The following is a 41,465-nucleotide window of genomic DNA, read 5'->3' as shown; positions in this document are numbered from 1 at the left end:
GCCCGACAAATCGAACTCTCTTGCGCATACCCATCCGCATCTGGTTGCCGAGTACGCTGATGATAACGAGCTACCAGCCGATCAGGTGGTCGCGGGGACCAATAAAAAACTAAAGTGGGTCTGCAAGAAATGCGGGTACAGATGGGAATCAATGGGAAGTAATCGAGTGGCAGGTAAGAGCTGCCGAGCTTGTGCCAACCACATTGTCAAGCCCGACAAGTCCAATTCTCTCGCTCGCATGTATCCAGAATTACTTGAGGATTATGCCGACGATAATGAACAGCTACCAGATGAGGTTGTCGCTCACACCTCGGCAAAACTCAAATGGAAGTGTCACACATGTGGGTATAGGTGGGTAGTTCCAGGAAATAAACGCGCACGGGGTGACGGTTGCCGTGCTTGCGACAACAAAGCTGTCAAACCCGACAAATCAAACTCTCTTGCATATCTGTATCCCGACCTGTTTGCCGAATACGCTCCTGAGAACGACCTGCCAGCGGATGAGGTTGTCGCAGAGACAGAAAAGAAGCTCAAGTGGGTATGCAAGAAGTGCGCGTATCCGTGGGAGGCGGTGGGAAGCTCACGTATTCGAGGCCATGGTTGTCCACTGTGCGGGATAAAAAAAGCCCGGGAAACCCGAAGGAGGAACCGAGTGAAATAAATTACTTTTAGTCAGCACAAGGCGATGCTCCGGCATCGCCTTTCCCCTTGATAAATCGAGGGCACACATTGTGACCCGCGCCTCTTTCCGCTACAATCAGAAACATGCACGAAAAGAAACGCGAAAAACTCTCCACCGACCCCTACAAGGGCGTGCGGGATTTTTATCCGGAGGACGAGCGGGTGCAGAACTATATATTTGGCGTGATGCGGCGGGTAGCCGAGTCATTCGGCTACAGTGCCTACAGCGCCTCGGTGCTGGAGCCCGCCGAGCTCTACCGCGCGAAGTCGGGGGAGGAACTCATAGGGGAGCAGATGTATGTATTTACCGACCGCGGCGGCAGGGAGGTCGCGCTCCGGCCCGAGATGACGCCCTCGCTCGCGCGCCTCGTTGCAGGGCGGCGGCGCGAGCTCGCGCTTCCCCTACGCTGGTACACGATCGCCAACATGTTCCGCTACGAGCGGCCGCAGAAAGGGCGGCTGCGCGAACACTGGCAGCTCAATGTGGACTACCTCGGCGAAGGCGGCGTTGCGGCCGAGGCCGAGATCATCGAAATCGCGCAACGCATTCTCCTCGAATTCGGCCTCACGCAAAAACAGTTCTCAATCAAGCTCAACAACCGCCGCATTGTGCCGCGCGTGTTGGAGAAGCTCGCGGCCGATAGCGGGATCGCGCTTGAGCCGGAAAAAACAGCACAGCTCATCGCGCTCTTCGACAAACGTGGCAAACTCGAAGTGGAAAAATACGAAACCGCGCTCGACGAGATCGTTGGCTCGACGCTCGCGCGAGTGATACTTGATCGCTATACGGACGAGCGCGTGCAAGAGACGATCCTTGCAACCGAGGAAGGCAAGGGTTTCCGTGAACTTTTTGAGGTACTGCGCGCGCGCGGCATCGAAAATATCGAGCACGACCCCTACCTCGTGCGCGGTTTCGACTACTACACCGGCATGATTTTCGAGGTCTTCGACACCGGCGGCGAGAACCGTCGCTCACTCTTTGGCGGCGGCAGGTATGACGACCTTACCGCGCTCTTTGGTGTCGAGGGAGTCCGCGCGGTCGGCTTTGGCATGGGGGACGTTACGATCCGCGACGTGCTTGAGACGTATCAACTGTTTCCGAAAGACTTGCGCAGCAGCTCCGTGGCGCAACTTTGTGTTTGCCCCCTCGACGATCGCTTTTTTGCGGAGGCGACGACGCTCGCCGGCAGCCTGCGGGCGGCTGGCGTACGCACCGTCGTAGACTACACCAGCCGTAAAATTGGAGACCAGATTAAAAAGGCTGTGAAGGACGGCGTGCCGTACATCCTATGCTTCGGAGAGGAGGAGGTGAAAACGAAGCAATACAAAATAAAAGAGTTGGCGACTGGGAAAGAAACGCTGCTACGGGAACATGAACTAGCTCGAGCAATAGTACAACTCCACATGTAATATAAAAGCTCATACATTGTATCTTGTATAACGACTGCGAAACTTAAATTCGTTCCAAATACAAGATACGATATACAAAATACGCGTTGAACTTATGAGAAAGATTGTTCTTGATCTCGAAACCAAAAACTCGTTTCAAGACATTGGACGACGCGACCCTGCAGCACTCGATCTCTCCCTTGTGGGGATCTACGAGAGCGCGACCGACTCCTACCAGAGCTTCCTTGAGGATGAGTTGCCACGACTCTGGCCGATCCTCGAGCGCGCAGACCTGCTCATCGGCTTCAACATAATCCATTTCGACATCCCGATTCTCGACAAGTACTACCACGGAAATCTTCGCTCGCTCCGCACCCTCGACCTCCTTCGCGAGGTCGAGGGTGTCCTCGGACGACGCATCGGCCTCGACGCGCTCGCGCACGCAACCCTTGGCACAAATAAAAGTGCGCACGGCATGGACGCGATCCGCTGGTGGCGAACGGGCGAGATCGAAAAAATCCGCCGCTACTGCCTCGACGACGTGCGCATCACGAAAGAACTTTATGATCACGCGCTGTCGCACGGCGCCCTTGCCTTCGAGACTGGCGGCGAAAAGCGCTCAATCTCGCTCGACGTTTCAAGCTGGGAAGCGCCAGCTGCAGCCGCGGCGCCGATGACCATGACGATGCCGTGGTAGCTGCAAGAAAAAATTTCCAATTTTCAATTTTGCAATTTTCAATCAATTTTCAATGTTTCAATGACTGAGTGACGAACGTCGTCGTGTTTGAAAATTGAGGAATTGAAAATTCAATGAAAATTGAAAATTGAAAATTTGACTCCTGTGCCTTTCTCTCTCGCCAATACGACCCGCTCGCAGCGGCCGCCGCTCCCCTACCGCGCTCTTGCCGAGAAGGTACTTGGCGCGCGCTATGATCTCAGCGTCGCTCTTGTCGGCGACGCGCGCTCTCGCGCGCTGAACCGCCGCTACCGCGGCAAGGACAAGTCAGCGAACGTGCTCTCGTTTCCGCTCGGAGAGAGCGCAGGCGAGATCGTGCTGAATCTACGCGCGGCGCGGATGGATGCGCCGCGCTTCGCTCGAACATACCGCGCCATGGTCGCTACCCTGTTTATCCACGGATTGCTCCATTTGAAGGGACTCGCACATGGGCGTAGAATGGACAAACTGGAGCAGACGCTCATCGCGCACTATGTCTCGCCGTCCGTCACTCGTCACCGGAATTGATATCGGCTCGCGCCACGTACGCGTGGTGATTGCCGAGCGCGTACCGGGAAAGAGCGCGCCGCACATCATCGGCCGCGGAAGCGCGGAGTCGAAAGGCCTGCGTCACGGCTACATCATCAACATCCCCGACGTCGTGCGGAGCGTCCGCGCAGCACTCGCCACCGCCAACCACACCGCCAAAACCTCCGTGCGCGGCGCCTACCTTGCGGTCGGCGGCGTCGGGCTCGAAGGCGCTGTCGCGAGCGGTAGCACCATTGTCACCCGCGCGGATTCCGAGATCACTGAAGTGGACGTCAAGCTCGCACACGAGGCCGCCGAGAATAATATCCCCGCGCCACTTGCGGCAAACCGCAAAGTAATCCACGCGGTGCCGCTCCAGTATAAAATTGACAACAGAGAGGTGCTCGGGAGGCCACTCGGCATGCACGGCATGAAACTCGAGGTAAAGCTTCTCTTTATTACCGCGCTCGAGCAGCATGTGAACGACCTCATCGAGGCGGTGGAACAGGCAGGCGTCGAAGTGCTCGACGTGATGGCTTCGCCGCTCTCGGCAAGCTTCGTGACGCTCACCTCAGCGCAGAAAATCGCGGGTTGCGTCCTCGCGAACATCGGTGCTGAGACGCTCTCGATCGCGATCTTTGAGAGCGGCATCCCAATCTCGCTTCACGTCTTCCCTATCGGCTCGACCGACGTCACGAACGACATCGCGCTCGGCTTCAAAATATCACTTGAAGACGCCGAGGAAGTGAAGCGCAGCGGCACGGGCTCGCTCGCCTACCCCGAGCGGGAGCTTCATACAATCATCCGCTCTCGGCTCAGCGACATGTTCGCGCTCATCGAAGCACACCTCAAAAAAATTGGCCGCGCCGGCTTACTCCCCGCAGGAATCCTCATCACCGGCGGCGGCTCGGCATTTGCGTCTATTGAAGAGCTCGCGAAAAACGCGCTCCGCCTCCCCTCGCGCGTCGCGGTGCCGAACCTGCCTGGAAACACACAGGGTGAACTCCGAGATACCACGTGGTCCGTGGCCTATGGCCTATGCCTCTGGGGGCTTGCCGCAGAGAGCGACGAGGAGCCCATGGGTATCCGCGTCGCCCGCCGCGCCAAAAACAAACTCCTCGACTGGCTCAAACAATTTTTGCCGTAAGGCCTTCTCTACGGTAATTCCTCACACCTATCCCAAGACTTCGTAACAAAGCCGTCATTGCGAGGAGTGGAACGGAGTGGAGCGATCCCACGCTGTGCTCTGGACAGGCTCCGCAATCCAGAATTACGGCTCAACAACTGGATTGCTTCGCTGCGCTCGCAATGACGAGCGTGAGCGGTTACTCTCTACGCCCGTGACACTTTTCGATTTTTCTGCGCCTGTCCGAGCAAATAAAAGGTCTTACCGCCAGCGACGAAAAGTACGTCTGCGTCTTTGAGCGCCTGTGCAACATCCTCCGAAGTTTTTCCAGTGAGCGTGTAATCAAACACGTCAAACCCCGCGCTCGTGAGCGCGTCGCGATCTTCTCGCAGCCACCATTTGTCACCCTGCTCCGCTTCCGAGGCGGTTAGGATAAACGCGCACTTCTGGCCAGCGACCGGCTTGTCGAAATGCCGCACAACGCTATCCATGACCATGCCAGCAGAAGATGTGAGAAACAATTTTTTTTCATAAATCAAAAACGGCTCTGCAGAATTGTGTGGCGATCTATTTTTTCTGAATTATCTGGATACCGAGGTCTCTACAAATCTTTTTTGCAAGAAAGCTGTTAATCTCGTTATGCCGTGGAACTGTCGAACTTCGCTCTTCTTTCGGGTTAACAAAACAGAATGCCTCCTTCCTTCACGGACCAAGAGGCACCCTTGCTCGTGCAGATAGCGCAAAAATATAACGCGCCTCATAAAACTTAGGCGGGAACTGCGATGCGAATGGATTCGCGAAGCGCATCCACAGCCTTGCCAATGGCAAGGGCGTGATTGGTCTCAAAAATCAATTGGAGCGCTTCTTTAAGATTCTCTTTGGCCTCCTGTAGGGTTCGTCCCTGTGTATTGACGCCTGGAACTTCTTCCACCCACGCTACTATCCCCCTGCCTCGTTTTTGATAAATTGCAGTAAATTCTCGTTGCTTCATGGTCTCATTGTATACGCTTGGATTGATTATGCAACCAATGCGATACACCCTCATCAGGATAGTCGTCTAAAAACTACTCCTTCCTTATTTTATTGCCCATGGCACTTTTTATATTTCTTACCGCTGCCGTCCGCCGACGCCCATACTCGGGCTTTGGCGGACTCCGCTCACTGCCCCTTTTCTCAAGCATCTTTGCCGTGGCAGTGTTTGTATTTTATCGGACGGCCATCAGGGTGTTTCGCTCCGCACGGGCAGGGGTCGTTGCGGCCCACGTTTGTTTTGCCCCCGCCTCCTCGTTGCGCTCCGAGACGAGACACGAGAGCCGCCTGCGGCGAGAGGCGCACCTCGCGAGTAAACGTAGGCGTGGGTGCACTTTGCACTACTTCCCCGGCGAGCTCACGCGCCGTATCGGCGAGGCCGATCACGCCGCCGCCGGAAAGCTGGATTCGTGAGCGCGCCGCGCGGGCGGCGCGCTCACTCAGGGCGAAGGCTTGCGGCGCAAGGTGCGGCAGAAGTTCTGCGATGTGGTCGTTCGTCGCCGCGAGCATCTCGCGGAAGAGCCGCGTTCCCTCTTTCTTGTACTCGACCAGCGGGTCACGCTGGCCGTAGGCTCGAAGCCCCACACTCGAGCGCATGTAGTCCATCACCTCAAGATGCTGCATCCAAAAATAATCTACCGTTTGGAGCATGAGCCGCCGGAGCGCGGCGAAAAACTGCTCCTCGCCGAACTCCTCGCGCTTGGTTTGGAGTGAGCCCGCAAGCTCTTCACCCTCGCCGACCACCTCGTCGAGAAGTCCCCGAAGCTCCTCCGCGCTCCCTTCGAGCACGGTGTGCCGCCGCGCATAAATCGCCTGGCGCTGTTTGTTGAGCACGTCGTCGTACTCGAGGATCCGCTTACGCGCATCGAAGTGAAAGCCCTCGATCTTGGTCTGTGCCGACTCGAGCGCCCGTGAGATGAGCTTGTTCTCGATCGGTTCGTCTTCGGGGATGCCGAAACGCCCCATCATATTTTTAATCATGTCCGAGGCAAAAACGCGCATCAGCGTGTCCTCGAGTGAAATGTAAAACTCAGTTTCCCCCGGGTCTCCTTGCCTCCCCGCGCGGCCGCGGAGCTGATTGTCAATTCTACGTGCCTCGTGCCGCTCGGTACCGAGCACGAAAAGCCCACCGAAACTTTTGATCTCCGCCGCAGCCTCGGGACTTGCCGCAGCGCCGCCGAGTTTAATGTCGACGCCGCGTCCAGCCATGTTCGTCGCAACAGTGACACTCCCCCGCCCGCCGGCCTCAGCGATAATCTCACCCTCACGCTCATGATTCTTCGCATTGAGGATCTCGTGTGGTACGCCCGCCTGCTTGAGATGCGCGGAAAGAAGTTCGTTTTTCTCGATTGAAACCGTGCCGATTAAGACGGGCTGTCCGCGCTCGTGGAGCTCTTTCACCCTTTGTGCGATCGCTCTGAATTTGCCGCGCTCGGTCTGGAAGATAAGATCATTCCGATCCGCTCGGGCAATAGGCTGGTTCGTCGGCACTGCCACGACTTCAAGGCCGTAGACTTTATAAAACTCCTCGGCAGACGTGAAAGCCGTGCCAGTCATGCCCGCAAGCTTCTCATACATGCGGAAGTAATTCTGATACGTGACTGAAGCTGCGGTGCGTGTCTCCTCCTTCACGCGCACGCCCTCCTTCGCCTCGACCGCCTGGTGCAGTCCCTCGCTCCAGCGGCGGCTGGGGAGCATCCGGCCGGTGAACTCATCCACGATGATCACCTCTCCGTCGCGCACGACATATTCGCGGTCTTTCTGGTAGAGTGCTCGCGCCCGCACCGCGGTCTCGAGATGGTGTACATAGGCGATACCGGCGTCCGTGTAAATGCTCCCGACACCAAGCGCGCGCTCCGCCTTCTCGATGCCGCTCTCGGTGAGCGCGATTGATCGGAACTTTTCATCGAGCGTGTAATCCTCACCCTCGATAAGATCGCGCGCAATCGCGGCAAAGCGATCGTACAGCCGCTCGGATTCCGCGACCTGCATTGAGATGATCAGCGGCGTGCGCGCCTCGTCTATCAACACCGAATCAATTTCGTCAACGATCGCAAAGACGTGGCCGCGCTGCCGAAGCTCCGCGGCAGCGAGCGCGGTATTGTCGCGCAGATAATCAAAACCGAATTCGCTGTTCGTCCCGTACGTGATGTCCGCGGCGTACGCCTCGCGTCTACTCACCGGCCGCAAAAATTCATGCACCACCCGAAAATATCCTTCGATGTCGCGTTCTTCATCCAACGCGTCACCACTGTCTGAAATTTGTTTTTTGGAATTTGGAATTTGATTGGAAATTGGAAATTGGAAATTGGAAATTCCACCTGCTCGATTCGCGCTATCACTGCGATGCAGAGGATCATAAAGGTAGCTCGCATCACTCGTGATGCATCCGACAGAGAGCCCAAGCAGGTGGTGTATTTGTCCCATCCACACCGCATCTCTTCGCGCGAGATAGTCATTCACCGTCACAATATGCACGCCGCGCCCTGGAAGCGCATTGAGATAGCTTGGCAGGGTCGCAACGAGCGTCTTCCCCTCGCCGGTCTTCATCTCGGCAATCTTACCCTCGTGCATCGCAATACCGCCGATGAGCTGCACATCAAAGTGCCGCTGGCCGAGAGTGCGCCGCGCGGCCTCGCGCGCTACCGCAAACGCCTCGGGAAGAAGCGACCCGAGCGCCTCGCCCCTCTCGAGCCGTTCTCGAAACAGAGCGGTTTGAGCCGCGAAATCAGCCTCGCCGAGCGCCCGGTACGTCTCCTCGAGTGTGTTAATCCGCTCGACGCGTGAGGCATATTCCGCTCGCACGCGGCGCTCGGTATCGCCGCCAAATAATGTTTTAAGGAGAGACATCGCGGACTCTATCGTAACACAAAAACGGCACACCCTCCATGAGAATGGAGGGTGTTATGATGCGTCGCAGGCCGCAGATGTGGCGGCTCTGAGACTTCTTACTTCCTGCGCTTCGATGAGGTCTTTCGTTTCGGTGCAACCTTCTTCGCCGCGGGCGCCTTGCGTCGTTTTGCCATGATCATGGAAAGATTGACTGGTAAGGGGCGCGACAATTACCGACCATATGCATACGCGCAATAAAAAAATTTATCCGAGCGCTCTGCACGATGTTACTTTGATGTCGCGCGTGATACATACAGTATCCTGCACGAACATCGAAAACACAAATTACTTTTTCAAAAAATGTGGATAACTTTTGGCGCGCCTACTCTCCACTCTCTACTTTCCACTCTCCACTCTCTTCATTTAAATTTTCATTTTCTATTTGCTCGCCGTTTTCCGCTTTCGCTTCTGGCGTCGAAGAACTCATCGACGCATCAAGAGTCGACTCTACACTTTCTACGCTCGACGTTTCGTTCTCTACTCTCGTATCTTTTTTCTCATCACTCTGCCCCTCGATTCCGAGCAGCACGCCGCCGAGCTCACCGCGCACGCTCCGCGTGAGCGCGCTGAAACTTTGGCTAAGCGCGCGGAGCGGTGAAAGTGTGTCCTTCACCGTCTGCGCGCTCGTGCTGACGCTGCCCACATCCGCTCTGCGGGCGCCCGATAGCGGCTGCATAAAACCAACAAACCAAGCGCCCACGATAAGCATCGCTAGGACTCCGGCGCAGACCAGCGCCACGCCGCGGCGTTTTTCTTCAGGGAGATCGTAGAGGCGGTCGAGCATAAAAGACCGAATTTCCAATTTCAAAATAATCAATTTCCAAACAAATTCCAATTTCCAAATTTTTAAATCTCAAACACGGCAAACGTTCGGGTTTGGAAATTGAAGCTTTGAGATTTGGAAATTACTTGGAAATTGTACGCTTGGAACTTGGAAATTCGACAAAATTATTCTCCTCCGACCGGCGCAAGCACGACGATCTGGCCAGCGCTGTCCGCGATGTCCTTCCGGCGCACCGTGAGCTTTGATTCCATCTGCGTTTTTTCGACGCCACCCTCCTTCAGAAAAGTTTTCACCGCGTCTTTGTGCTCGCCGTGACGCATGGGGATGATGATCCGCGGCTCGAGCGAGACGGCGAGCTTGTAAGCATCCGCAGGAGAGAGCACCTCGCCGCCCGCTATCGGTATGAATAGGACGTCAACGTCAGCAAGAGTCTCGAGCACGGGCGCAGGGAGACTCGCCGTATGGAGTCCGGTCAGTATGCAGAGATTCGCACCCTCAAGGGTAAGAAAATAAATCGTGCGGCTACAGCCGTCCGGCGCGCGCGGCGCTTCAAATCCTTTAATCGCAATATCACGGATCTCGTACTCCCCGGGGCCGCGCACAACGAACGGCTCCTTGCCGCCAAAGGCAACCTCCGAGGCGCCGTTGTGGTCCGCGTCATTCATCCCGATAAGGACGATGTCCGCGCCGAAACGCGCGCTCTTGTACCGCGAACTCTTTGCTATCGGATTTATCGCAATGACGACATCCCCGAACTGCACCTTGAAACACTCGTGTCCGTAATACGTAATCACCATACGCCATCATTCTCGCAAAAAAAACATCACGGCGCAACACGCACGCACCGCCCAAAAGGTTTTGAGTCAGGAAACAACCAATGCCCCGTCCATAAATAAATTCACCGACATCGTGCTCAATGCGTGCCCTGATGCAGCTTGGCGCGGAATGAGCGAATCCGAAACCCGATCGAGATACGATGAGGATTCGCGATTGAGCACGAGTTGCATAAGGGTGCCGAGTGGGTGCGAGATGGGGAAGTTATTTATGGATGGGGCCTAAGCTACGGGCTATCTCGCGAGCACGCCCTGCGCTACCAAGAAATCTCGGATGTGTTCAAACATTTTCTGGTGACCAACGGCGTTCGGGTGCAGGCCGTCGATCAAATCTTCCGGCGCAAGCACATTGAGCATGTCGAGGTACGGAACATGCTCCGCGAGACAGACGCGAGCGAGCGCTTCGTGATGCTCTATGACGCTTTGGTGGCGAAAATCAGCGCTGGATTCCTGCTCTGCGGCGACCGCAGATTCATCAATTATACCGAGGCCGATCCAAAAAACAGCTTCCGAAACCTCTCGCACGCGGCGTATCAGCGCCGATGCGTTTTTCCGCAAACGCTCCACCGAAACCCGCGGGAGACCCGTCTCCGCGAGGCGCGAGCTGTCATTGATACCCGCGGCAAAAATGCTGATGTGCGGTTCGCGCGCTCTACATTCCGCATCAATCCGCTGAAGTATATCATCGGTCGTGTCTCCCGGAATGCCCAAATTATACACCCAGAAGTATTCATCAAACCCGGAAGCAATCGTTCGCTCGTGAAGATGACGGCGAAGCCGGTCCACCCAGCCGCCTTCAGTGTCCCACGCGCCGTAGGTGATACTGTCTCCCCAAATACAGATGTTTTTTGTCGCCATGGGTTTTTTAGAAAACAGCATCCGTCAGACGAGAGAAGAAACGCGGTCGTTCTAAGCTACGAAGACAGTACCGTGTCGCCGATGAAGAAGGTGGACTACCGAGGATTTAGCTTGAACCAAATTATACAGGAATTGCAGTGGTGGCACCAGTTGAAAATGGAGATCGGTGTTGATTTGGTGGCTTAAAATAAGGACCGCCGCGCATACTACCCACGCCAGCGCTTCCCCGCTTCCGCAGCCATCGCTTCCGTGCGCTTGCCGTACTGGGGAGATTTTCTATTTTCTTTCTACTTTTTCGAACCGACCCCCAGACCCAAAAATCGGGTACCTGCTTCCTTCACCATACAAAAGCATGTGGGACCCAAGAACGCGGACGTAGCCATCCCCAGCCCGACGATACAGAGTCAGCAAATTTGCGAAGTAATCGCTCACACCTATCACAATGCTGTGTCATAGAGCCGTCTTTGCGAGGAGCGGAGCGACGAAGCAATCCAGAGTCAGTACGCAAAACCCCTGGATTGCTTCGCTCCTTTCAGTCGCTCGCAAAGACGGGTGTGAGTGGTTACTTTGCGAAGATTAGACAAACCATAATTTGTATGCTATATACAATACGGATTAAGGAGGATTGAAATACCTTGCATAAGGAGGACGCCTAATGGCAGAACCCCAGCCGATGTACCTGTTTACCCGAGGCGAAGGCGGTATATTCGCAGAAGTGTACTTTCCAAAAAAAGTTGAGTATCAGGCGAGAATTTTTGACAGTCTGAGAGTTGGGTATCAAGAACAAGAGGTAAAGACGTATCTGGACGAAAACGCAGAAGGGCTTCTCATAGAGCTGGCCGCTTATATAAACCTTTTTGATCCGTATCAATATGGTACGATGGAACGGCCGGAAGCTCCGGAGTCATCACTTGAGCGAGTCAAAAAACGCATCGCGATGTACCGATCGCCATTTCGTGGGTGGTCTATGTACGAGGTTGACGGGATGTTCTTTAACCGCCGAGGACGGATTTACGAAGAAAGGACGCAAGTGATCCGCCTCATGTTCCGGTTCAGGAGTAGGTATGTGCGCCAAGCACGGCAGGCGAACGCGACTGATGCACTTCGCTCTATTTTGCTCCTCGCCATCGGCGAGCGCGGGTTGCTCGCCACCGAAGAAGTGTGGGGCGAAGCAAGCAGAGAGCGTTACCTTGCGGCGCACGAGCCGTGGGAGGATCAGGGGAAGAGGAGATTCGTGGAGCGGTACTTTACCCGTGTTTGTCAGGACGTGGGAAAATGGATAGACGATTGTGCGCTGTTTGTCTTCGGGTATCTGGTGAGAAAATTCTCGCAACCACAACACGTCCTTGATATCGCGGGCATCGAAGAGGAGATATGGGTGATGAGTTTCTTTGATATGACGCTGAACGTGGTACGGAAGTCACCACAGAGAACCGTGATCGAGAGGAGGCAGGTATGATTTCACCGGAGATCGCACAGCTTGTGGTTGAACTCGCAAGGCTCATCGGGGAGAGAGAGAGGAAAAAGGCAGAAGCGGAACCGGAAGTATGTCTCGTGGCGTTACTGAACAGGATGAGGTCGGATTTACGGGAGATTTCTGCCACGCTTGGGTTGACCGTCGAGTTTTCTTTTTTTGATGGATCTCTCAATAAAGCCCGCGAGTTTCTAGAGTCGCAGCAGAACACAACTACAGAACACAGGTCGGAGTGATTGTGTGATGAAAAGGAGGCAAGTAAGTCCTATAGTGTGCAAACTTAGAAAGGGAGTCGTACATGCCGGAACATCCAGACGAACTGCCGCCCCGACTTTCGCCAAAGGCATGGGATATGCTCCGTGCAATCTACCGTTCCTATGAGACCGAGGATGAACTTCTCGCTGATCCGGACAATCGGATTGAAGAACTTCTCCTATGTATTATCGATAACGCGCGAGATCAATTCAGTGGATTAGAACCTTCACTGGATTCTGCGTGCAAGAAAGGAGCAATAAGTTATTGGAAGCGGGAAAGAGCGAAACGGTTTGAGGAGCTTTTGAACAGAAAGCCGCTCGGATATCGGGACTTTCGTGATCCGGTTCGCATTGAGTATGGGTTACAACTCCATCGCGGCGGGTATAAAGTATTCAAGCGTTAGTGAAGCCCGCGAGTTCCTAGAGTCTCAACAGAGCATAACCTCGGAGCACGAGCAACGATGATGCTCCCTGATAGCGCGCTCGTGTTTGCCATGCGTGCGCGCTAAAAAGAAAGGGACGAGCCGCTACGGTTTCAAAGACCGTAGCGGCATTTCAGCTAACAAAAAAATCCTTGTTGTTCCCATTTTTGTTGACTGTTCCAAATTTTTCATTTTTCATTCGCCACTTTTTTCTTCCAACGTATGAGCTCATCAAAGAACGTAATCGCTAGTAATAGTACGAATACAAATCCTGTAAAAAATAGCAGTGTCGAGAAGTTAAAAGTGATTCCCTTATTATTGATAAATAATGACATGAATCCCGCTAGTGAACTAAACACAACATAAGAGACAAGCAGTAACATGGTCCGGTGAAAGGTGCGATTGATTTTTGCAACAAGTTTGTGAGAGAAGTGAAAAAAGATGACACCAACTGTTATAAAGATACCGACATAGATTCCTTGGAGAAAATCCCAAAACGACGACGAGTATAGCCCAATGATGTAGGCCCACAGATTTTTTAGGAAGTATAACAACGAAAGAAAAATTACCAATGAGAGAGTTTCTTTCAAATTTACAGCCCACTTTGATCCGTAATGCTTCTCAACGTCAACCGAGAAATTAAGGAAGCTGATAAAGAGAACGCTGCAGCTAAAAGTAATGACGACCAACCATACGAATTGGATGTTGGATAGAGCCTGTCGTGCGTCAACATTTTCTGGAGGGGTAATTGATAAAAACAATGCTCCAACGCCAGTCAATATCCCTACGAGCTGAATGAGATGTTTCTTTTGCTCCCAGTAATCTTTGAACATATAGTCGCACGCAATTAGGGACGGATAACGGAGATAAACACATCCTCAATGGCGATGCTCCAATTATCTCCAAGTGGCAACCAGAGCCTCTGCTTTGGTGAAAATGGTATATCGGCCGCACATAGCGCAATTATACACACCCCCGCTGCTTTGACAGGTGAACGAGCGTTCACGTATACTCTGTAGCGTGACTACGCTCAATCAACAGCGCAACAAAATCGCCGCGTTTTACCGCACGCACCGGCGGATGCCGTCATACTCGGAGATTGCCGCGCTTATGCGCTATAAGTCCAAGAACGCGGCGTACCGTCTCGCGTGGCGGCTTATTGACGCCGGAGTGATCACGCGCGATAGCTCCGGAAGGCTGCTCCCCGCGCGGCTCTATGGCGAGACGCCGCTTCTCGGGCTTGTAGAGGCGGGTTTCCCCTCGCCTGCCGAGGAGGAGCTTGTGGACACCATGAGCTTCGATGACTACCTGATTGAAAACAAAGAAGCGAGCTACATCCTCAAGGTGAAAGGCGACTCTATGATAGACGCGGGCATCTGCGAGGGCGACATGGTGATCGTGGAGCGGACGGAAAATCCGAAAGTCGGCAGTATTGTGATCGCCGAGGTTGACGGCGAGTGGACCATGAAGTATTTGCGCAAGCGCGGCGAGAGGCTCTACCTTGAACCGGCAAACAAGGCGTACAAACCAATCGTGCCGAAGGAGGCCTTGCGCATCGTCGCCGTTGTAAAAGCCGTGGTGCGCAAGTATTGAGCATGGAACAGCCGCTCTCACTTCAGAGCTTCCCGCGCGCTTTTCTCCACATAGACGCGGACGCGTTCTTTGCCTCCTGCGAGCAGGCGGTGAATCCCGCGCTCAAAGGGAAGCCCATCATCACGGGAAAAGAGCGCGGCATCGCCTCTGCGGTGAGCTACGAGGCGAAGGCGCTCGGCATCAAGCGCGGCATGAGCATACGGGAGATCAAACAGATTTGTCCCGGCATCATCCACTTACCGTCCGACTACGAGACGTACAGTCTATTCTCAAAGCGGATGTTTTCGATTGTGCGGCGCTATACCGCGCTCGTCGAGGAGTACAGCATAGACGAGTGCTTCGCAGAGATTACCGGCCTGCGCAGGCCGCTACGCATGACGTACATAGAGATAGCGCAGCGCATCAAGCACGACCTCGAAACAGAGCTTGGGATTACATTCTCTCTCGGCCTCGCGCCGACGAAAGTGGTGGCGAAAATCGGTTCCAAATTGCGCAAGCCCGCCGGCCTTGTCGTTATCTCCGGCAAGCATCTGCATGAGTTTCTCGCGAATGTACCGATAGGTGACGTGTGGGGTATAGGTGAACAGACCACCGCCTACCTCGCGCAGTTTGGCATCAAGACCGCGCTCGACTTCGCTCGAAGAGACGAGCGATGGATCGCGGCTACAGTAACGAAGCCCCATCGGGAGATATGGCACGAGCTCCGCGGCACTGCCGTGCTCCCACTTGAGCTTGAGGAGAAGCACGACTACAAGAGCATCAGCAAAACCAAGACGTTTACTCCGCCAACTTCCGAGCGGGCGTTTATCCTCGCACAGCTCTCGAAAAACACGGAGAACGCGTGCATAAAAGCGAGGCGGCACGGCCTTGCGGCGCGGCGCGTGTTTTTCCTGCTCCGCACAGAGGTGTACCGACACGTGGGCTACGAAATCCGCCTCTCCCGCCCCACGGCGCTTCCGCAGGAGATCGTGGCCCTGATAGACGCCGAGCTCAACCGCGTGTACTCGCCGCACGAGAGATACCGTCTCACCGGCGTCGTTCTCTCAGACCTCATCGCGAGCTCTGTGCGGCAGATGGATCTCTTTGGCGACACTCTCCACGCGCTCACACTCTCGAAAGTATACGACGCGGTTGATGCAGTAGATCGCAAGTATGGCAAACACACGGTGTTTCTCGGTTCGAGCTTCAAAGCTATCGCGGGGCAGCAACACTGCGGCGAGCGTGCCGAGAGCGCACGCCGCAGCACGATGCTTTTCAGAGGAGAATGCCCCCGCCGTCGGCTCGGGATACCGATGCTCGGGGAGGTGAGATGATGCGCTTCGTAAAAAGTCGGTGCAGCTAACCCAAAAAAACGTGTGGCGTATAGCGTGCATCACTCGATTTGGGACAATATATCTACTGCATCATACCCATGTGAGTCAGACCTCCAAGGGGGTTTCTCTTAGACATGGAAAGAGAAAAGCAACCAGAGGCTGTGAAGCATGGTTGCTTTTGGTTGACCCAACAAGTTGTGACCACCCTTTGAGACACCTTGCGGGCTGTATTAAAGTGTGCACCAGTTTAGGACTGGCCCAAACGGAACAGTCGAGTTCCATCGCGTACGTGATTTGGAAGCGACTTTCCTTCTAACGTTCCCCTCCGGTAGCGCTCCGGTCCTCTTCGTCACCATGATCGTCCTGCTTGCCTTTGAGAACTGAGGCTGCACTGGAACGGCCTTGAGTGTCCGTGACTTCATTGTTGTTTGTGGCCACATATCTCCCCCATAGTTTGCCGTCGTGGTGCACGAACTCGAATCCTTCTTTGCCAAACTCTTTCTTGAGCCTGGTCATGGCATCACCAGCAGCGCTTGGCTTCGCATAGACTTGTATGCGATACCAACGGTTAGCCCGCAGCTTCAAAGCCCGCGTGATCGTGTACCATTTGCTAGCCTTGTATCGCTTAAAGGCTTCGGGTGATGGCTCCTCAAGCACTAAATGATTGAGGACCTCGCGTGGAGTGATTCCCTTAGCAAAAGGGTTGGGGTTATGACTACTGCTGTTGGTTTCTTTTGGCAAGATAACCTCCTCTCATTACAGTCGATAAGAAGAACCCGCTATGACTTTCACATGTTGTTCAGGAAAGGGTGGTCTACATGAAAAGAACTGCGTTTGATGACAGTAGCGTATCATATCTACAAGATTTGTCAATCTATCAAAAATTTCCGGTGGCACTGCTTTGATCTCTCGCAGGACCTCCGGCCGCGGTTCCAAAAACTGCTGTTCCCTGCCGGACTGCCGTATGATCGGGAAAAAGGTTTTCGAACCGCAAAACTAGGGCTAATCTACGAGCTTAATGCCGTCTTTGACGGCACAAAATCATCGTTGGTGGACCGTACCGGATTCGAACCGGTCGCCTCCTCCATGCCATGGAGGCGCTCTACCAAATGAGCTAACGGCCCGTATCGCCGTGCTCGATACCGTTCAACACCGAGTGTTGAACAGAACACGGCAAATCGTTTGAATCAGTTATACGCACAGTATAGACTGTCGCTATGAAAATACAACTGAACTGAACATACTGCTGTGTGGAGCGGGGGTGCTTAAACATCAAAACTGCTATACAATTTGGCTATTGTGTCAACGATACAGACTAAACAATTTAAGGTATTCTGCGATAAGAAGCTATCTGTCTAGACCTCTGTCTAGACCTCGTGTCCTCGATGTACTTCCCCACTAGAAAAAGGATAATCGTATGGACGCACAAGAACGGTTGGACATGGATGCCCTACCAGAAATTTCAGTACCGGAAGAACTCGTGTGGGAGGGAGACTTCGCTGAGTACCTTTACAAATGCGTTGACTACCCCCCGACTATCCGCACTGCACACCAGCGCCTCGCAGACTCGCTCGCGCATTACGGCAGGGAAGAATATACTTTCTTGCGCCGAAAAGTGGTGCGCTATAACGTCTTTGACGATCCATTTACGCCCGACCACCGCCACGCCATCTACGGCAGGAATGTGGACCTCTCACTCATGCGCATCATGCGGGTGTTTCAAGCCGCCGCGCACGGCCTCGGGCAGGAGAGACGTATGTATCTCTTGCGTGGCCCGGTAGGTACTGCAAAGAGTACCTTTGCGGAACTCATTGCGCTCACGCTTGAAGATTATACGCGCAAGCCGGAAGGGCAGCTCTTTAGCCCCTACTGGATCGTCGAACCGGACGACGAGGAAGGTATCGAGATCCTCGGTACATCCACACGTCGCTTCGAGAGAAATCGACGTGACTGTCCCCTTCACGAGGAGCCGCTGCGTGTCCTGCCGCTCGATATCCGAGAACAAGTACGCAGCTACATCGCTGGTAGAGCCGCGGAGAAAGTACCGAATCTCTTTTCCGTCGAGGGAAATCCCTGTACGCTCTGCAACTCGATTTTCCGCAAGTTCATGCGGCGGTACAACCATAACTGGAAAACCGTCGTGGAAAAACACCTGCGCACACAGCGGTATGTGCTCTCAAAGACGCTCCGGCAAGGTATCGTGATCACGCGGCCGAAGTCAGAAAAAGACCAAGACGTCACCGAGTTTCTCGGCTCGACTGACTACGCGAACCTCGGTGCTTTTGGCTCGCCGACTGACCCGCGCACTTTTGACTGGGCCGGACACTACATGGCGGCAAACCGCGGCGGGCTCCTCTTCGAGGAACAGCTCAAATTCGCGCTCCAATTTCTCTATGACTGTCTCGGCGCGTCGCAAGAGCACCGCGTGCAGCCCCGAGGGTTCACCGAGGTCGACGTTGATCTCTTTATCCTCGGCACCACGAATGAGCCGGAGTATAAAAGGCTCCTCCAGGATGACAAGATGGAGGCGCTGCGGGATCGAATGATCGTGGTGGATATCCCCTATATCCTTCGGCTCTCCGACGAGGTAAAGATTTACCGAAAATTCTTTACCCCAGAGCGCACCGGTGGCAAGCATATGGCTCCGCGGACCATCTATTATGCCTCGTACTACGGGCTTGCGACGCGGCTTGAGGAGCCGAAAAAGGCAAACCTCACGCTTCGCGACAAAATTAAGCTCTATGACGGCCGGCAGGTAGTGGGCTTCAGCGAGGACTCAATCCCTGAGCTCCAGAAAGAAGCGGAACGCGAGGGGCTCGAACCGGCAATATCGCCGCGCTATATTAACGACAAAATCTCAGCCGCGTGTATGGCCGAGGAGGGTGAGAAGTGCGTCAACTTCTTTTCCGTACTCCGCGAGCTGCGTGACGGCCTTAAGCACCACCAGCACATCACGAGCGAGGACCAGCGCAAGCGGTATGAGAACTTGCACGCGGCCGCAATGGCTGAAATGGAAGAGCATATTGCGGGCGATATCCAAGAGGCTGCGTCGGGTAGCGAGGACGAAATGGTCGAACTCTTTGAACGCTACATCAGCCACACGGCGGCGTTCATCAACAAGGAGCGCATCCGCAATCCCATCACGGATGAGGATGAGCAACCGGAGACGAGCTGGCTGGAGTCGATCGAGAATAAGATCGGCATTACCGACCATGCAGACTTCCGGCAGAAGGTCCTCAACCAGATGCAGCGGCATTCATTCCAGCGCGAACGCGATAAGACGAAATCGCCCTTCGACTACCGCACCGACGAACGCCTCTATAGTGCGCTCCGGCTCTTCCTCTTTGACCAGGTGAAGGAGCGGATCAACTGGGAACGGCTCATCGCACGAAAGACTATTGTCGATACTCGCGCTCGAGCCGGCGAAGAGAGTGAGGCGACTGAGAGTGAGCGCGTTATAGATCGCGTACGGCAGAACCTCATGACCCAAAAGTTCGGGCCGGAACGCGAGACATACTGTGAAGTGTGCGCTCAGGAAGTATTAGTATACTTCGCATCGGCGCTTGTTCGCACCAGAAAAAAGGAGGGTTAAGAGGACCACCTCCGCACACGTCCAGCAGAAGTTATACACTGCTGGACGTTTCCTATTACCTGGCGTATGGTTAGTATTAGTAGACACTGTAAACCCGTAGAACAGGGAGGACACTCTGATGAGTCGGCTCTTTGGCATACAACACGACGAAGAAGAATTTCTCAAGATGGCAAAACGGCGGGCGCGGAGCGATCTTGCTAAGTACCTACGCCGCGGGACAATACCCGCGAATTTGCACGGCAAGAAGCGCATCACCATCGCCATGGACTGGTTTGAAATCCCTTCGTGGCGCTACGGCTTCCCCAAAACGGGCGTCGGGCAAGGTGAAGGTAAACCCGGAGACGACCTGGGACCGACGCAGCCAGATGAGGACGACGGCGATGGATGCAAAGAACCCGGCGCAACTGGCGGTGGCCCCATATCAATAGACGTGGACGTCACGCCGGAGGAGTTCGAGGCTTTCTTCCAGGAGGCGCTTGAACTTCCGCGTATCAAGCCCAAAGGCGACCGGAGCATTAGCGAGGAGCGCGAAAAGTACAATACGATTTCGCGCGTCGGGCCAAAATCGCAGCTCCATGAGGACCGCACCTTTGAGGAGGCGATGAAGCGCTCGATCGCTGAGGGACTCTATCGGCCACCAGATAAGCTCGTCGTCGTTCCACACCCGAAAGATTTCCGTTTCAAGTCCTGGACGGTCATTCGTGAGCCAAAAAATAACGCGGCTGTATTCTTTATCCGCGATATTTCCGGTTCTATGGGACCCGAAGAAACGCGTGCGGCACGCTACCTCTGTGGCCTCTGCCAGTGGTGGCTGTCGAGAAACTACGACGGCATCGAGGTGCGCTACGTGGTCCACCACGGTGAGGGCTGGGAGGTCGATGAAAAGGAGTTCTTTACGATCCGCTCGGGCGGAGGCACCGAGGCGTCTTCGGGCCACGTGGAAGCACACCGCCTGGTCGACAAGCACTACCCGGTCGCGGACTGGAACATCTACTTCCTATACCTCTCGGACGGTTTTAATGCGAGCAACGACAACGCTCAATACGAGCGCATCCTGCGCGACCAACTGCTGCCGATCGCAAATCAATATAGCTATGGCGAAATCACCGCTGGTCGTGACTTTTGGGGGGCGTACGAGCGTTCAGGCGCATCGATCTTTTCTGCGCCGGGAACGATTGGGAAGCTGCTCGAGGAGAAATTCAAGGACGTCGAGACCGTTGCGCTTGCGGAGATTAAAAGCGGCGACGATATGTACAGCTCGGTGATCGACGCGATCAAGACATACTTTAAAAAAGGTCACTGAGTCATGGAGTCATGCGTGTACACGCTATTTGCCAGTGGGATCACTTCCCACTGGCAAACTTTTTTTTGTATGCTATAGTTTCTAGCAGAAGACACGACGGAAACTGATGGTTCGTTAAACGAACACACTGCTTGAGCGCAGTGCACATATAGTAGAGAGGGTGAACCGATGATTGAAGAATATGTATTTCCGACAGAATTGAAGCTCTGGAAGTATGAGATAGAGCGTCGAGCGCTCCGCTACGGCCTCGACCTCTCGCCAACGGTGTATACGATCGTCGACTTTGATGAAATGAGCGAAATAGTGGCGACGCACGGCTTCCCGGTCGTTCTCCCGCACTGGGAGCACGGCCAGACGGCAATCCATTACAAAAAACGTTCGCGCTATGGCCTCGGCCGCGTGATGGAAATCGTCGTGAACACACTGCCGGTCGTCCATGCATGTTTGTTGCGTCCAAACTCGCTCATAACGAACAAGTCGGTTATGGCACACGTTACGGGTCACGTCGACCTCTATAAGCGCAACGCGTACTTCTCTCCGACCAACCGCAACATGCACAACGTCATGGCGGACCATAGGATGCTCTTTGAGCGGTTCGTCGAAGAGCACGGCGAAGAGAAGGTCAAACAATTTTACGACACGGTGCTCTCTTTCCGCTGGTGCATTGATGCCCACGCTCCGTACCTGCGCAGGAGAGCGCGCCCGCTTTCTAATGCAGAGCAAGAGATCGAGCGGCGTGAAGAGTTGGTACCGAAACGAATACAGGTTCCGGAAGGTCTCCCTGAATCTTTCGATGAGTGGCTGAACCCGCCCGAGTGGATCGAGTGGCAGCGCACCAAGATTACCGAACGAAAGGAGCTTGAGCGCATCATTCAGAAAGGCCTCAAAATCCCGCCGGAGCCCATGTTTGATCTCCTCGAATTCCTCGAGTACGCTGCGCCACTTGAGCCGTATGAACGCGCGCTGATCGCGATTGTACGCCGCGAGGCATACTATTTCGCGCCGCAGATGCGAACCAAGGGCCTGCATGAAGGCTGGGCGTCGCTCGTCGAGGAGGACATCATGAGCGAGCATGGAGTCTTACAGGACTCCGAAGTGCTCACGTACGCGGAGGAGCTCGCAGGTGTCCAACGCCGACATCGCGGCGATTTGAATCCGTACCGATTTTTCTATGAGCTTCTGCGTGACGTGTGGCGTCGCTGGGATACCGGACGGCATGGCAAAGTCTGGGAGGAGTGCGAGTATGAGAGTGTGAAAAGCCGTTGGGACGAATTCGCCATATGCAAAAATCTGCTCGAAGAAGCGAGTGGAAATATGACGACATTTGCCGAGCGCTGGCGGGAATTTTCCGCATTCAAAACGGCGCTCGTCCGAGGAGAGCTCGGTTTCCCCAAAGAGTTCTTCATCCGCAACCTCTACACCAGTCGCGAGCTCATTCCGGCCTGGATCCGTTATGCAAACGCCGAGCAGGAATACACAGCGCTAAAGCAGCGCTTCAAAGAGATGCTGCCGTTTGAGGCCATCGTATCGGCACGCCTCGGGGAAGTGTTGCGTACCGACGAGGATGCCACGATGCAAGAATTGCGGCTCTCGAAGGTCCGCAGAGACGTCTATGAAGAAGCGGGACGGGACGACCTCTACCTCTGGACGCTTGAGGAAATACTCCGTGAGCTCAAAGCGCTTGAGACGCTGCGGAATTTCCGCGAACGTTTTGAGCAGGGCACCGTGGGCCGAGATGCTGCGCTCCCTATCCCGGAGGACTGGTTCACGTTCTCGCGCATGGTTCCCGGCCTGATCCCGGTCGGGAAAGGCCGAGAGAAAGTATTTGAGGTGTGCGAACTCTACGACGATCTCATGATTATTGACGAGTTCTTCACGCCGGAGTTTTGTCTCGAAAACAACTACTTTCTCTATAAAGCCAAGCCCGTGTGGGATTGGAGTAAGTATCCGGAAGTGAAACAGGAACATTACTTTTTTGAAAATCGTTCCTTTGAGCGCATTAAGCGCTCGCTTCTCTTCCGTTACACGAACTTCTATGCGCCGCGCATCACCGTTGTTAACGGCAACTACAACAAGAACGGTGAGCTCTACCTCAGACATGAGCATGCCGGCGTAGATCTTGACTCATGGTCGGAGAACGGGATGTTCATGCGCGATGTTCTTGAGCGACTCTTTAAGATGTGGGGTGGGCGATCAGTCCATCTTGAGACGATCAAGACAAAAAAGCCCGAAGAGCGGCCGTGGTGGTTTGACTGGCACAGTACGCAGGAGACCACCACTGACGAGCTTGAAGAGCTCACCGGCGAGAAGGTCCTCTACTCCTGGACGCCACAAGGCTACCAAGAAAAAACGCTCGAGACAATAAAGTTTCGCGCGCCGTTCTAAAAAGTGCGCCGCGAGTTGATTCATTCAACCCGCGGCGCCTCACTTTTTCGCTATTCCTCTCCTCGGTCAAAACCGACACGCTGTGGACCTAGGGAGAATCGAACTCCCGTACCCCGCGTGTCCCGATAAATAATACCGGACCGTTAGTGGACCGGATGAGGCTCGAACTCACAACCTCCCGCGTGCAAGGCGGGTGCTCTACCAATTGAGCTACCGGCCCGGTATTATTTATCGAGGATCCTCGATTTTGTTTTAAATTTTAATCGCTCCAAAGCCTTACGACTTTTCCAGGATTTAAGTTGTTTCTCTCGTTGGACAGCATCTCGATGGATACGGAACTCTTCAAAATAAAAGAGTTCCCACGGACGATTTATCCTGGTTGCCCTGCCCCGTCCAGTATTGTGTTCGTTCAAACGTTTACGAAGATTCCCCGTGTAGCCAATATAATATATACCCGATTTCTGGGATTTCAAAATATAAGTGTAAAACATAAGCGATTAAAATTTAAACAAAATCGGGACAAGGCGGGTGCACTACCACTAAGCTAATGGCCCGACAGAGTGCTCATCCTACGCGTGGCTCTCCATGAGCGCAAGTGAGATCATATGTTCCGCGAACTCGCCGAGTGTTGCGCCGACGCTCGCGAGGGAGCGCTGGAAACAAGCGTTTTCGCGGAGCGCCGGGAGTGTTCGCACATCTAAAAAAAATGTGTCATTCTCTGACGCGGCAAACTCAAAAAGCGCGTAGTGGCGCAATCCGAAAGCCGCAAAAAGTCCACGCGCGGCAGAGACCATTTTTTCTTTCACCGCGCGTTTTATGCGCGCGGGGCACACTATTTCTCCACCCGGCTCTGTTTCAGCGAACGGGAGCACATAGAGCGACTCGCCACGGAAGCGCTCGAGCACGCCGAGCGCCAGGCGCTGCCCGGGAATATGCTCTTCGACGAGTACTGCCGTCGCAGGACTGTAGAGCAGCACTTGCCGGAGTGCGATAGCAAGCGCCGCATCGTCGCCCGCAAAAACCGGCGTCACGAGCGCGCTGTCTTTGGCGCGAACGAGAGCCGGAGGTGAGACAGTGCGAAAGAGCGCCGCCCCGAGCGCATCAGCCTCCTCTCCTGCGCGGATCGTGTATGCGAGCGGAATGCGCACGCCCGACTGCTGCGCAAGCGCTCGCGCGCGGCCACGATCCGCAAGCGCTGACGCGCTCGACGAGAGTGTCCCGGTATGCGCAACGCCGAAACTCTCCAGAGTGCGCGCAAGCGCCCCGTCTTCTCCGCCCTCGCCATGGAGTGCGTTTACTGCAACATCGAGCATCCGAAGAGAGCGCTCTGGACTGCGCGCGACACCACCGCGATGCCACACTCCATTCCGATCAATAAAGATGTCGTGCACCTGCCACTCTCGCTCCTCCGCCGCTTCGCCGAGCGCCGCAGACACCGTAGCTCCCGAACACAGCGATTCTTCGTAACCGCTCCCCGCTCCGCCGCGGATAATGCCGATGTTAAGGAATGCCATTAACTTATTATACACCTCATCGCAGCAGGTCTGCGAAGTGTTGGGGTTAAAGCCATACGCGCAGGAAAGCGACACACAGCGGGCACAAATTTGACATTCACGATAAAAGGTAGTAACATAAACGCGGTTAAGTACATTACGAAACTCGAAAAAGGAGACTCACGGACATGAGAATCTTGCCCGAACTTCGTCCTGAAACGCTTGATCGAATATTTCTGCATGGGCTAACCGTGGCAGCGGTGCTCTTTTTGGCGGATATGGTACGCCTTCTCGTTTTTGTTCCGAATGACCCCGCTGGCACATGGAGGTATAGTCTTTATGGTGCGGCCCTTATGCTGGGCCTCAGATTTCAGCTCCGGTTTATGCGAGGAGATTACGATAAGTAAGGCAAACAGGTGGTGGTTTTTATGGACCACCACCTACCTATCTCTACCGAGATTCGAAAGGGGAAATTCCATGCGTCAAATTGACTCGAACAGGTTTGAAGAGTTCATTACCCTTCGCGACGAATTGAGGGAAGCGCTCGCTCACGGAAGATTCATTCTGTATGTTACCAGCTTATTGGTTCTTGGAGCCCTGTCATGGTACATGGGAAAAGTGGAACCGCCGCACATCAGTCCTGCCGCACTTGCGATTTTCCTGGATGTTGTACTGTTCGCCTCAAGCTTGGTTTACGCAAACAACTTGAGCCAGGCGCTTCGCATCGGCGGGTATATCGCGGTATTTTGGGAATCCCGCGACCCCGACCGACGCCTTAAATGGCATAGATTCAACCGACGGGGAGCACGAGGAGGTCTACTTGCGTTTGCCGCACAACTCACCTATGCCGTCTTGACGCTCATAGTTGTTGGGTTTCTGATCCACCTCCTAAATTCGATTTCTATTGAAGACCGATGGAGCATGATTCGGGCGATTTTCATTGGGTCTCTTGAAGTCTTGTTTTTTACTCAGATGAGCAGGTACATCGCAACACAGCAAAGGAGACACGAGTACGACTGGCGCGTCATCCGCTCCTCCAGAGAACGACAAGACCAGATACACGACGAATACGAGTCAATCCCTACTTCTGAAGCAATGCTGATACGACTTCCCTCCCCATCATTGCTTGAGAGGTTGTGGCGAGCCATGGGGAGGTAACTAGAAAGCCATACGCCTTCTCTTCCTCGAACGTCAAACAAATCACGGCTTCCCATATGTATGGGAAGCCGCTGTTGTTTTATACAATATTTTTTCTGCGACGTTTGCGGTGAAAGTTGATGGCAAACCGATGCGCCTCGCTGTTTGCGAGGAGAATCGCTCGCTCATGCTTCGCTATCAGTGCGCGCGTCGTTTGCGCCGGAGTATTTTTCAACCCGCGGATCTCCCGCGGCCTGTGGCGCGCGTCTTTCACCACGCCGATGAGAGGGATCGGCGGCACGTCCGGGCCAAAGTGCGCTCGAAGCGCCCGCTCCGCAGTGCCGATCTGCGCCTCGCCGCCATCAACGACGATGAGCTGCGGCAGCGGCCACTCATCGTGCGCGAACCGACGCTCCAGCACTTCGCGGAGCGCGTCGATGTCGCTCCCGCGCGTATTGCCGCGGACACGGAATTGCCGATACTCTGTCGTCTCTCGCTCTCCATTCACAATCGCCACCATCACCCCCACCGTTTCTTCCCCGCCAAGGTGCGCCACATCGTAGGCTTCGATCCGGTACGCGCGGCGAACAGCCGGTTCCGCGCCCTGCCCATGTTCAGTCCGCACAGTGTCCGCCTCTGTCGTGCGCTTGAGCAGAGCGATGTCCTGGATGTGCCGCAGCGCGTGAAGCTCGCGCCGCACCTCCGCGGCCTTTTCAAACTCCTGCTGCCGCGCGAATACTTTCATGTCGCGCTCAAGCTCGCCGAGGAGTGTCTTTTTCTTGCCGTCAAAAAATAGCTTGATGTGCTGCACGATTCGATTGTAGTCTTTCCGGTTAATCACGCCGGAGCACACCCCCGGGCAGAGGCCGATTTGGACGTTGAAGCAGGGAGTGCACGAGGGATCAGTAACTGGTAGAGGGTAACTGGGGACGGTCGGCTGACGAGGCGCGCGAGAGAGTAGCTTTCCTTTTTGACTTCGGCGATCGGTGTGCTCCTCGCATGGCACGCACTGGTCGCGGAAAGGGAAAATTTTGCGCACGAGCTTCAGAGCCTCTTTCAGCGAGCTACCCGAGGTGAATGGGCCGAATGTCCACTTAATGTCACGGCGCGTGAGCTTGTGTGCCATCCTTCCCGCGAGGACCTCCGCAAGGTCTTTGCCGCGAAGCGTCAAGATACGTGGGAACGGCTCATCCGTAATGACGACATGATTAAAACTCTTGTCGTCCTTGCCGATTACGTTCCCGTGCGGCTGATATTTTTTGATAAGTGCGGCTTCCCGGAGCAGCGCCTCAAGCACGGAATCCGTCTGCTCCCATTCAATCGTGTCCGCCTCCGCAACCATCCGCGCGATGTGCTCTCCGCGCGCGGCAAGTACGTCCGCGCTAAAATAGCTTTTCACCCTGTCCGCAAGCGAGGTCGCTTTGCCGATGTAGAGCACTTCCCGTCCCGTCCCGATACCTTTGACGAAAAAATACACCCCGGGCGTATCGGGGAGCTTGAGCTGTGTAACCTCTTGACTTTTCATGCAAAGATACTTCACTGTACGCAAAAACTTAAGGTTTGACAAATCATATGTAGGTTGCCCAACACAACTAACCCCCGTTTCCTACTCGAAAGCGGGGGTTGTCTACAAAAATGCTACATTTAACGCGCTTTAGGCCCGCTTCTGAGACGCGCAAAGAAAGACGAGCCAAACGGCCCTGACGCCGATGTTGACGAACATCCTGTGCTGTCGGTGGTAACCTCCACAGAGGCGGAAGCGCCACCTGTTTCAGTGATAGCAACGTCGCATTCCACATCGCCATCGTTAGCGCGGGTAAAGACGCGTACTTCGGCTGAGGCGTCGCCCGTCGTCACACTGCCCCCGCTATTGCCTCCGGTGCTCGCAAATGCGCTTATGCTCGTCCGTATCGTCGCCTCGTTGTTGTTCGTAACGACGACGTCTGCTGCTACTACTGTCGCAGGTAAGAAAAATGCACCTGCAAGCAGAAAAAATAAATACTTCATATATCCCGGTTTCCCCGTCGGGAATTCTATTATTATTAGGACTTACGCGTTTGGCGCATTTCTTCGTTGGAATCTCCGCTACTCGCTCGTCGTAGCTTCGAGTACGCCTCGCTCCGTTGCTCGATTCCGCCTCGAACTGCATCCAAACGCGTAAGTCCTAATTATGAGTAATACTGTTACTATACCATGCAAGGTAGACTACTTTGCTGAGACCAGTTACTGCGCATACACTTCCCTGTCTCAACTATTTTATCCCGCTCGTCATCAAGCGCTGCACCTTCCGGCGCCCGTCACCGCCTCTCAATATTGCCGAAGTCTACATTTCTCACTGTGTTGCCTTCTTCGATCACAATCGGCCTCGGATTTCTTGTGGTCCGTCTCCATCCTATCTGGGCCACCTCTCGAACACTATAGGTTCCATCGGGCAAATTGACAAATGAATAGGTGCCGTCCGAGGCGGTTACCGTCGTTGTCGCGAGGCCGCCGTTCAACTCATCCAAACGAATCGTCCAACCCGGGAGGCCCGGCTCATTTAAATCTTTCCTCCGATTGCGATTAAGATCGTTGAACTTCATTCCAGTAATTTCTCCCCCTTCTCCGGTGCTGATCGTGATACGACAGCCATAATCACCGCCGCTGATCACAATCTCACCCTCATGATTTTGAGAGATGTGTCCTTGAATCCCCGGCACCATGAGCTGCACTTGCCAATTATCCGCACTGTCGCCCGGTCGGCTTAAGGTGGCGGACCCCAACGTATCTGCCTCTGCCGGCACGTCAACACTCGTCACTTGAAGGAGGGGGCATAAGTCGAGCTGGCCGGCGACCGGCGTCAAAGTTGTCGTGTATGCATCATGACTCACCGACGTGTCCAATTGCACCGTATATGTTTTACTCAACATTTCGCCGGGGAACACGGTGCCAAAAGGAATCGCGGTGTCGCTCACTAAAAGTACATCAACTGCCGCCCTCACCCGCAACACCTGCGTTTGCAGCACGCTGCCGATCAATACCACAATCGCGGTCAGTGCCACGAGCGACACTTTTCTCACAATCGACTTGTGTAATAAAAATTTCATGAGCAAAATTTTGTGGGCGTTGAGCATTATTCATTCGCACTCGCATCTCCTAGAGGCTCGGACGGAGTACTCGCTGAATCAGTCTCGGGCGGCGGGGGCGGCGCGCTGCCATCTGGTGGCTCATCTGTAGGCTGTATCGTCTCTAATTGCTCATCTGGCTTTGGGAGAATTGCCTGATCTTGGGTAGCATCGGACGGGGTCGGTGGGCCACCCTCGCTCGGGGCTTCGTCAGAGTCGGCAGAACCGGCTGGAGCCGTGTTGTCGAGGGGTGCATCATCAGTCGTGTCGGCGGTGGCATCCGCCGGGACCGGGGGAATGTCTTGCGAGACCGCGCCCGCATCGCCCACCTCACCTGTCGCCTCTGCTGCGGGAGAATCATTCGACAGGGAAGCAGCATCAGTATCCGCAGCTTCGGTATCCACTTGAACGGGAGAAGAAGAATCAGTGACGGTTGCTTCGCTCATTGCGCCGCTCTCTCCACTCGTCGCAGTACCACTCGCCGTTTCAATCAAGATCTCGGTGGTATCGGGTGTAATCTCGCCTTCGCTCTCGCTCGCCGGCACTGCGGAAGCGCCTGCTGAACTAGCCGCAGCGCCTTCATCTGTCACTTCCTCCTCGAGGGGCCCATCGTCCGACGCGCTCTCTCGGCTTGAAGAATCCGGGATCGGCGGCAGGTCCGCCTCGGTTGCCCCAATTTCGACGCCATCGCTGGTAAATCGCATCACTTCAGTGCCGTCCTCTGAGGGATTCGTCCCGGGGTTTGGCGTATTATTCAACACCCAATCATCAGCGGCGTCGGTATCGTACCCCTTTACAATCCGCGAGAGTGAAATACCGGGCCTCGGAGCAGACAAGCTCATATAGGTGACGTCGGTGCCGTAACTCATCGCATCAACAAGGGCGTGCGCCCCGGTGCCATCGCGCAATATAACCCTGTCGCCGGCGTCGCTGAGACCATTGCTGCCGATCGCCGTGCCCAAGCCGATTTGCACTGCCGCTGCTGCCTCCGGAGTTCCTGTCCAGAATGACGACCATGTCGTCGTCGCATTCGCGATGAGCGCAAAACCGTGGGATGGAATGACCGGCGTGCTTGCGGCAATGGTGTCACAGGCAAAGCCGCTGTCACAGAGCTGCCAGCCGGAGATGTCTACTGACGCACTGGTGGGATTATAAATTTCCACCCATTCGTTGCTTACCTCGGTTCCTTTGCCGTTGCCGATATTCGGGTACACTTCATTAATGACGAGGTGGTCCGTTGCGGCTTGCGGCGGGGTGAAATGAACCTCGAGGTACGGACGATTCGGTTCACTCACACCGGTGGTCTCACGCGAGCGAAACAGAGCGATAAACCCGCCACCCTCTGCTCCTTCAGCTGAATCGTTGAGCTCCCAGCCGTTATTAGCGGACGCTCCGGAGACGAAATCGAGAACGTCTGGTGTAACATCCCACGCGAGAGTGACATTGCTCATCGCAGGGCTGGTGGTCGCATCGGTGAGGGTCGCACAGCTCGCGAGGCCGGTGCCGCAGGGTTGATTATTCCAGGTGATGCCGCTCTCCGTCCACGCGCCCGTCACGTGCCGTGCCTCATAGCTCCTCGCGGCGCTCGGAGCGCTACTCATAAATAACTTCAGGGAGGAAGCATTGATTATGGTGCTCGCCGGAAAATGGAAATCGAATCGAATGTAGATTCTTCTGTCTCTCGCGCTATGACGCGATGCTATAAAAAGTGTATTTTCGGTTCCATGATTACCACCTGCGTCACTTTCTTGCACATACGCATCCGCGATCGGAGAATACGAATCTGCAACCGGATCGTCCACATCGGCAAAATAATAAATTTTGGTATTCGTCACGCTTCGGTGCGCGCTTGCTGTGTCACCGTCGCAGGCGATTGCTTTGATGACCGTCGTACTCGTCAAGGAGAGCTCGACCATTTCGGTCTCGATCGCCCCGCCACCGCTCTCTCCCGGAACGGACGGCTCGCCGCATGCCGGATCGAGAACGCTCGAGGGATCGCTGCCGGAGGCTGAAGTGAAGAAAATATAGTGCGCGTCCGGATCCGCATCCGTCATGTCTACCTCCACACTACCGCGAAGATCGCTGCCGCCGCTCGTCTCATTCCACAGGGCGTCGGGTCCCGGCGGGGTCAATACCGGCGGATCAATCTGAACGAACGTTGCCGTAACATTCGCGATATGCGCTTCGTACGCTGATATCGTGGGCGCCCCGACGAGCATCGCTACGAGTACCACAGCCGTGAGCTGAGACATTCTTGAAAATACCCGGCCCGTGTCGAATATGCTACCGCGCGTATCCCCCGAGGCAGAGAGTGCCCGCTGTGTTGAAACCGCGAGCATGCGCCGCTCGGCCGCGCCGGGCCGAAGATCAAGGGTATGCGCACAGCCGATCTCCGGCGACCGCACAATGCCGTCCACTGAAAATATTTTTGTCGTATACGAAGCGCTCATTTTTTAAACACTGCTTACATGTCTGAAAATTTTTGAATTTTCGGGCCGAGTTTACGAGCAATTATGCCAAAATGCGGAATGCGTACCGGCCATGTGCCAATTGAGACAATCCGGCCTATCACGTCGCTCTCGAGAATCGGCTGATCATCCGTATCATTCGCATCTCCTCGGGTGATCAGTTTCCCCTCCTCCCTCTCTACCAGCCGGTGGATCGTAAACCCTCTCGGATTGCGATAGACAATGATCTCTCCCACGCTCGCCTCACTACCCGCTATACCCTTCATCAAAATCAAGTCGTTTACTTTGAGTACCGGCCACATGGAGCCCGATGTGATCGTTGCGAGGGGGTACGGCGTGTCGAGGACTTTCGCCAAAATTTTCGGGGTAAAGTAAATCGCAGCAACAACAAACGCGACATAGGCGGCGACCTTGATTAGGCGAATAAGCAGTCTCCTCACCATAGTTTCGGAATCTGGAAAATAATGACGCGGCCTCGGTAATAGCGGTACGCGGCGGAATTGGGAACGTACAGGGAAAATTCAACTTTCTCAGTGGTGTGCGGCGCGAGGGTAAAATAATTTTTATCCACTTTGATCAGGTCAGAAACGTCGCCGAATTTCCACACGATAATGTAGCTTGGGGTATCGCCAGCGCTCTCGAGGGTGACGGTGCGAACTGCTGATTTATTGTGCGGCAAGTCCCCGAAGTCAAGCGCGTCCCCGGTGGGATTGACGCCGATTGTGTCTTCCTCGGTCACCTGCACCAACGCCGCGTACTTTGCGGCGTTCAGGTATTGGATCACGACGAGCATCAGTACGATCACCACCGCGACCGCGAGAACAATCTTGCCCAGCTTTAATCCCCTCCTGCCCGAGCGGAGTGCAGTCGTTTCTTCTATAACCGGGTTGTTTTGGATCATACGCAAAAGCATTGGTAAGTAAGCTGGTGGCGTGCGTCTTTGCGAGCGGAGCGAAGCAATCCAGGGTTTAGTATATAATCACCGTATGTCAGGAATGATCCCATGTGTGTACATCCTTGCGAGCCGACGAAACGGCACGTTGTACACTGGGGTAACATCGCATCTGCAAAGACGGTTGCAGGAACATCGGTCGGAAGCAGTGGACGGATTTACAAAAAAATACCATGTACATACTCTCGTATATTACGAAGTGCATGAGACAATGTATGCTGCCATATCCCGTGAGAAACAGATCAAAGGTGGTTCTCGGAAGAAGAAGCTTGCGCTTGTCGAGGCGATGAATCCGACGTGGCGAGACTTGTCGAACGAATTGTAGAACATTCCCCTGGATTGCTTCGCTTCGCTCGCAATGACGAAATTTGCCAAAGTTTAGTTTCGTATTTCGTGCTTCGAATGTACGACTCGGCTGTCTCCGTCGGCAATTTCGTCATTCACAGACATTTCCTCTCAATCCCTCACCTCCCAGCCCCTCAAAAAAGAGAGGCCGGATTCGTGAAGGATTAACGGCGTAAGCGCTCACGCTCGTCATTGCGAGCGGAGCGAAGCAATCCAGTTTTTGCGCATAATTCTGGATTGCGGAGCCTGTCCAGAGCAGAGCATAGCGTGGGATCGCTCCCTCCGTTCCGCTCCTCGCAATGACGGCTCTGTTAAGCAGTGTGGTGATAGGCGTGAGCGGTTACTTAACGCCTATCGGGCGAGTATTATGACCCCCCCCCCGCTACCGCTGACCGACTGATCTCGGTCACTTCTACCCACAGATCAGTTCCAAAGACCTTGTGTTCAAGGTGACTCGGGAGTCTGAATTCGAATGGAACATAGAAACCGGGGAACTCGTCGGTGTCATCGTTGAGTGGATTGTCCGCATCCTGGTCGCACTGATTAACAAAACACGGAACTCGCAAATCAATGTTCCACAGATCAGCTTTGTCGTTCTGGCTTTTAGCCAATCGGCCCTTGGCGATGTAGGCAGGATCGAGCTCAGGGCTGCCTGTATCCCATGTATACGCCTGGTGGAAAGCGGGAACATTCGGTTTCGGATCGTTATCTGGCGTACCATCGACGGTCCTTTCGTGCTTGGAGAGATAATTTGCGAGTGGCAAATAGCAATATCTCCAATACTCGTGAGTTGGATCTACGCTCGCACCATACGGCGCGTCTAGTGGTAAGTTTTCCTCGCAATACTTCCAGGCAACAATGCCCGCATCGTGGCCTGTGGGATGAATCATTGCGTGCGGATCGCCTGGCTCCGGCGCGTCGTTCGGGTCAATTGGCTTGCGCGTCGCATCGAGCTCTTGCCGGCAACGCAGGATCGTGGTCACAGGGTCGAGGTCACCTCGAGTTTCAATGCAGCGTTTCACCTTCGGCTTTTGCTTGATCACATAGTTAATGTCATCAACTCGATTTTCCCCGTCGAAAGAGTCAGACATCACTACGTGCAAGTCGTGGACAAGAAGTTCCTGCGGGAACACGGTGCCGAACTCAATCGGACCTTCATTCACACTCAAGGCATTCTCAATCCTCGCCGTCACGTTGATGATGTGCGCCTCAAACGCGCTGAATGCCGCTGCGCCGCCGACAATGACGCCGAGCGTGCCAATGCCGACTGCCGCGCGAAAAAGTAATTTCTTCATATTTTTATAGCGACTTTTCTTTTTTACGTTATTAACGAATAATGTTCGACCCTAAGGCACCGAAGCCAGAGCGCACATAAAAAAACTCCAGCCGCGTCAAAACGGCTGGAGTTTTTTTATATACCACCAGAGGAAAGAGCCCGAGCGCGCAACTGAAAACGACAACTCGCGTCCCTCCTGCGAGAACGCGAGTTCGGATTCCTGTCTTTTCACCGGCACGGTGAGCGCATTTCCATATCTGCGCCGTGACGTTGAGCACGTGGGCTTCGAGAGCGGAAATAAGCGGCAGTGCAACCAGAGTCGCAAGGGTAACAAGCAGTGCAGTTGTGCTCTTGAATAGCATACGTCCATGGGAAACGAATGAACGACGGCACGGCTGTTATTAATACAGGACAACCCACTCTCTACATACATGCAGGAGCCGCGCGCGGTGATTCAATGCGTTATATCAACATCATCAGCTTCTGCGCTTCAAGCGTCAAGGGGAAAAACTGTGCGCGGGGTGTGGATAGCGGAGTAGACGAGAGCATCGGGGAGGTGTCAAACAACACCGTAGTGTGCGCCCAAGCGAGAGACGTGTCGAGAGAATTGTAGGTCATCGCCCTGGATTGCTTCGCTCCGCTCGCAAAGACGTACGCCGCCCGCCTCCTTGCCAGTGCTTTTGCCTGTGATCCAGTAGTGCGACACAGAATACGGCCGCTACAGGTAGTGTAGCGGCCGTCTCAAACATGGTGGGCAGCAAACGATAGTTACTTCTTGCTCGCAACGGGCTTGGTAAGGTTCTGTACTGAAGGCAGATCGTTTACGCTCGTTTCCTTAAAACCGCAGGCAGGGTGGCGAAAGCCACTCTCTGCATAGATGATGTTGTCATCACCGGCCTGTGGCGCCGATGCTCCTCCGTACGATGTCTTGTTGACACCGCCCGGAAGCATGCGGAAGCCGAGAGTATGACGGACGCGCCACGCAATGACGTGGTCAGCACACGAAGAATCGCCGCTGACCCCGATTGCGCCCAATACCTCACCAGTCCTTTGATGGTAGAGAGGTAATCCTCCACCAAAGACATTGATGCCACCAACACGCTTCCCCACCGCAGGATCCTGGGTAGTGCCGTATTTATCTGCCTTCCCTCCATACGCGATAGCGACATTGACTGGGTTGCTATGTTGCAGCCCGTAGAGGCTGCCGCCAGGTTGCACCGCGCTGTACAGATTGGCCGTGGAGAGAGCCAGGTTTCGATTGCTGAACGCATTGGCCGTGTTTGCCTTCTGCATCGCAATCGGCCGACTGCCGGGCCAGGGATCTGCGCCGGGCGTCTTTGCGACGGCGACAACCTGACCAGAGCGATCCACTATCGCAGCCCACATCTGGGCTGGTGAGAAAATTGCGCCATTGTTGACTCCTTTTTTGCATGCCTCGACGAGCGCCCCGACGAGCTCTGCGTGCGTCGGAAGGCGTGCGTCCCCCTCTGCCCAAACAGAAGAGAACGGCATCAGTATCAAAAGAACCACTATTGGGAAACTTAAAAAACGGTCCACGGAATCCTCCTTTTTCGGATTTCCTGATCGAATACATTAGCTGCCCACCTCCAGACTATATACAAACCGGTATTATTTGTCAAAAAATGCGTAAAGGGGGAGCATGATAGAGAAAAAGCCAAGCGATCATGGCTTCGTCCGTAATTGGTACGCGCCTCGCCGCATAGCGGCGAGGCGCTGTTGTGTCCCTCAATCAAGTTCATTTTTTTTGTGGACGTTAAAGACGTAAATCACGCCACTGATTTGCTTCCACGTAAAGCGTATGTCATCCGCTGCACGCGAATAGTGATACCCGCGAATTCCCATCGGTACTCCGGGCAGTCGCCGCACAAACTTCTTCGTGTTGAGGCCGGGATAGAAGCGTCCTTCCGCAGCAAAGTTGTTGAGCGCTTTTACGACCTGCGTTCTCTCGTGTACCGCGAGATAGCCCCCGAAGAATCGATCCTGAAAATCCTCGCCATAGGAGAGGGCAAACTCTCCGGCCCAGCCGCCTTTACTAGCCGATATACTGGTATGGCCAGGAAGGCCACAACTGGCAATCGAGAAGAAATTCGTCAGATCAGAGACCGCGTTCTCTATGATGTCGGCCGCCGCGCGCGCGTTGTCTCCGGACTGTGCGTACTCCATAAGCCGTGCGCGCAGGAGAGCATTTTCCCGTGCCAGGTGACGCATCTGCTCCTGTGTTTCTCTCGCTTCCGTCTGCAGGGTATGCATCCACCCCTCGAGACTTTCACGGAAGCGTTCAACCGAAGCTCTGATGCCCTCCAGTTTGCCATCCAGTTTCGTCGGCGGAGGGAAAATCTCTGCGAGAATCTTATCCGCCGAAACTTCTGTGGCGGGCGGAGCCAGAGCTGGTGGTGGAGCAGGAGACACCGGCAGGGCAAAAAGTTTCTCCTGCACATCCTGCCACGTTTGAATTTCTGGGTGATCATAGAGCAGGGATCGGATACCCAGATAATCTCCCAGAGCCTTCCCTTGGGAGAGCATGGCATCCATGTGGCTTCGGAGCTCCGAATCGGCATTGAGATAGCGATATGCAGTCCGATAATGATCCCGATCTTCATAAACCGCTGACCTGTTTAACGGCAGCGGGTGCGCATACCCTTCTTCCATGAGCGATGCCACGACTCTGTCAGCCCCGCCTTCTGGGAGCTCATAGTGATCTGTCAGGTGCGCTACGATGAGTATTTTTCTTGGAGCGGTTTTCCTTGTTTTTTTGCAAAACGTGGGCGACAACGCCATGAGAAAATCTGCCGCCATAAACGTCCCTTTCTTTGGAGGGAGAGAGTATCAAGGAGCTTCCCGAGACTTATCGGAATATACCAGGAATTATTTTTTCCGCAACCTTCTCCCGCTTGCACAAAAATACCGCGCTGAGGTTGCTCGGCGCGGCACATATATACCTGTTGGAAAAAGGTGGCAATGCACGACTATTGAGGTAAGCCGTCATGCCCCAGCCGCACACGAACCCGCTCAATTATCGTAGAGGATACAACCGTGACAACTGAAATCACCACGAACCACACGGTGAGCAATACGGCGTCTAGGATGCTGACCACTATGCCAGCGGAGCTCGGCAGAAGAAAGTTCACCGGAATGCTCAAAAGTCCCCACGTCCACGGCACCAGCGTGACCGCAAACGAGTATGTACAACAGAATGCGTTTTCATAGTTCCGCCGCATCAGTGCACGTACCCAAAACCAAGAGAGAGGCAGCGTGATAATGACGAGCCAGGCGATCGTGACCAACGGATCGCGTGGCACGAGCGTCCCGAGGAGCGGGGCGATCAACGCCTTGTATGGCGGCCCGGTGACATACTTATGCAAATCAAAAAATATCCCCACCATCGCTGTGCCACAGATAACACCCCACCATGAAAACGGAAACCCTGTACGACTATTCTGCTGTTCCATCCTTGCTCCTCCTCTTGTAAGAGAGTTATCCGACGCTTATCCTGTTTATATATACCACTATTTTTATTTGATGTCTACCTCTCTAGCCGTAATCACTCACACCCCTCGCAAGGCCTCGTAACAGAGCCGTCTTTGCGAGGAGCGGAGCGATCCCACGCTATGCTCTGGACAGGCTCCGCAATCCAGAGCGAGTAACGTAAAACCCCTGGATTGCTTCGCTCCTTTCAGTCGCTCGCAAAGACGGGTGTGAGCACTTACCTCTAGCCGTAATCACTCACACCCGTCATTGCGAGCGGAGCGCCTGCCTGCCGGTAGGCAGGAAACAATCCAGTTGCTGAGCCGTAATTCTGGATTGCGGAGCCTGTCCAGAGCATAGCGTGGGATCGCTCCACTCCGTTTCGCTCCTCGCAATGACGGCCCTGTTAGACAGTCTTGTGGTAGGTGTGAGCGGTTACCTGAGCCATCACAAAGGAAGTATATTTAAAGAGCAGCTTGTCTACTCGTTTTTTGATATCATCACAAAATATCTCAAAATCGACACGGTCGTTGAGCCGTTACTCAGCCCGGTGAGCTGATACCGTCGGAGGCGTCTCTCAGAGAGCTCCTCCCATCAGCTCACGGAGCGCGCAGTATTCACATCCACGCTCCTCGCAGCGCCGCTCCCAGAACGAAAGCGACCAGATGTCGCGGACGACACGCTCAATTTCCGCCGCAAGAGCCATGACGTCCTCGCCGCTTATTTCAAACCGCTCGCGATGGTAGCGGCCCCGAGCGTCCGGTTCGACGAAATCAATCTCTCCGGCGTGCATCTTAAAGCGCCCCTCCTCAAAGCGGTCAAGCAGAAGTTTATAGAAGACAAGCTGGCGTTTGTACTCGCCTTGCGAGGTCTTCGTCTTCCCTTCGATGTCGTTGCGGCTCCGGGGCCTTCCGGTCTTGTAGTCCGTGACGAGGAGACGGTTTGATCCGGACTCGAAAAGCTCTACCTTGTCGAGAACGCCGACGAGCATAACCCGAGGCGGCGCGTCATCTTTTTCATCAGACTGGGCGCCCTCAAAAGCGACGCCCCCGATGCGCATCTCGGTGCGAAGCGGCGCTGTCATCACAGCCTCGTACGCGCGGTAGTACCCCGAGAGCGCGCGTCTCCCCTTCTCTTTCGAGACCGCAAAGTCCCCCTCCGAGAGCGGAGTCCGCGCCAGCGCGCGCTCGAAGCTCGCGAGGAATTCCTTCTCGCTCATTTTTGTCTCCCGCCCGAGCGCGTCAAACATCTCCCGCAGCGCGCTGTGAACCGCGATGCCGTAGAGCTGATGACGATTCGGCGCTCTCGGCACACGGATCAAATTCTCGAAAAAGTAGCGCCACGGGCAGGCGAGATAGTTGTTGATCGCCGTCACCGAGAGCCCCTGCGTGCGAAACCGCTCGCGGAGAAATGCCCTATCCGAGAGCGCCGGAAGACGGCCCGAGAGCTCTCGCGCGCCAAAAAGCCCTCGCCGCTCCCGCTCAAGCGACTCCTCAAGGAGCGCCGTGTCTACGCGCCTGAGATGTGCCGGGTCAATCTCCTCGAGAAAACGCGACGGGAGGCGCGCTCGACCATCATCACCCGCTCTCGCGTGCGTAATGGTAACGCTCTCGCGCGCTCTCGTGAGGGCGACGTAAAAGAGCCGCCGCTCATCGCAGAGCTCGTTCTCCGCGCTACTCTCGCTCGCCGCTCTCGCGCCGCGCTCCGCGGCCACAGCTCTCATCGGCGGAAAATGTTCGACGACCCGCCTCCCTCCCCAATGTCCCTCTGCGGCGCGCACGATAAATACGTGCGAGAATTCAAGCCCCTTTGCCTTGTGTGCGGTGAGGAGCACGACCCCCGGAGGGCCTTTCGCTTCGCCGCCGCTCCGGAGCGAAACGCCGTAGCGCTCGAGTATGTCGAGATGCCGGAGCGCCTCAGAGAGGCCGTAACCGCGGTGCCCGGGCACCGCGCGCGCAAGCTCGGTTATAAGGCCCTCGAGCTTCCGGATGCGCTCATAGCCCTCAGGAGAGCCGAGGAGTGAGACAAGAAAGCCAGACTCGCGCACGATGAGCTCGAGCGTCTCGAGCAGGCCGCGGCTCTTCGCAAATGATGCCCAAGAATTGAGGAGCTGGGCGAAGGAAGTGAGACTGCGCGGTGCGCCGTCGGTCGAGATCGGCTCGAGCGGCGCTGCGCCCGGCGTCCGGCGCAGGAGGTGGATCAGCCGCTCGTCGGAGCGTCTGAGAGAGGCCTCGCGCCGCGTCCGGCGCAGCGCCTCGTAGCGCTCAAAGAGCGCGTAGACCTCGAGATGATCAATCCCTAAAAACTCGAGAAAGAGTGAGCGCGAAAGATACTCGTCGCTCTGCGGCGTACTCACGGCGCGGAGGAGCATCACGAGCTGGCGCAGCAGCGGATCAGTGAGCGCATTTTGATCCGAGTACCTCGTGTAGGGTATGCCGAGCCTCTCAAAGAGCGAGACAAACGCCTCCGCGTCACGGTTGTCGCGATAGATAACGGCAATCTCCTCGGGAGCGACGAGCGCAGTAAGGAGCCTCCGTACCTCCTGCGCGACAAAGAGCGCCTCATGTGCGGGGCTTGCAAGTACGGCAACCTTGACCGGCTCCCCCTCGCCTCGCGCGGCGCGAAGCGCCGCGCGAGGGCGCAAAACGCTCTCCGGCGAGTGCATGATTGCGCTCGCCGCCGCGTCAAGAATGCGCTGCCGTGAGCGGTAATTCTCGCGAAGATCAATCACAAGCGCGTCGGGGTAGCGCTCACTAAAGGAGGCGAAGTTTGCCGCTGAAGCCCCCTGGAAGCGGAAGATCGCCTGCTTATCATCACCGACGACAAAGAGGTTCGGCCGCTCATGGAAGCTTGAGAGCAAGGTGAGGAGCTTCTCCTGGGCGAGGTTCGCGTCTTGATGCTCGTCGGCGAGGATGTAGAGGTAGCGCTCCTCAAGCTCAAGCAGGAGGTCCTCGCTTCGCTCGAGTGCGCGAGCGGCCTCCATCACCATATCTTCGTAATCGAAGCGCGCTTCGGCGCGAAGCGAACGCTCGTATCCCTCATAGAGCAAGAGCAGCTCACGGTGCCGCGCAAGCTGTTTCTCCCGAGCGCGGAAAGACGCACGTACAAGCCCTTGGTACCGGCCGCTCTCGTAGAGACGATCGGGCGACTCGGCAAGGGTGCGCTCCTCGCGTTCGAGCGCTGCGCGCGCCTCCTCAGGCCTCACGCTGTCACGCTTCAGCTCGTGGATGGCGCTGAGAGCCGCGCGGACGTAGTAAAAAGGGTTGCCGTAGGGCCGAAGATGCTCGAGAGTGAGGGTCTCATCCGCGATAACATTCTCCATGATCCGCAGCTGGTCCGCCTCGCTCGCGGGCGTGCTGCCGACGATGCGCGCGAACTCGCCTGGGAAGCGGCGGATAACATCGTTGCAAAAGCCGTGGAAAGTCGAGATGTGGACACGGTACGCGGCCGTGCCGATGATCTCAAGGAGCCGCTCGCGCATTGCGTGCGCGGCGGAGTCGGTAAAGGTGAGCGCAAGGATGCTCTCGGGCGGCGTGTCTGTGAGGCGGAGGATGTTCGCGATGCGCATCGTGAGCAGATGGGTCTTCCCTGTCCCCGGACCGGCGACCACCATCACCGGGCCCTCAATCGCTTCCACCGCCCTACGCTGCTCCGGATTGAGGGCACGGTAGAACTTTTCAAACACTGCCGATGTGCGTGGCTCTCCCATAGACCGATAGTAGCAGGCACGAATAAAATTTGCATTTGCAAATCAGAGACAGGTACGGCGCCGAGGGCCACTGCACGCTTTGCACGCTTTCCGTTTCTCATCGTCACCAATTTTATGCGATCGCTCTAAATTGGTGACGAAATGGCATAAATTTCCTGCAAACGAAGTAAGTGCTCACACTCGTCTTTGCGAGCGACTGAAAGGAGCGAAGCAATCCAGGGGTTTTACGTTACTCGCTCTGGATTGCGGAGCCTGTCCAGAGCATAGCGTGGGATCGCTCCGCTCCTCGCAAAGACGGCTCTGTTACGATGCCTTGTGAGGGGG

General features: G+C 55.1%; 37 protein-coding genes, 2 tRNA genes and 1 pseudogene. 16 read left to right on the top strand and 24 right to left on the bottom strand.

Going from position 1 to position 41,465, the window contains the following annotated elements; genetic code table 11:
- The 5 genes from Q8R39_01225 to ftsA form a co-directional block, all read left to right on the top strand.
- The coding region (locus tag Q8R39_01225) for a zinc-ribbon domain-containing protein (protein MDP3735029.1) at nucleotides 1-661 on the top strand (661 nt) is incomplete at its 5' end.
- 104 nt (nucleotides 662-765) lie between these two features.
- On the top strand, nucleotides 766-2,091 hold the full coding sequence (hisS, locus tag Q8R39_01220) for a histidine--tRNA ligase (GenBank protein ID MDP3735028.1): 1,326 nt from the start codon (nucleotides 766-768) through the stop codon (nucleotides 2,089-2,091).
- Between the two features lie 94 nt (nucleotides 2,092-2,185).
- Nucleotides 2,186-2,767, top strand: coding sequence for a ribonuclease H-like domain-containing protein (locus tag Q8R39_01215; GenBank protein MDP3735027.1), 582 nt, complete (start codon nucleotides 2,186-2,188; stop codon nucleotides 2,765-2,767).
- A gap of 144 nt (nucleotides 2,768-2,911) precedes the next feature.
- Nucleotides 2,912-3,313 carry an rRNA maturation RNase YbeY gene (gene ybeY, locus Q8R39_01210; protein MDP3735026.1) on the top strand — a complete coding sequence of 134 codons (402 nt, stop codon included), beginning with the start codon at nucleotides 2,912-2,914 and terminating at the stop codon, nucleotides 3,311-3,313.
- Complete coding sequence (gene ftsA, locus Q8R39_01205) at nucleotides 3,279-4,460, top strand: cell division protein FtsA (GenBank protein ID MDP3735025.1); 1,182 nt, start codon at nucleotides 3,279-3,281, stop codon at nucleotides 4,458-4,460. Before ybeY ends, ftsA begins: the two co-directional genes overlap by 35 nt.
- A 185-nt stretch (nucleotides 4,461-4,645) precedes the next feature.
- On the opposite strand, the gene Q8R39_01200 is transcribed toward ftsA, so the two are convergent.
- The 7 genes and pseudogenes from Q8R39_01200 to Q8R39_01170 form a co-directional block, all read right to left on the bottom strand.
- Entirely contained in the window at nucleotides 4,646-4,960 is a 315-nt protein-coding gene (locus Q8R39_01200) for a Type 1 glutamine amidotransferase-like domain-containing protein (GenBank protein MDP3735024.1), read from the bottom strand.
- A gap of 46 nt (nucleotides 4,961-5,006) precedes the next feature.
- A pseudogene (locus tag Q8R39_01195) lies at nucleotides 5,007-5,200 on the bottom strand (type II toxin-antitoxin system HicA family toxin).
- 5 nt (nucleotides 5,201-5,205) lie between these two features.
- Entirely contained in the window at nucleotides 5,206-5,430 is a 225-nt protein-coding gene (locus Q8R39_01190) for a type II toxin-antitoxin system HicB family antitoxin (protein ID MDP3735023.1), read from the bottom strand.
- Between the two features lie 182 nt (nucleotides 5,431-5,612).
- On the bottom strand, nucleotides 5,613-8,318 hold the full coding sequence (gene secA, locus Q8R39_01185) for a preprotein translocase subunit SecA (protein MDP3735022.1): 2,706 nt from the start codon (nucleotides 8,316-8,318) through the stop codon (nucleotides 5,613-5,615).
- Between the two features lie 364 nt (nucleotides 8,319-8,682).
- Nucleotides 8,683-9,144 carry a hypothetical protein gene (locus Q8R39_01180; protein ID MDP3735021.1) on the bottom strand — a complete coding sequence of 154 codons (462 nt, stop codon included), beginning with the start codon at nucleotides 9,142-9,144 and terminating at the stop codon, nucleotides 8,683-8,685.
- Between the two features lie 164 nt (nucleotides 9,145-9,308).
- Nucleotides 9,309-9,941, bottom strand: a complete 633-nt coding sequence (locus tag Q8R39_01175) for an MBL fold metallo-hydrolase (GenBank protein MDP3735020.1) — start codon at nucleotides 9,939-9,941, stop codon at nucleotides 9,309-9,311.
- 270 nt (nucleotides 9,942-10,211) lie between these two features.
- Nucleotides 10,212-10,835, bottom strand: coding sequence for a GDSL-type esterase/lipase family protein (locus tag Q8R39_01170; protein MDP3735019.1), 624 nt, complete (start codon nucleotides 10,833-10,835; stop codon nucleotides 10,212-10,214).
- Nucleotides 10,836-11,490: 655 nt separating this feature from the next.
- Here Q8R39_01170 and Q8R39_01165 point away from each other — a divergent pair.
- The 3 genes from Q8R39_01165 to Q8R39_01155 all read left to right on the top strand — a co-directional run bounded on the left by Q8R39_01165 (nucleotide 11,491) and on the right by Q8R39_01155 (nucleotide 12,967).
- Nucleotides 11,491-12,294 carry a hypothetical protein gene (locus Q8R39_01165; GenBank protein MDP3735018.1) on the top strand — a complete coding sequence of 268 codons (804 nt, stop codon included), beginning with the start codon at nucleotides 11,491-11,493 and terminating at the stop codon, nucleotides 12,292-12,294.
- Nucleotides 12,291-12,545: a hypothetical protein gene (locus Q8R39_01160; protein MDP3735017.1), complete on the top strand. Its 255-nt coding sequence runs from the start codon at nucleotides 12,291-12,293 to the stop codon at nucleotides 12,543-12,545. Before Q8R39_01165 ends, Q8R39_01160 begins: the two co-directional genes overlap by 4 nt.
- Nucleotides 12,546-12,607: 62 nt before the next feature.
- Nucleotides 12,608-12,967 (top strand): hypothetical protein, encoded by a 360-nt coding sequence (locus tag Q8R39_01155; GenBank protein MDP3735016.1) that lies wholly within the window; start codon nucleotides 12,608-12,610, stop codon nucleotides 12,965-12,967.
- Between the two features lie 206 nt (nucleotides 12,968-13,173).
- Here Q8R39_01155 and Q8R39_01150 read toward each other — a convergent pair whose 3' ends face one another.
- Nucleotides 13,174-13,818, bottom strand: coding sequence for a hypothetical protein (locus Q8R39_01150; GenBank protein ID MDP3735015.1), 645 nt, complete (start codon nucleotides 13,816-13,818; stop codon nucleotides 13,174-13,176).
- A 187-nt stretch (nucleotides 13,819-14,005) separates the two neighbouring features.
- On the opposite strand from Q8R39_01150, the gene lexA reads away from it, so the two are divergent.
- Together lexA and Q8R39_01140 are read left to right on the top strand one after the other, a co-directional pair.
- The gene (gene lexA / locus Q8R39_01145) at nucleotides 14,006-14,578 is read left to right on the top strand and encodes a transcriptional repressor LexA (GenBank protein MDP3735014.1); all 573 of its coding nucleotides are present in this window, start codon (nucleotides 14,006-14,008) and stop codon (nucleotides 14,576-14,578) included.
- A gap of 2 nt (nucleotides 14,579-14,580) precedes the next feature.
- Entirely contained in the window at nucleotides 14,581-15,891 is a 1,311-nt protein-coding gene (locus Q8R39_01140) for a DNA polymerase IV (protein MDP3735013.1), read from the top strand.
- Nucleotides 15,892-16,203: 312 nt separating this feature from the next.
- On the opposite strand, the gene Q8R39_01135 is transcribed toward Q8R39_01140, so the two are convergent.
- Together Q8R39_01135 and Q8R39_01130 are read right to left on the bottom strand one after the other, a co-directional pair.
- Complete coding sequence (locus Q8R39_01135; protein MDP3735012.1) at nucleotides 16,204-16,632, bottom strand: hypothetical protein; 429 nt, start codon at nucleotides 16,630-16,632, stop codon at nucleotides 16,204-16,206.
- A gap of 307 nt (nucleotides 16,633-16,939) precedes the next feature.
- Nucleotides 16,940-17,015: transfer RNA gene (locus Q8R39_01130), tRNA-Ala, on the bottom strand.
- 293 nt (nucleotides 17,016-17,308) lie between these two features.
- Between Q8R39_01130 and Q8R39_01125 the strand changes: the two genes are divergently transcribed.
- The 3 genes from Q8R39_01125 (at nucleotide 17,309) to Q8R39_01115 (ending at nucleotide 23,171) form a co-directional block, all read left to right on the top strand.
- Complete coding sequence (locus tag Q8R39_01125) at nucleotides 17,309-19,483, top strand: serine protein kinase (protein ID MDP3735011.1); 2,175 nt, start codon at nucleotides 17,309-17,311, stop codon at nucleotides 19,481-19,483.
- A gap of 118 nt (nucleotides 19,484-19,601) precedes the next feature.
- The gene (locus Q8R39_01120) at nucleotides 19,602-20,786 is read left to right on the top strand and encodes a DUF444 family protein (protein ID MDP3735010.1); all 1,185 of its coding nucleotides are present in this window, start codon (nucleotides 19,602-19,604) and stop codon (nucleotides 20,784-20,786) included.
- Nucleotides 20,787-20,954: 168 nt separating this feature from the next.
- The gene (locus Q8R39_01115; protein MDP3735009.1) at nucleotides 20,955-23,171 is read left to right on the top strand and encodes a SpoVR family protein; all 2,217 of its coding nucleotides are present in this window, start codon (nucleotides 20,955-20,957) and stop codon (nucleotides 23,169-23,171) included.
- A gap of 147 nt (nucleotides 23,172-23,318) precedes the next feature.
- Here the strand turns inward: Q8R39_01115 and Q8R39_01110 are convergent.
- Both Q8R39_01110 and Q8R39_01105 read right to left on the bottom strand, forming a co-directional pair.
- Nucleotides 23,319-23,391: transfer RNA gene (locus Q8R39_01110), tRNA-Ala, on the bottom strand.
- A 349-nt stretch (nucleotides 23,392-23,740) separates the two neighbouring features.
- Nucleotides 23,741-24,685, bottom strand: a complete 945-nt coding sequence (locus Q8R39_01105; protein ID MDP3735008.1) for a hypothetical protein — start codon at nucleotides 24,683-24,685, stop codon at nucleotides 23,741-23,743.
- A gap of 456 nt (nucleotides 24,686-25,141) precedes the next feature.
- Between Q8R39_01105 and Q8R39_01100 the strand changes: the two genes are divergently transcribed.
- The gene (locus Q8R39_01100; protein MDP3735007.1) at nucleotides 25,142-25,822 is read left to right on the top strand and encodes a hypothetical protein; all 681 of its coding nucleotides are present in this window, start codon (nucleotides 25,142-25,144) and stop codon (nucleotides 25,820-25,822) included.
- Nucleotides 25,823-25,901: 79 nt separating this feature from the next.
- Here Q8R39_01100 and Q8R39_01095 read toward each other — a convergent pair whose 3' ends face one another.
- The 6 genes from Q8R39_01095 to Q8R39_01070 form a co-directional block, all read right to left on the bottom strand.
- Nucleotides 25,902-27,326 (bottom strand): UvrB/UvrC motif-containing protein, encoded by a 1,425-nt coding sequence (locus Q8R39_01095; protein ID MDP3735006.1) that lies wholly within the window; start codon nucleotides 27,324-27,326, stop codon nucleotides 25,902-25,904.
- A gap of 119 nt (nucleotides 27,327-27,445) precedes the next feature.
- A complete protein-coding gene (locus Q8R39_01090) occupies nucleotides 27,446-27,808 on the bottom strand; it encodes a hypothetical protein (GenBank protein ID MDP3735005.1) in 363 nt (120 codons plus the stop codon).
- Between the two features lie 290 nt (nucleotides 27,809-28,098).
- Nucleotides 28,099-28,887: an SdrD B-like domain-containing protein gene (locus Q8R39_01085; GenBank protein MDP3735004.1), complete on the bottom strand. Its 789-nt coding sequence runs from the start codon at nucleotides 28,885-28,887 to the stop codon at nucleotides 28,099-28,101.
- 26 nt (nucleotides 28,888-28,913) lie between these two features.
- Nucleotides 28,914-31,355, bottom strand: a complete 2,442-nt coding sequence (locus Q8R39_01080) for a DNRLRE domain-containing protein (GenBank protein ID MDP3735003.1) — start codon at nucleotides 31,353-31,355, stop codon at nucleotides 28,914-28,916.
- Between the two features lie 14 nt (nucleotides 31,356-31,369).
- The gene (locus Q8R39_01075; protein ID MDP3735002.1) at nucleotides 31,370-31,816 is read right to left on the bottom strand and encodes a signal peptidase I; all 447 of its coding nucleotides are present in this window, start codon (nucleotides 31,814-31,816) and stop codon (nucleotides 31,370-31,372) included.
- On the bottom strand, nucleotides 31,810-32,274 hold the full coding sequence (locus Q8R39_01070) for a hypothetical protein (protein ID MDP3735001.1): 465 nt from the start codon (nucleotides 32,272-32,274) through the stop codon (nucleotides 31,810-31,812). Before Q8R39_01070 ends, Q8R39_01075 begins: the two co-directional genes overlap by 7 nt.
- A 94-nt stretch (nucleotides 32,275-32,368) precedes the next feature.
- Here Q8R39_01070 and Q8R39_01065 point away from each other — a divergent pair, with 94 nt between their 5' ends.
- Entirely contained in the window at nucleotides 32,369-32,650 is a 282-nt protein-coding gene (locus Q8R39_01065; protein MDP3735000.1) for a GIY-YIG nuclease family protein, read from the top strand.
- Nucleotides 32,651-33,035: 385 nt separating this feature from the next.
- On the opposite strand, the gene Q8R39_01060 is transcribed toward Q8R39_01065, so the two are convergent.
- Nucleotides 33,036-33,965 carry a hypothetical protein gene (locus tag Q8R39_01060; protein MDP3734999.1) on the bottom strand — a complete coding sequence of 310 codons (930 nt, stop codon included), beginning with the start codon at nucleotides 33,963-33,965 and terminating at the stop codon, nucleotides 33,036-33,038.
- 31 nt (nucleotides 33,966-33,996) lie between these two features.
- Nucleotides 33,997-34,308: a hypothetical protein gene (locus Q8R39_01055; protein ID MDP3734998.1), complete on the bottom strand. Its 312-nt coding sequence runs from the start codon at nucleotides 34,306-34,308 to the stop codon at nucleotides 33,997-33,999.
- A 17-nt stretch (nucleotides 34,309-34,325) separates the two neighbouring features.
- On the opposite strand from Q8R39_01055, the gene Q8R39_01050 reads away from it, so the two are divergent.
- Nucleotides 34,326-34,559, top strand: coding sequence for a hypothetical protein (locus tag Q8R39_01050; GenBank protein ID MDP3734997.1), 234 nt, complete (start codon nucleotides 34,326-34,328; stop codon nucleotides 34,557-34,559).
- 155 nt (nucleotides 34,560-34,714) lie between these two features.
- Here Q8R39_01050 and Q8R39_01045 read toward each other — a convergent pair whose 3' ends face one another.
- The 4 genes from Q8R39_01045 to Q8R39_01030 all read right to left on the bottom strand — a co-directional run bounded on the left by Q8R39_01045 (nucleotide 34,715) and on the right by Q8R39_01030 (nucleotide 41,141).
- Entirely contained in the window at nucleotides 34,715-35,458 is a 744-nt protein-coding gene (locus Q8R39_01045; protein MDP3734996.1) for a heme-binding protein, read from the bottom strand.
- 234 nt (nucleotides 35,459-35,692) lie between these two features.
- Nucleotides 35,693-36,763, bottom strand: coding sequence for a hypothetical protein (locus Q8R39_01040; GenBank protein MDP3734995.1), 1,071 nt, complete (start codon nucleotides 36,761-36,763; stop codon nucleotides 35,693-35,695).
- Between the two features lie 170 nt (nucleotides 36,764-36,933).
- Nucleotides 36,934-37,416 carry a hypothetical protein gene (locus Q8R39_01035; GenBank protein MDP3734994.1) on the bottom strand — a complete coding sequence of 161 codons (483 nt, stop codon included), beginning with the start codon at nucleotides 37,414-37,416 and terminating at the stop codon, nucleotides 36,934-36,936.
- Nucleotides 37,417-38,009: 593 nt separating this feature from the next.
- Entirely contained in the window at nucleotides 38,010-41,141 is a 3,132-nt protein-coding gene (locus Q8R39_01030; protein ID MDP3734993.1) for an ATP-dependent DNA helicase, read from the bottom strand.
- Between the last annotated feature and the right edge of the window lie 324 nt (nucleotides 41,142-41,465).

The sequence above is a fragment of the bacterium genome, assembly GCA_030697645.1.
Classification (GTDB): Bacteria; Patescibacteriota; Minisyncoccia; order Phycocordibacterales; family VMGT01; genus JAUYPI01.
This window is presented reverse-complemented; position numbering and strand designations above follow the sequence as displayed.

Bases quoted from the DNA above. Each gene is read 5' to 3' on its own strand.
- Q8R39_01105 (MDP3735008.1), bottom strand. From the start codon at position 24,685: ATGGCATTCCTTAACATCGGCATTATCCGCGGCGGAGCGGGGAGCGGT.
- Q8R39_01075 (MDP3735002.1), bottom strand. From the start codon at position 31,816: ATGGTGAGGAGACTGCTTATTCGCCTAATCAAGGTCGCCGCCTATGTC.
- Q8R39_01060 (MDP3734999.1), bottom strand. From the start codon at position 33,965: ATGAAGAAATTACTTTTTCGCGCGGCAGTCGGCATTGGCACGCTCGGC.
- Q8R39_01095 (MDP3735006.1), bottom strand. From the start codon at position 27,326: ATGAAAAGTCAAGAGGTTACACAGCTCAAGCTCCCCGATACGCCCGGG.
- Q8R39_01155 (MDP3735016.1), top strand. From the start codon at position 12,608: ATGCCGGAACATCCAGACGAACTGCCGCCCCGACTTTCGCCAAAGGCA.
- Q8R39_01080 (MDP3735003.1), bottom strand. From the start codon at position 31,355: ATGAGCGCTTCGTATACGACAAAAATATTTTCAGTGGACGGCATTGTG.
- Q8R39_01170 (MDP3735019.1), bottom strand. From the start codon at position 10,835: ATGGCGACAAAAAACATCTGTATTTGGGGAGACAGTATCACCTACGGC.
- Q8R39_01115 (MDP3735009.1), top strand. From the start codon at position 20,955: ATGATTGAAGAATATGTATTTCCGACAGAATTGAAGCTCTGGAAGTAT.
- Q8R39_01090 (MDP3735005.1), bottom strand. From the start codon at position 27,808: ATGAAGTATTTATTTTTTCTGCTTGCAGGTGCATTTTTCTTACCTGCG.
- Q8R39_01140 (MDP3735013.1), top strand. From the start codon at position 14,581: ATGGAACAGCCGCTCTCACTTCAGAGCTTCCCGCGCGCTTTTCTCCAC.
- Q8R39_01050 (MDP3734997.1), top strand. From the start codon at position 34,326: ATGAACGACGGCACGGCTGTTATTAATACAGGACAACCCACTCTCTAC.
- Q8R39_01120 (MDP3735010.1), top strand. From the start codon at position 19,602: ATGAGTCGGCTCTTTGGCATACAACACGACGAAGAAGAATTTCTCAAG.
- ftsA (MDP3735025.1), top strand. From the start codon at position 3,279: ATGTCTCGCCGTCCGTCACTCGTCACCGGAATTGATATCGGCTCGCGC.
- Q8R39_01215 (MDP3735027.1), top strand. From the start codon at position 2,186: ATGAGAAAGATTGTTCTTGATCTCGAAACCAAAAACTCGTTTCAAGAC.
- Q8R39_01100 (MDP3735007.1), top strand. From the start codon at position 25,142: ATGCGTCAAATTGACTCGAACAGGTTTGAAGAGTTCATTACCCTTCGC.
- Q8R39_01070 (MDP3735001.1), bottom strand. From the start codon at position 32,274: ATGATCCAAAACAACCCGGTTATAGAAGAAACGACTGCACTCCGCTCG.
- hisS (MDP3735028.1), top strand. From the start codon at position 766: ATGCACGAAAAGAAACGCGAAAAACTCTCCACCGACCCCTACAAGGGC.
- Q8R39_01030 (MDP3734993.1), bottom strand. From the start codon at position 41,141: ATGGGAGAGCCACGCACATCGGCAGTGTTTGAAAAGTTCTACCGTGCC.
- secA (MDP3735022.1), bottom strand. From the start codon at position 8,318: ATGTCTCTCCTTAAAACATTATTTGGCGGCGATACCGAGCGCCGCGTG.
- Q8R39_01165 (MDP3735018.1), top strand. From the start codon at position 11,491: ATGGCAGAACCCCAGCCGATGTACCTGTTTACCCGAGGCGAAGGCGGT.
- Q8R39_01035 (MDP3734994.1), bottom strand. From the start codon at position 37,416: ATGGAACAGCAGAATAGTCGTACAGGGTTTCCGTTTTCATGGTGGGGT.
- Q8R39_01190 (MDP3735023.1), bottom strand. From the start codon at position 5,430: ATGAAGCAACGAGAATTTACTGCAATTTATCAAAAACGAGGCAGGGGG.
- Q8R39_01150 (MDP3735015.1), bottom strand. From the start codon at position 13,818: ATGTTCAAAGATTACTGGGAGCAAAAGAAACATCTCATTCAGCTCGTA.
- Q8R39_01040 (MDP3734995.1), bottom strand. From the start codon at position 36,763: ATGGCGGCAGATTTTCTCATGGCGTTGTCGCCCACGTTTTGCAAAAAA.
- Q8R39_01055 (MDP3734998.1), bottom strand. From the start codon at position 34,308: ATGCTATTCAAGAGCACAACTGCACTGCTTGTTACCCTTGCGACTCTG.
- Q8R39_01180 (MDP3735021.1), bottom strand. From the start codon at position 9,144: ATGCTCGACCGCCTCTACGATCTCCCTGAAGAAAAACGCCGCGGCGTG.
- Q8R39_01175 (MDP3735020.1), bottom strand. From the start codon at position 9,941: ATGGTGATTACGTATTACGGACACGAGTGTTTCAAGGTGCAGTTCGGG.
- Q8R39_01125 (MDP3735011.1), top strand. From the start codon at position 17,309: ATGGACGCACAAGAACGGTTGGACATGGATGCCCTACCAGAAATTTCA.
- Q8R39_01065 (MDP3735000.1), top strand. From the start codon at position 32,369: ATGATCCCATGTGTGTACATCCTTGCGAGCCGACGAAACGGCACGTTG.
- Q8R39_01160 (MDP3735017.1), top strand. From the start codon at position 12,291: ATGATTTCACCGGAGATCGCACAGCTTGTGGTTGAACTCGCAAGGCTC.
- Q8R39_01045 (MDP3734996.1), bottom strand. From the start codon at position 35,458: ATGCCGTTCTCTTCTGTTTGGGCAGAGGGGGACGCACGCCTTCCGACG.
- Q8R39_01085 (MDP3735004.1), bottom strand. From the start codon at position 28,887: ATGAAATTTTTATTACACAAGTCGATTGTGAGAAAAGTGTCGCTCGTG.